The following is a 56204-nucleotide window of genomic DNA, read 5'->3' on the forward strand; positions in this document are numbered from 1 at the left end:
TGGTACAACCGTAAAAGAATTCACAGTGCTTTAAGCTATATGACCCCTAAGCAATTCGAAGAAACCAACGGCTTCAGTTTGTTAAATTAAGAATAGAGTTCGTGTCCGAGGATTTGACTTAAGTCCATATTACGAAACTTGATGTTTATACAGGGATTGATGTAATATAGTTATGTACAAAGATGTAACCGATTACGATTACTTACTTTAAGGAGGTGCTTTTTATGAAAAGTACAGTTAAAATGCTTGCTCCGGTTTCAGGGCAAGTAGTTGAAATGACTGAAGTTCATGATCCGATGTTCTCCGAAAAAGCAATGGGTGAAGGCTTTGGCGTGATTCCTAACTCCCAGAAAGTGGTAGCTCCAGTTTCTGGTAAAGTCATGCTTGTCGCATCCACGAAACATGCCGTCGGTTTGAAGACAGACGATGGACTTGAAGTTTTGGTTCACATGGGTGTTGATACTGTTGAACTAAATGGCGCTCCATTTGAAACGTTCGTTAAAGAAGGAGACAGTGTCAAAGCTGGTGACAAGATTGCTACAATGGATCTTGATGCGGTCAAAAAAGCAGGTAAGGTAACCGATATTATTGTTGCAATTACTAATACTGCAAAGGCTGTAAAAGAGATTCATGTTGAGAAAGGCGATATTCAAGCTGGTGCTGAAGTAGCGACTGTCGATTTGATGGCAGAAGGTGAAGCTACTGCAAAGCCAAGTAAGAATGTTGACTATGATCACCTTGGGAAAGATATCGTGAAAAATGTTGGTGGCGTTTCAAACGTTGATAATGTCATCCACTGTATCACACGTGTTCGTTTCTATTTGAAAGATGATAACAAAGCTAATGACTCGGTTATCAAGAATTTGAAAGGTGTCATAGATGTTGCTAAGGCTGGTGGCCAATATCAAGTTGTTATTGGACCCGCAGTTGAAGATGTCTTCGATGCCGTTGTTAAGGCATTAGGACCTGGTTTTGGTGGCGACTCCGAAGTCAAAACTAAAAAGGAAAAGGCACCTAAAGGTATTTGGCCAAAGACTAAATTCTATTTTAGTGCTCTAATTGGTGTTATTACAGCCAGCATGATGCCAGTTATCGGTTTGTTAGCCGCTTCTGGTATTTTGAAAGGATTATTAGCTTTGATTGTTTCTGCAAAGTGGCTTTCAGAGAAGAGCTCCACTTACATGATCATCAATGCGATGGGAGATTCAGTCTTCTACTTCCTTCCAATTTTAGTTGGTTTTACTGCTGCTAAGAGATTAGGAGCAAATCAAGTTATCATGGGTGTTATTGGTGGTGTACTAGCTTATCCAACACTAGTTACATTGGCTTCTAAAACAACTAGTACCCAAATGAATATCAATGCAAATTTCTTTGGTATTCCAATCCACGTTGCTAACTATACTTACTCAATTTTCCCAATGATTGCTGCAGCATGGTTGGCTTCTAAACTAGAGCCATGGCTCAAGAAACATATTGTTTTGTCATTACGGATGATTCTTAGTCCCTTACTAGAAGTATTTATTGTCAGTGCAATTATTTTAGTTATTGTTGGACCAGTTATCACATTGCTAAGTTCATACTTAGCTAATGGTATCGTTGCTCTATTGAATTTCAGTCCGGTTATTTCAGGAATACTGATTGGTGGATTCTATCAATGCTTGGTTATCTTTGGTTTGCACTGGGCCGTTATTCCGATTGTTGCTAGTCAAATTGCCACAACTGGACACAGTGCTTTGAATGCCATTGTTTCTGTAACAATGGTTGCTCAAGGTGCCGCTACAATGGCCGTCTTCTTCAAAACAAAGAAGAATATTGATATGAAACAAATTGCTGGTGCCGCAACACTTTCAGCCTTTGCTGGAGTTACAGAACCTGCAATGTATGGTATTAATTTGAAATATGGTCGTATCTTCTGGACTGCTAATATTGGTAGTGCCGTTGGTGGATTAATTACAGGTTTAATGCACGTTGATATGTGGGGCTTCGCTGGTTCTCTAATTGGATTTGCATCATTTATTAATCCAAAGGGAATTGATTCAAGCTTTACTGGCTTCCTAGTATCCTCCGCTGCTACAATCGTTGTTGCCTTTATTGCAACATACATGTTCGGATTCAAAGAATCTGACTTAGAGAGTAGCCACGCAGTTGAAAAGGTAAGATTAGGTAGTCGTGAACCTGCACAAGCTAACTAATAGATACAATAAAAATCTTTAAATAAAAAGTAGGAATGCTGTTTTATCAGCACTCCTACTTTTTATTTATAATAATTGTTGAAAAAATAATCTTCAGTTTTAAAAGTCATTTTATTTTTCCAGTATGATGATGATTGCATGATAGGCATATCGTTTAAAAAAACATATTCTGGATATGGAACATGCTTCTTTAAAAGTTTTGATTTGTAAATGAAGGATTCACTTTGAACTCTTTTTGTATTGACCTGATAATTAGTTGTCATCATAAACATAACGAGAGAGTAAGTTACGATAATAAAAATTGAAAAAAGTACCGTCAAGCATTTGATTACATTGGGTTTTGCTAAAGAGATGGCTTCAGTTAAATATTTAATTGCTAGAATAAATAAGAAGATAAATGAACTGAAGTATTCACGAACAAACATTGGTGCAAGGATAAAGAAAAATGGGACTGCCAGAGCTATAAAACTAAATAGGTAGAAGTAAGCATCAATGTGTTTGAAACTATTAAAGATAATAAAAGTTGCGAGAATTAAAAAAATGACAAAGGCAACCCCAATCCAACTATCAATTTTTGCAAAATCATGATTCAGTTTAGTTATTTTATAAAAATAAATATTGATGTGATAATTTAATTGAATATAAATGTTTATTGAAACGTAGTAAGCAGCGAAGAGAAAAGATAATGTCATCAAAGTATATTTAGTGATTTTATTTTTAACTTTTGAGGCTGCAATCACAATTATTGAAAGACAGATGATGGCAATAATTATCCAATTGAAAGTTATAATCCAAAAATGAGTTATATTGGTAAAATTATCAACGAACTTCTCAAATGAGAATGACACTTTTTTATAATGATCGCTGGCGTGATGGTACGATTCATTTGAAAACATAATAAATGAAGAGATTAATCCACCAATTGTATAGGCAATAGTTGGAGCAAGCGATAACTTGTTATTCATAAATAGAATTAATAGGGTAGCTATAATTCCAATCAGTACTTGATACAAAGTCATATGTTCAATAAACAAGCCCCCGATGAGCGGAATAAAAAGATAAATTAATATCGGCAAACGCTTTTGTGTTTCAATGTATTTTTTAAATAAGACAATGAATAAAAGCAATAAACTTATTGGTGGGAAATAGTTAATAAATCCAGCAAACCAAACGTAAATGTGTTGAATATAGCCTAATTGAGATATGACAAAAAATGATAAAGCTAGAACTAGTTGAATGGTTCCTTTATTAAATAATTCCCAAATGCACCAAATAAATAAGGTTATCGTGCTAGCGTAGATGACAGCTGCAAAAACGCTGCTATGCATAATCAACATTTCGGATAGGTTGCCTAAATATCGGCCATTGGAACTACCATCAAAAATTGGCTTGGGGCTGTAAAAGTTATGCTGCAACAGATACATTCCCTTTTTTCCCCACCAAAAAAAGTCATCTCCAACTGGGATGATTAAAAATGAAATTATAAAAAAGTATGAATATATGACAATAAATGCCAATTTACTTAATATTTGTTTACCCCTAAGCGACATTGAAATTGATCCCTCTAAATTCTTTACACTACAATTAATATCATAATCTAAGGATTTTTCTTTTACAATTGAATTTAGCAAGTGAACAAACAAAAAATCCTGAATTTGTGCAAATGGACTAAGAATTTCTTTAAATATTAAATTAATTGTTTATATTGAAAAGATTTGTCATATAATTTAATGACAAGCCTTTTTATTTGGAGGAATTAGTGTGGAAGAAGTTAAAATTAGACAAGCCCAACCGGAAGATTTGGAAGAGTTCTGGGAATTAGCTTTTAGTAATCAAAAGGCTAAATGGACCAAATTAAACGGTCCTTACTTTCATGATGACTTGCCCACTAAAGAAGAATTTTTAAGTGTTTATGCTTATCGAAATTGGATTAATAACAAAAATCATCTTCTCGTGACATATAATGATCAAATCGTCGGTTCAGTTGGAGCTGGTTTTGAAGATCGGTCATTAAAGCACTGGCTTGATATGGGAATTACAATTTATCATGAAGATATGTGGGACAAAAACATCGGTAGTCGAGCTTTGAATTTGTTTATGGATTATCTTTTTAAACTTTATGATTTACCTCATATCGGAATAACTACTTGGTCAGGAAATCCGAGAATGATGCACGTTGCCGAAAAAATAGGCATGAAAGAAGAAGCCAGGATACGCCAAATTCGATATTATCAGGATAAGTATTACGATTATATGGAATATGGGATTTTGCGTTCTGAATGGGAAGAATTGAGAAATAAATAATCAGTAATTGAGTTCTAGGTTGAGATGGTATCTTTACTTAGAATTTTTTTATTAGTAAAAAAGCCAGGACAATCGAAAAAATGATTATCCTGGCTTTTGCTATATCCATATGACGCCACTTAATTTCTGGTGTCATTGATGGTTTTTCTGATTTCTTTAAAAATATTAGTCGTTTGTTGGTCATCTTTCATTGCAGTCAAGACGAATAAAGTATCAATCAAAGAAATTTGAGCAATGATAGCATGCAAAGCTTCATTTTGATATTTAGTTTCTTCAGAAATAGATAGAAGCGTCAAATCAACGATTTTGGTCAAAGCTGAATTGCCATAGCTAGTGATACCGATTGTTTTAATGTTCTTTTCTCGTAATTTTTGAGCTAATTCTAAAGTATCTTTATTTTCGCCACTGTGAGAAATGACGATGGCACAAGTATTTTTTTTGAGCGTCGTTGCTAACATCAATTGCATGTGAAAGTCATTGGCGAACAAAGGGGTTTTATCTGAACGTAAAAATTTATGATAACCGTCCAAAGCTACTAAAGCGGATGCCCCTAATCCAAAGAAGGCGATTGTATCATAATCAGAAATTATTTTAATAGCTTTATCCAATTCCTCTTGAGTGAGGGTGTCCAAGGTTGCATTCAAGGCAGAAATGTTTGATGTAAAAACTTTTTTTGCCATTTCTAACGTGGAGTCGTTTGAATTGATCTCTTGAAATAGGTGATTTCCATCTTCTTTTCGAGTTTGCGAAGTCAAAAGATTTATTTTTAATTCTTGGAAGCTGTTAAAGCCCAGTTTTTTTGCAAAACGAGAAATTGAAGAGATGGAAGAATTAGTTTTTTTAGCCAGATCAGTGATAGTTAAGGATGAACTGGTCTGGGGATGCGTTAGTAAATAATCGGCAATGTCTTTAGATGTACCGGTTAAATTATCGTAATAAGATTTAATTAATATATTTATATTATTCTGCATAAGCCTTACCTCATACTATTAGAATACCATAACAGGTAATCGCTGAAAACTTTTTTTCTAATACATGTTGATTTATAAAAATAATTTTCATATAATGTAATTAATCAATGAAAGCGTTTTACAAAGGAGACTATAATTATGGATTTAGCAATGATTGGTTTGGGAAAAATGGGTATCAATTTGTCTGAAAATTTAATTAGAAATGATAACAATGTTGTGGCTTACGATTTAAATGAAGATGCCAAAAAAGCTGCTGTTAAACTAGGTGCTAAAGTGGTCGACAGTTTGGAAGAAGTTGTCATCAGTTTGAAACGTCCAAGAATTATTTGGGTGATGTTGCCAGCTGGAAAGCCAACGGATAAGACAATTCTTGAGTTGAGTAAAATCTTGGATTCTGATGATATCGTGATTGATGGTGGGAATTCATTTTATCAAGATTCTTTACGTCACAATCAAATTTTGAGTGGCGAAGATATTAAATTCTTCGATTGTGGAACTTCAGGTGGTCAAAGTGGAGCTAATAAAGATGGCAACTTTATGATTGGTGGCGATGATTATGAGGCCTTCAAGTATATTGAACCGATATTTAAAAGCATTGCAGAAAAAGATGGTTATTTATATACCGGAAAAGCTGGCAGTGGTCATTATTTGAAGATGGTCCACAATGGCATCGAATACGGAATGATGGAATCGATTGCAGAAGGATTCGATGTTTTAGAACATAGCCAATTTAAATATGATAACGAAGCAGTTGCTAAAGTTTGGTCAAACGGATCAGTCATTCGCGGCTGGTTGATGGAACTAGCTCAAGATGCCTTTTCTAATGATAAAAATTTGGAACATATCAAAGGCGTGATGCATTCATCTGGCGAAGGCAAGTGGACTTTAGATGAAGCTTTGAAGCTGCAAGTTCCAACTCCTGTCATTGGAATGTCATTGATGATGAGGTATCGTTCCTTAGAAGACGACACTTTCACGGGAAAAGTTGTTTCGGCTTTGAGAAACGAATTTGGTGGTCACGCAATCGAAAAGAAGTAAAATGTCAGTTCTTTTTAAATAGTTGAAAAATTTATGTAATAATATTAATTGTTTAGAAATCAATTTACGAGGAGTTTTATTTATGGAATACATGATTGGTGTTGATATTGGAACGACTAGTACAAAGAGTGTTTTGTATGATATGAAGGGCAAAGTTATTGCATATGCCAATAGTGGTTACCAATTATATCAAGACATACCAGATATGGCCGAAGAAGACCCTGAAGAAATTTTTTCAGCTGTAATTGATGTTTTAGGACAAGTTATTCGTAAAGGAAAAGTTAAACCAGATGAACTAAAGGGGGTTTCGTTTTCATCAGCTATGCACAGCTTGATTTTAATGGATAAAGATGACAAACCATTGACCAGAGCTATCACCTGGGCTGACAACCGTGCCGCTAAATACAGTGAAGAATTGAAGGCTAACGGTTTAGGAGCAGAAATATACGCCAAAACAGGAACGCCGATCCATCCAATGGCTCCATTGTCAAAAATATTATGGTTAAAAAATGAAAAGCCTGATCTCTATCACCAAGCTAAAAAGTTTGTTGATTTGAAGAGTTATGTTTTCTTTAGACTTTTTGGCGTTTATCGGATGGAGTATTCAATCGCTTCAGCAACAGGAATGTTCAATATTTTTAAATTGACTTGGGAACAACAAGCCTTAGATTTATTGGGCATTACTGAAGAACAATTGCCGGAATTAGTTGAACCGACTGATTCGATTTCTGGTTTAAATGAAAGATATTCAGAACTATTAGGAATTTCAACCGATGTGCCATTTATTTTTGGTGCTAGCGATGGAGTACTTTCTAATTTAGGAGTTGGCGCAATCGATCCTGGAGTCGTAGCGGTCACAATTGGAACAAGCGGCGCTGTTCGGGTAGTTGTTGATAAGCCGGTCGTCGATCCGAATGGAAAACTATTTTGCTATGCTTTGACCAAAGATAAATGGGTCGTTGGTGGTCCGGTCAATAACGGTGGGATTGTTTTTCGCTGGGTCAAAGATCAATTGTTTGCTCCTGAAAAGATAACGGCTGAACAAATGCAAGTTTCTACTTATGATATTTTGACGCAAATTGCAGAGAAGATTCCGGCCGGCTCAGATGGATTATTATTCCATCCATATCTCGGTGGAGAACGTGCTCCAATTTGGGATGCTTACGCTAGAGGATCATTTTTTGGTTTGACTAGAAAGCATACGAGAGCACATATGGTTAGGGCTGCTTTAGAAGGAATCGTCTACAATCTTTACATTGTAATGTTGACGATTGAAGGAGTTGCCGGCAAACCTAAGAGTATTCAAGCAACTGGCGGTTTTGCTCGTTCAGCCTTGTGGAGACAAATGTTAGCTGACATTTTTGAACAAGATGTCACTATTCCCGAAAGCTTTGAAAGTTCATGTTTAGGAGCAGCTGTTCTTGGGATGTACTCCTTAGATATGTTGACAGTTTATCGGCTGTAAAAGGCATGATAGGTGTAACTGATGTTCACAAGCCAAATGAAAAGAATTTTGAAGTCTATCGTGAATTATTGCCAATTTGGTTGCGATTATCAAAAGTTTTAGAACCTGAATATAAGAGTATTGCTGAATTCCAGAAGAAACATATGAAATAAAAAAGGGCACGCTTTAAAACGTGCTTTCTTTATAAATATACTTGTAAGCGGTAACAGAAAAGGAGCTAATTATGGACTTTTTAGTACTGATTTTAGGAGTGGCTTTGTTGCTATTTCTAATCATTAAGTTAAAACTCAACACTTTCCTATCACTGATTATAACTTCAATTGTTGTAGGAATTGGATTAGGGATTCCGATGACTAAAATTGCAACGAGTATTCAAGACGGTATCGGTGGACAGTTAGGTGAATTATCGATTGTCTTTGGATTTGGAGCGATGCTAGGTCGACTCGTTGCGGACGCAGGTGGAGCTTTTAGAATCTCACATACTTTAATTGAAAAATTTGGTAAAAAAAGATTGCAATTAGCAATCGTCTTAGCATCATTTATTATTGGGATTGCTTTATTCTTTGAAGTCGGAATGGTTCTATTAATTCCCATCGTCTTCGCAATTGCGCTTGAGGCTGGAGTTTCTATTCTTTATTTAGGGATTCCCATGGCAACTGCTTTGTCGGTCACTCATGGATTTTTACCGCCTCATCCGGCACCAACAGACCAACAGCAATCAGTGCTGTTTTGAATGCTAATGCAGGACATGTCTTGTTGTATGGAGTCTTGGTCGCAATTCCATGTGTTATTGTGGCTGGACCGCTTTATACTAAAGTGGCTCAGAAATTAACTCCTGATGCTTTTGATCGTAAAGGTAATTTGTCAGCATTAGGTCCACAAAAAGAATTTAAATTAGAAGATACTCCCAGATTTGGCATCAGTGTTTTAACATCATTATTTCCAGTTATCTTGATGGCTATTACTACTATTTATCAATTATTATTTAATAATGGATCAGTTCCCAAAAATCCTAGTATCTTAGATTCAATCATTGCTTTTATTGGAACACCTGCTATTACAATGACGATTTCTTTATTAGTAGCGATGTATACGATGGGATGGGCCAGAAGATTTGAGACTCCCACTATCATGAAAAGTTTAGAAGAAGCGGTTAAATCGATTGCTATGCTGCTCTTAGTTATTGGTGGTGGCGGTGCCTTCAAACAAGTTTTGATTGATGGTGGCGTTGGTGATTCCGTTATGGAATTATTTAGTGGCGTTAATATTTCCCCATTGCTACTTGGCTGGTTGATTGCTGTGGTTTTAAGAGTAGCTCTTGGTTCAGCTACAGTTGCTTCATTAACTGCAGCCGGATTAGTTCTACCATTAATGACTTCAGCTGGAGTTAACCCAGCTTTAATGGTTCTAGCAATCGGGGCAGGTTCCTTAGCGGCTTCTCATGTTAATGATGCAGGTTTTTGGATGTTTAAGGAATATTTCGATTTAACCGTTAAAGAAACATTAATGACCTGGACAGTCTTAGAGACCTTGATATCAGTGGTTGGACTGGTCTGTGTTCTTATTTTGAGCGTATTTATTTAAGGATTATTATAAGGATATTCTCATATTTTCAGAATATATCCTAACTATTTTCAAATTTATAAAAAGCAAAATGCCATTAAACCGGCGATAGATGAAACTTTTATTGCAAAACCATTACTTACATTACAGAAATTGGATATTTTGTAACTTGACAGACGTTGTTGTGTAATAAATACTTGTTAGTATATGCAACATAGCAAATGAGGGCTAAACAAATTTAAAGGATGTAATTAATTCATGAAAAAAGTTTTATCTATCGCTTTAGTAAGTACTATGGCTTTAACAGCAATCGCAGCATCAACAAAGACTGCTCAAGCTGCAGTCTCACTCGACAGTAACCATGTTCAAGTAGAAGCAGGTGATACATACAAGAGTATCGCTGCTAACGCTGGGGTAACAATCGCTGAACTTGAACAAGCAAACGGCCGTGAAGTTGGCGGATTTGACTTGATTTTCCCAGGTGAAACAGTAACATTACCTGGTGCTACAGCTGCTCAAGCAAGTACAGATAACTCTGCTACACAACAAGCAACACAAGCAACAACAGAAAATACTGGTTATCAAGCTCCTGCACAACAAACACAAACTCAAGATACACAAGCAACACAAAGTGCATCTCAAACAACACAAACAAACACTAATACAAGTGCTTCAACACAAACATCAACATCACAATCAACTGGTACATCACAAGGAACATACAAGATTTCTTTCTATGATCCAGCTGTCTTAGGTTCAAACATGGGTTACTCCGGTGTTGCCGCTAACCTATCAGTATTCCCTAAGGGTACACAACTAAGAATCACACTTTCTGATGGTACTGTCTTGAACAGAACTGTTAATGATACAGGTACATTTGCATACAGTAACCCTAACCAATTAGATGTTGCTATGCCAAATAACCAAATTCCTTCATACGGTGTTACAACAGCATCTGTTGAAGTGGTTTAATTTAAAATTAAATACTAAATCTCTTAACTTAGACAAATGAGATAAAAAAGACTTGATTAAGTTCAAGTCTTTTTTTTATTAGATTTTTTCTAAGAAAGCCTCTGGTCTAATTGAACTTTTAATCCTATACTAAGGACTATAAGGAGGGGGAACGTATGAAAAATACAAGTTCTGATTGTACCGAAATCCTAGTGGGAAAAGCTGCTAGTATGGATGGTTCCACCATTGTCGCTCGTAATGAGGATGGCTATGGCCCAATTAATCCAATTAAATTTGTCGTTCATGAAGCTAAGACTCAAGAAGATTCCGTTTATACTTCAGTAACTACTGGGGTTAAAGTTCCATTGCCAGACCACGCTTATCGTTACACCGCTACACCACAAGCTGACCAAAGCGATGGTCAGTATGAGGAAGCTGGTATCAATGAATTTAACGTTGGGATGAGCTCAACTGAGACAACTGCTACTAATGCGAGAGTTTTAGGCTATGACCCATTAGTACACGATGGCGTTGATGAAGAAGCCATGTTGACATTAGTTTTGCCTTATATTAAGACTGCTAAAGAAGGAGTTATGCGTCTGGGCAAGCTCCTTGAAAAATATGGTACTGGTGAATGCAATAGTATCGCTTTCAATGATAAGAATGAAATTTGGCTTTTAGAAACAGCCGGAGGACACCATTGGGGTGCAATGCGTTTACCCGATGATACTTATGCTATCGTACCTAACCAAACTGTCATGCAAGAAGTTGATTTAAAGGATACTGATAACTTCCTAGTTGCAACTGATTTGGTCGATTTTGTTGAGAAACACCACTTGAATCCACAACCAGGTCACTTTAATTTCCGTGAAATTTTTGGAACTCAAAGTGAAGCTGATGCTTATTACAACACGCCACGGACTTGGTACGGTCAAAAATTGTTCAATCCAGAAATTGACCAAGAACCAACTGATCAAGACATGCCATTGACAAGAAAACCAGCTAAGAAATTGGCTATTGAAGACGTGGAATTCTTCTTATCTTCACACTACAATGGCACAAAGTTTGATCCATTTGGAACTTTTGCTTCTGGTACCAAAGATGAACAGAAGCAATTTCGTTCAATTGCGATGGACCGAAACCAATGTTCATCAATTTTACAAATTAGAAATGATGTCGACGACAAACATTCAGCAATTCAATGGGTTGCAATGGGCTTTTTTGCTTATAGTCCATATGTACCATTCTTTACTAATATTTTGGACACTCCAGAAGATTATAAGAATACGACAACTGATGTTTCAGTAGACAATGTGTATTGGCTAGAGAAGACCTTGTCAGTTTTGATTGAACCACATTTTCACGAGTATTCAGACACTGTCAATGCTTATCTAGATGCATGTCAATCCTATGCTAGACAACGAGTTGAAGAAACTGATGAAGGTATCCCTGATCAAGATATTTCACAATATCTGACTCAGAGCAATCAAAAAACAGCTGGAGAAATTTCTGCTCGCACACACGCTTTATTTGACCAAATCGTCAAGAAAGGCTTGATGTTATCGAAAACTACTTGGGAAAAAGGTCAAAATTTATAGAATATAAATTTATTGAAGACTCGAAAAAAATCGAGTCTTTTTTGTTGATTAACGAATTAAATGTTTTAATATACTTAATAATATATAAATTCGGTGGTCGCAATGAAAAAATTTATTTTTGTAATTATTGCCATAATAGGTCTCCTTATCCCGGCGGGTTTGCCAACTATGGAAAAAGAAGTTGCAGCTACTTCTAATTCAGAATCAGTTAAAAGACAAGTTCCAACGTTATTTTTTCATGGCTTTGGCGGGACAGTCCGTTCGATGGACTATTTAATCGATCAATCGCAAATGGACGGTTACGCTACTAGAACCTTGACTGTGACGATTAATCGTCAAGGACAAGTTATTAAAACAGACGGAATTTGGGAAAAATCAGCCAAAAATCCAGAAATTCAAGTTTTGTTTGTCGATAATCATGAATCAGATTATCACCACACAGCACGATGGATCGATAATTTATTGAGAATGCTTCATAATAAGTATGGTGTCACCAAGTTCAACGCTGTAGCTCATTCTTGGGGTAATAATGCTGTAATTTATTATTTGCAGCATTATAGTCAAAAGACTAATCAGCCTCAAATTGAATCTTTGGTAAATATTGCTGCACCAATGCAAATTTTGAATCGCGATATTTATCGACGTAATGATTGGCGTTATTCGCAGCAATTAAAAAAAGATTTCCAAACGTATACAGCTCAAGGCTCAACGATTAGAAATCTTCATATTCGAGAATTAAATATTATTGGTCAATTATCTCCAGAAGACCATTTTGACGAAGCTGTTCCAGTTTCCTCAGCAGAATCGCTTAAGAAAATTTTTAAGGGACCAAATCAAACTTATCGAGTAAGACTTTTTACTGGAAAAAGGGCAGAGCACAGTGCTTTAACCAGAAGAAATCCTCGGGTCTTACATGTGATGGAACGCTTTTTATGGGGTCAACCTTAAAATTAACATAACAAATTCATTAATTCGTCACATTTGTTCTTTAAAGTGTCACTTGTAAATTATTAAATAATAAATTAGGTGATATGATGAATTTTTTGATTATGATAGTAGTTTTCTTCTTAGGACTTTTTCTGTTGATGTTTGGAAACTACGTAAAAAATAATATCATCTCAAAACTATTTTATTTTGTCGGCGCTTGCGGTGTTTTATTAGCAATGTACATCGCTTGGCCTAAATGATTATTCAATTGCGATTAGTTGAACGTTATCGACTAAATCCGATTGTCTGATTTTGGCAAGTAAATCGTCAATAGTTCCATTGAGATGACCAATATCAAGTGAAATGACGACTGTGGCCGTATTGTGAATCGGAATATTTTGGTTAATGGTTAAAATAGACGCATTTGATTCAGAGATATCAACGAGTACTTTGGATAAAATACCTTGTTGGTGTTGGAGCATCATAGAGATTACTGCTTTGCGGTCGTTCATTTCTTCGTCAGGTAAAAAAACTAAATCTTTATACTTATAGTAAGTACCTCGACTGATGCCAACGACTTTAACAGCTTCACTGACATTGTTGACTTTCTTGGTTTCAAGCAGGTTGCGGGCTTTTATAACTTTATCAAATGATTCTGGAAGAATTGAACTATCGACGATATAATACCTTTCCATTATTTGCCTCCTCAAACAATTTATATATTGTATAAATTATATCATGCTATTTTGGGCAATTCGCAAAATTTCTTAGATAAATGAGGACGGAAACTGTTAAGTATTTCATTTTTTTGCTATTCTTATGATGATTGGAGATGTTGATTTTGAAAACTTTAGTAGTAGTTTCTCATCCGGAGATAAACAATTCACAAACGCAACAATTTTTATTACAAGGTGCAAAATTGCAAGATGTTATTTGGCATCACGTTGAAGGACTGAGTGAAATTGACGTCGATAAAGAACAAAAATTGTTGATGTCGGCTGATCGAATCATTTTTCAATTTCCACTTTACTGGTATGCCGCACCTTCAGGCTTGAAGAACTGGGAAGATAAAGTTTTAACAAGAAACTTTATTTATGGCGATGATAATGAAAATTTAGGCGATAAAGAATTCGGAATAGTTGTCAGCACCGGGATGCCATTAAAAGATTTTCAACGAGGCGGTACGGAAAACATTACTATCGATGAGATTATGGCTCCCTATCACGCAATTGCTGATCGAGCTAAGATGAAGATTTTGCCAACCTTTAAGATTCCGCAATTTCAATATATGGATGAATCTAAGCAAATGCAATTATTGATTGACTATCAACGTTATCTGACGCAGGCTTATCCTGATAGTTTAAGCAATCGTCAAGCGTGGTTTGAACAAGAATTTGCTGATCGCATCAAGAATTTTGATGACACGGACTGTACTCATTGCGATGCGATTTTGAATACCTTTGCACAGCGTCGTGAAGATATTACTCAATTGAAGAGTACCATCAACTTAATCAAACAAGGGGAGGACGAATAATCATGGATGAAACAGGAACATGGCTTGCAAAAGAGATTTCTGAGTTAGCTAAAAAGCAAACCGCCTATGAGAATCGTGCCTTCTTGTTGGCAATGAAAAAAGTTGTTAAAGAACAAAACGAACGAACCGAACTTCTAAAAGGTGAAGTAGATGGCAGACTCTGGAATCATGAACAATGGTAATAAATAAATAATATAAGTAGCTGTTTATCTGATTGGTGATTTAAAATATAAGATAAACAGTTTTTTTAAATTGAAATGTTAGTTAACACTAGTAATACAAAAGACAATCATTTTGACTGGTTGTAACTGAGACGGTATCATGTCTTTAAACGGGGGGCAATAATGAAATGAAATATATTTTAACTGGAGCAACAGGACATTTAGGCGGTCAAATTTATCAAGAACTTATCAAATTAGTATCGAGCCATGATGTAACTGCTGCCGTTCATACGGTTTCAAAAGCTAATCATTTAAAAGAAGCTGGTTCAACAATTGTACCGATTGATTTTTTAGATGAGGATTCTTTAGTTTCAGCATTTAAGAATCAGGATGTTTTAATTTATGTGCCTAGCAAGAGTCACAGCAGTTTTAGTCGAGTCAGTGAATTAGAAAATGTTATTGAAGCTGCTAAAAAAGCTAACATTGGTCATATGTTAGCCATGGGATTCATTGCTGATCAGATAAATAATCCCTTTGATTTGTCGGCATTTTATGGCTACTTGCCACGTCGTTTAGCTTCAAGTGGCTTGTCTTATACGATTATTAGAAACGCTTTATATGCAGACCCATTGGTACCTTATTTGCCAGAGTTGATTGAAAGAAAGAATATTATTTATCCAGTTGGGAAAGAAGCTTTGACATTTATCAGTCTAAAAGACAGTGCCAAGGCTTTTGCAAAAGTGGCTGCTACTAAAGAATTGTTGAAGAATGGAAAAATCTATACCTTCACTCAGACTAAAAATTACACGATGCCACAATTGGCAGAAGTTTTGTCTGATGTTGCAAAATCTAAAATTGGTTATCAACCAGTAACTTTAGCAGAATTCGCCCAAATTTATAATGAAGGAAACGAAGGCCACATGTTGTCATCCATGTATGATGCTGGTGGTCGTGGCTTGTTATCTGAAGTCAGTCTCGATTATCAAAGCGTGATGGGACATCCGGCTCAAGATTTAGAAGAATTTCTCAAAGAAAATTATCAAGCGTAATCAAAAAGAGGTTTATCAATTCCTATTGGGAATCGGTAGACCTCTTAATTTTTTGTTCAACTAGAATATTTTTGGTGATATCTTGTAAAGTAACGTCATTAAATTTTCGCAAAGCTGCCATTTGCGCATCTTCGTAATAACTGCTGAGAACTTTTTGAATGTTGCCACCCACAATGCAATTGCTATTAGTATGTGAATCGACTGTGAACAACTTTTTATTTCCTTCGACGGCTAAATAGATATCTAATAGGGTGATTTTATCTGAATCTTTAGATAATTTTGCTTCTGCAGTACCTTTTTTAGTATCGATCAAGTCAGCATTGCGTAAATTTCCCATTAATCGCCTCACGACGACAGGGGATGTTTCGATGCTTTTAGCAATCAGCTCACTAGATAGTTTTTGGTCTTTATAAATCTCAATAAAAGCTAAGATGTGAACTGAATCGCTGAATTTTGTAGAAACTCTCATTTGAATTACCTCAATATGCAACTTTTAATCATACAGCTAGTATCATATGATGAGCGTTTAGGTAAGTCAAATGTTAAAATATGTTTGCATAAAATGATAATTTTAATTAAATCTAAGATTAAAGAGCGGGTAAATCAGAATTCAATTGTCTTGCATGATGATTTCAAAGTAGTATCATCAAACTTATTGTGAGGAGTGATATGCATTAAAAATTCAATACAAACGAGGACTGTAGGTCTTGTTGCTGGCTTGATTTTGAATGCCTTTGGTAATGGCCTTTGTATCTCGGCAGATATGGGAAGTGGCCTGTGGACGGTTGCTGCTGTAAACTTGGATAAATGGTTGGGCTTAAATACTGGATTGTTATTATTTATTTTTGGAGTTATCAATGCCTTGACTAACCAAGTCTTAATTAAACATTTTGATGGTAAAAGATTAGTCGGTGAAGTCTTATATGTGATGTTCTTCAGTTATTTTGTTGATGTCTTCACCAATTTATTGAACAGCATGGGAATACCTAATTTACCAATGTTGATTAGAGCCGTATTATCTTGTTTAGGAGTTGTTTTCTTCTGTATTGCAATTTCGCTTTACCAAAGAGCCAATATTGTTATGCATCCTAATGATGATACAACTAATATTTTGCGTTTCTTCTACTTAAAGGGTAATGCTACAGCTGCTCAAGTAATTGACTTTTTGCCACCAATCATCTTGATTATCATTGCTGGAGTTGCTTTAAAAGCAGTTTATTCAGTCAATGTCGGAACATTGTTCTCCTTTATTTTCAACGGGATTTTAATTGCGACTGCAGATAAATGGATCTGGCCCGCTTTGAAACATAATTTTAAGACACAAAATGATTAATATTTCAAAATAACTCAATACGCTGAAATTTTTTCTGATTCGTTATATAATGTGATTACAGGATTTAGGAAACGCTTACAAAAGTGACCGAATCCTGGATGAGTTTTAATAATTAATTAGGTGGTGCGTATTGATGAAATTAAACGACAATACCGAGGCAAAGAAAGTGTTATCGGAGCTGTATACCGATATTAATAATGCAAAGAACTTAGACAAAGAAGATTATAGTAAAAATTTTGTTTTAAAAACCTATAATTTATTAGATAAGAATTATTCATTCCAGTACCTATTTGGTAGATTACGTGATGATCGTAAAGTACAAGCTGTTTTGAATAAAATGGACAATGGGGTTGATTATAAAGAATCAATTGACCAATTTGCACATAATGTTGGTTATGCCATCAATTAAACTTAAAATAGAATAAGTTTCACTAGTTATAAGCGACTCGTCATATTTTGATGAGTCGTTTTTTTAATTCAAATAATGTTGCAAACGCAACAAAAAGAAGATACAATGTCTTCTAGATGAAAGGAAGTAAAACTTTTTGGTAGACATTTTAAGGTCGATTGGCGTGATTGCTAGGTCATTAGATTCAATCAGTAATATTGAATTTAAAGAATATAATTTGACTAAAGGTCAATATTTATATTTAGTGCGGATCTATGAAAATCCAGGAATTATTCAAGAAAAATTAGCTGGGATGATTAAAGTTGATCGCACGACGGCAGCACGAGCAATTAAAAAATTAGAAAATAATGGTTTGATTGTTCGTAAACAATCACAAGATAACCGTAAGGAGAAAAGACTCTTCGTGACCAAAAAGGGGAGCGATATCTATCCAATCATTCATCGAGAAAATATTTATTCCAATAAGGTTGCTTTAAAAGGATTAACTAGTGATGAGAAAAAGTTGGTAGCAAAACTCCTTAAGGTGGTTGAAAAAAATACTGCTAGCGATTGGGAATATGTAAAAAAAGGTAATAAACGGATTTATTAAGATTAAGGAGAATTTAAATGACAAAAGTAGTTGTTGATAATAAATTTTGGGAGTTATTCCCGGAGGCACAAATTAGTACTTTAACGATTCATGGAATCGATAATCATGTGGATGAAAAAGATGATCCTTATTTTGCAAAACTTTTAAGTGATGCAACTGAAGAGTCAAAGCAGTTTATCACAGATGAAACTTTCCGTAAAAATGAAGTTATTGATGAATGGCGCCAGGCTTTTCGAGAATTCAAAACTAAAAAGGGCGCAAGATGTTCAATTGAAGCTTTGTTGAAGAGGGTCAGCCAAGGACATGAATTTTCACCAATCAATCCTCTAGTTGATATTTATAATAGTATCTCGTTGAAATATGGAGTTCCTTGCGGTGGCGAAAATCTTAATGCCTTTGATGGCGATATGCATTTGGGAGAAGCCTCTGGAGGCGAAAGCTTCAAACCTCTAGGAGCAACTGAAGATTCACCAGCACTTCCCGGGGAAATCATTTATTATGATAATTCAGGAGCCATTTGTCGTTGCCTAAACTGGCGTGAAGCCCAAAGAACGATGTTGACTGAAGATACAACTGATTCGGTTTTGGTTATTGAAGCAATCAATCAAAAGCAAGCTCAACGTGCTCAAGAAGCAATCGTTGAACTAAAAGAATTGATTGAGAAATATTTCAAGGTTGATGGCAAGATTGAACATCTAACTAAAGACCATGTAGAAACGATTAATTTATAAAATAAAAGACGCAATTCTGACTTTTTTAAAGTCAGAATTGCGTCTTATTTATTTTTGGTGGTTATTGTTGGTCGCGGTCGACCATTCCAAAGGTTAGAACGATGATACCAAGGATTAGAGCTACAACGAAGTAGAAGAAGACAACGGGAATGCTGATGCCCATTCCTAAAGAAATACCAATCAAGTAAGGTCCAATAGTAGCACCAATTCGACCAATTGATTGAGTAAATCCGATTCCCATACCACGTAATTCCATTGGATATTGCGTTGGTGTTAAAGCAATCAGAATTCCCCAGGCTCCTAAAGTAAAGAACGATAACATCGCTGCACTAAGGATAACGAGCCAAGTTTGTTGGGCTGTTCCGAATAAAAAAGCACCGACAATTGTTCCAGCTAAGTATATTGTTAGAACTTTTTTACGACTGATTTTACCCATTAAAACAGCGGCTAAGTAATAACCTGGTAATTGAGCAAAACTCATGATTAAAGTGTAGCCAAAACTATGAACGATTGAAAAGCCACGTTTAACTAGAACACTAGGCAACCACAAGAAGAGTCCATAGTAAGTAAACATAATGATGAACCAAAGAATACTCAAGCAAAGAGTTGATCTTCTAAAATCTGAAGACCAGATTTGGGAAAGAGAAATCTTAAGATTCATCTTTTCGTTTTTGACATTGGTCTCATCTGGCAAATGACGACGAATGACTAGGGTATACAAAGCCATGATTGAAGTAATGATTACTGTAAATCTCCAACCAAAGACTGGCATGAATAAGAATGCCAATAGCGAAGCAGCAATCCAACCGATTGCCCAGAAACTATCAACTAAAATCAACATTCTAGAGCGCTTGTGGCCAGAAAAAGCGTCCGCAATAATTGTGGTAGCAACTGGTAACTCTCCACCCAAGCCGATTCCGGTTACGAAACGGACGAAGAGAAATTGTGAAACGTTAGTTGTTAGGGCAAGACCGAGGTTACTAACTGAAAAAATCAATAACGTTATAATAATAATATTCTTCTTACCAAATTTATCGGCTAGATATCCAAACAATACGGCACCGATAATCATTCCCACGGTTGTAATTGAACTTACTAGTCCAATCTGTCCATCAGCAAGGGCCCATTCCTTTTTGATCAAGGGCATGATGAATGATAGTAAAGCAACATCTAAAGCATCGAATAACCAAGCAGTTCCGATAACGAAGAGTAATTTTAAACCACTCCTATCTTTTACCTGTACATTATTCAAAAGCCAAGTACCTCCTAAAATTATATTAGTTTATTACTATTTTTATTAAAGGTAAAATTTACCTTAAATAGCATAAAATAAGACTAGCATTAGTCTTATTTAAGTGCAAGCTATTATGCTAATTTGTATAATTTTGCAGGCCGACCGCTCTTGCCATGCTCAATGCCGACTTCAGAAAATAGGTGGCCGTGGGTCTTACGAAAGTTCGAGTTATCAATCTTTTCAACAGGTTCTTTTAAAAAGACAGCATAAACTTTACGAGCTTGTTTGAGTGTAAAGTTATCGCCAAGAATCAATAAAATCGTGGGCAAATAATCAAGTCGATTTCTGATGCGTTTAAATGCTAAACGTAAAATCAAGGCGTGATCGGACACGAGATTGTTTTCACTATTAAACTTTTGAATATTATTATAGAATTCATTTTCATTTATATTTTCATTGAGTGTTTCAAAGACTAATTGTTGATTTTTTAGAAGGTATTGTTGGTCATTGTGATCGACTTCAAACCATTTGACATCTTTAGCCCCATACCCAGGCGTCAACTCAGGCAAGTAGGGTAAATAAGTCATATAGGTCAGAGCAATTTCTCTTCCCGTGATAGTCCGCTTGATATTGCTGAAAGTCGCCAGTTGTTCGGTATTAAAGTTGGATAAATCAATGCCCATCTTTTCCTTCACCAAGCGTAAAGATGCTTCTTCCGCATTTTCGTTAGCACGTAATAGTGTCGTAGGCAATCCCCAGCGATTGGCATTTGGACCAAGCGAGTTTTGAACTAAAAGAACTTGAACTTTATCTGTTTGACAGTTGTAACCCCAAACAATGTTAACGATATTAATCATTAGATTATTATTTAATTTTGAATCCTGCATTTGCGACGACACCTTCTAATTATTGATAAATTAATTATAATTTACTTCTCGTCTAGTTCCAACAATCTGAGGTTTTATTATTGGTAGAAAGTAAAAAAAAGAGTAAATTCATGTTAAATGAATTTACACTTTTTGCCTAAAAAACGTTGATCAGGACAGTTCCTGATACTACCAAAAATAATCCAGCTACTGAGTATAGCGATAAGGATTCGTGGTAAAAGACGATTCCAGCGACCGTCACCAATATCAATCCAACGCTACCCCATGTAGCGTAGGTTAAGCTCAAAGGAAGTCTCTTTACAACATGGGACAAAATGAATAGGCATATTAGATATGACATTAATGTTCCCACCGTCGGTAATAAATTGGTAAAACCGTCAGTTTTCTTTAAAAGAGATGTTCCCAGTACTTCAAAACCGATTGACATCATTAATAGTAAGTAGTTCATAAGCATTTCCTCGGTCCAATTTTTTCTCCCAATATCATACCTGATTTTTTTAAAAAAGACACTCATTTTTTGAAAAATATTTTTATTTTTTTCATTCCAAAAATATTGACTTTGAAAGAAATGTAAGGCCATATATTGGTGGTTATTTATTAATTAAGTGAAAGTGGTGGTCAAAATGCTGTCATTTCAAGATGAATGGGCAATTTTTAAACTACAAATGAAGATAGCTTTAGAAGATAAAATAGCTTTTTTCTATACTTTAGTGATTCCAGCAGCAATGCTTTTCATAAATAAAAGCCAAAATTTTCAAGACAATGCGTCTATTTATATTTATTGGTCTTACATTGTGGTCAGTACTATTTTAAATGGCTTTTTATTGAATTTAGTTCGTCTACGAGAAAATGGTTTTCTTAAAACTTTCTCTTATATCGTTGGCTCTAAATATCCAATTATAATTACATCATTATTCGTTCAGTTATTGATTATTCAAGTTGAAATTTTACTATTCAATTTTGTAGTGACAATTTTTATTACCAAAGTTTCTTGGGTGACGTTTTTATACGGTTTTTTGACCACTTTTTGGGCGACAATCGCATGTGCAGCAATGTTATCAGGCTTATTGCTATTAAAAGTCAAACAAGCTTCATTTAACATTTTGATAAATCTTTTTTTATTGCTTGGTTTGATTTTTCTAGGACTTCATCCAAGTGGAATTTGGAAATATCTTTTAACCATTATTAATCCTTTTCAATTGATTGATGTTTTATATGCAATTCACTATCATTATCATCTCCTGGGAGTGGTAGTTTTAACTTTCACAATCATTTATTTGATATTTAGCTTCTTTGTTTTTATGAAAATGTCTATTAAGAGTCAGATGAAACGGGTGTAATGATTATGAAGATTGAAGATTTTAGTTTTAATTATAAGTCAAATGTCATTTTTGATCGGGTGAATTTTTACTTTGAAGATAAACAAATAAATTTTGTTTTGGGCGAAAATGGTTCTGGAAAGACAACCTTACTTGATCTGATTGCTGACGTCGATTCGACTCGACCCAAGAACTTTGTGGGCTTTCCGCCACCAGCACAAATAGCTTATTTGTCACAGGGCAATAATTTTAATGATGAATTGACAGTTAATGATATTTTAAAGTTTTTACCGCAATTAACGGATGTTAATAAATTCAAAACGCCAGCAGTAATTAAAAAGTTAAAGAATGTTAAATTTGGAGACCTCTCTGGTGGTGAAAGAAGAATTGTTTTAGTATTTATTAACATTGTGATTGAACGAGAATTATATATCTTTGATGAACCAGAAACTGGCATTGATTTAAAGCAATCTCAGGAAATTTTTGTTTGGCTCCGGGAATTAGTTGAAAGAGGTAAGACAGTTATTATAACGACTCATAAGCTCGATAATATCAGTGACATTGATAATGTGAATTATATTAAGAATGAGCAAGAAGTTTTAGTGGATAATTTTTTGAAGGTAAAATCACGAATGGCCTTCTAAATTTTAGGTTTGTCTACCTGAAATTTAGAAGGCTTTTTTGTCCCTACTCTAATTGACTTTTAATTTAATTATAATTAATATTAATATTTATATATATCTATTTTTGAGAGGGATGAGTCTATGGACGATAGTTTAAGCGTTGACAGTGCTATCAAAGACACGCTGCCAACAGTATTTGGATATATAGGAATTGGGATTTCATTTGGAATTGTCGCTGCTGCAGCTGGATTGAGCGTCTTGAATGCCACCTTGATGTCAATGATAGTTTATGGAGGATCAGCACAATTCATTTTGGTCAGTTTACTAACGATTGGCACGCCGATGGTGTCGATTATTTTGTCAGTTTTTCTGGTCAATTCGCGGATGATTTTGATGAGCATGACGACCGCTAATTTCTTTAAAAAGAATTCGCTTTTAGAGAATATTCTGGTCGGCAGTCTGATTACTGATGAGAGTTTTGCACTGAGTATGAACAAGCTGAACTTTACCGATGGTAAATTGTCATTCAAATGGTTCAATACAGTGAACTTACTAGCTTATCTAGTTTGGGCAGCCGCTACCATGGTTGGGGCAATGTTAGGCAAAGTTATCAGTGACCCCAAACAATTGGGGCTGGACTTTGCTTTGGTCGCTATGTTCATCGGTTTGTTGTACCTGCAAATCATCAATGACCACTCGATTTCTTTGAAAGTTCAATTGTTGGTGGTTTTGATTATGTTGCCGTTAGTTTATTTTGGACTGATTTTTATTTCCAGCGACCTGTTGATTCTAGTTGTTACCTTGATAGGTTGCACGTTAGGGGTGATCTTGAAACATGCCATCGACTGAATTTATAATCTGGACCATTATCGGTTGCGGGGTCGTGACTTTGTTGTCTAGAATCATGCCATTTATTTTATTGAAGAAATTCAATTTGCCAGCTAAAGTCGTAGAATTTTTAAGTTTCGTACCAATCACGATTATGGCGGCACTTTGGTTTGAAAATCTCTTTGAACAACGCTTAGGTCAACTACCACAAATTGATTACGCTAATTTATTGGCCTCGGTTCCAACCGTTTTAAGCGCTATTATCACCAAAAAATTATTAGTCATCGTCGTTGTGGGGATAATATCCTTGGCATTCGTACGATTAGTTATTTAGAAGAGAGCGGAATATAACATGGTCAGCTTTCGAGCATTAAGGCAAATAGCCCCTGGTAATCGTACTTTGATTACCAGGGGCTATTTGTTTTAAGCACAAAAAGCTATGTTATATTCCGCGTTTATGCTGCAAATTTAGGGAAAAAATAATTATATCTCAAACTCATTTTTTTGCACTTTTCTTCTATAATGGAATTGATAAAAGGGGTGAAGAATATGAAAGCAGTAGTTGTTAGACATGCAGGTGGACCAGAAGTTTTGGAATATACCGACGTAAAAACGCCTAAGGTAAGACCAGGCTGGTCATTAGTTCAAGTTAAAGGTTTTGGTATCAATCATTCGGAGATTTTTACTCGAGAAGGGCAATCACCCTCTGTGAAATTTCCAAGGATTTTAGGAATTGAATGTGTCGGTGTTGTTTTTGAGAGCACGAGTGACGATTTAAAAGTTGGTCAAAAGGTAATCTCCATTATGGGAGAGATGGGTCGAGCCTTTAATGGCTCTTATGCTGAATATGTACTTTTGCCAAATGAGCAAATTTATCCAGTTGAGACCAAGTTAGCTTGGAAAGATTTAGCGGCAGTTCCCGAAACTTTCTATACTGCTTTTGGTTCATTGAAATATTTAAATGTAGCAAAAGATGATTCAATTTTGATTCGTTCAGGTGCTAGTGGCGTCGGTGTGTCAGCTTTGAGATTGCTCAAGGCAAAGTATCCGGAGATTAAGGTTACAGGCTCTGTTCGGAAAATGAGTAAAGCAGAAACGCTCTTTGACAATGGTTACGATGCTGTTGTTGAAGATCAAAAAGGTAAATTAATTACCTCTAAGAAGTTCGATAAGATTCTAGAATTAGTTGGTCCCGCGACATTAAAAGATAGTTTCAAACACGTTTTAAATGGCGGCATTGTTTGCTCAACTGGTGAATTAGGCGGCCAGTGGAATATGGATGGCTTTGAACCGATCGGCGATATTCCTAATGGCACTTATTTGACTTCCTTTAGTTCAGGTGAAGTTGATGCGCAGAAATTGAATGAAATGCTTACTTATATCGAAAAATATCATGTTCCCGTTGCTCCAACGAAAGTTTATTCACTAAGTCAGGTCAAGGAAGCTCATGAGTACTTAGAAAGTGGTCACAATATAGGTAAAGTTGTAGTAGTACTTTAAATTTTTCATATTGGATAAAATATTATATCATCGAAGGTGATTAAAGAGAGGAATAATAATATGGAAAAATTCTCATTGATTATAGTTCTATTTGCGGCCTTAGCGACACCGCTGATAACCGCAAAGTTTCATCTCCAACGAATGCCAACGGCTATTTCTGAAATTTTAATGGGAATAATCCTTGGTAAAACGGGATTAAATATCATTCAGCCCGATACTGGAGTACAGTTTATTGCTAACTTAGGTGTGATTATGCTGATCTTTTTAGGAGGAATGGAAATTAATTTTTCCCTAATGAAACCAAAAGAAGATGAAGATTCTTTTTCGCCATTAGGAGCTTCTGTTAAGGGGTTTTTGACGATTTTAGGGATGTCATTAATTCTTAGTGGAATCTTGTATGTCACAGGCATATTTAATGACTTTATTTTATCGGTTATTTTGATTAGTACGATTGCTTTAGGGGTCTTGATTTCATTTCTTAAAGAAGCAGGTTTGTTAGATTCTGAATATGGACAAACTATTTTACTAACTTCTGCTTTTGGTGAATTCATTCCACTAGTAGCCCTAACCGTTTATTCGGCTGTTCAACAAAAGAATTACTTGTCCGTTTTCGGATTGCCGGTAATTTTTATTATCGCTATTTTCTTGTTGCGGCGTTTCAACCGTATTTATGACTTTTTTGAAGATATCGATAAAACAACGACGCAATTAGATATTCGCTTAGCTTTCTTTTTGATTTTTACTTTGGTAACTTTTGCCGAACAAATTGGTGCTGAGAACATTTTAGGAGCCTTTTTAGCCGGAGTGGTTATGAAATTACTTCAACCAGGAGAGGAAACTGAAGAAAGATTGAGTTCAATGGGTTATGGATTCTTTATCCCTGTTTTCTTCATTACCACTGGAGTAAATTTGAATTTAAGAACGCTGTTAACTAATAAGATGGCTTTGATTCTGATTCCAGTCTTCTTAGTTGCCTTTATTATTTCTAAAGGAATTATTTTCTTTGTCTTTAGAAAGAGATTCGGTAAACGCTTGTCACTGGCAGCGGCTGTTTTGACGTCGACAACTATTACGATGGTCTTGCCAATTCTTGAAGTTGGGAGAAACCTGAAATTGATTAGTACAGCCCAATCGGGTTCCATCACTTTGGCCGCCATTATCACTTGTATAATTGGCCCAATGGTCTTTAATAAGATTATTAAAAATAAGTCTATATCATAATTTATATATAGGAAGAAATACCGACATATTTTACCTTGGTAGGTTAGAATGATCATGTAAATTGAATAAGATAAAGGACGGGATTTTTAATGAAGAAAAAATATGAAGCAAGTACTGCTGAAAATCATATTGATATTGTTAATATTGCTAGTCTTGAAGGTCGTGTCAAAGACCATATGAGTAACGAGAAGGGTGCCTTTGGTTATATCAGAGGTGGCTCTGAAGACGAATGGACGATGAGACAAAATACCGAAGCCTTTAATGATAAAGAAATTATGCCTCGGGTTTTGCAAGGTATCGATCACGCCGACTTGTCAACAAAATTATGGGATATTGACTTGAAGACCCCAATTATTCAAGCTCCATCAGCTGCTCAAGGATTGGCTAACGCTAAAGGTGAAGTTGATACAGCTAAAGGTGTTGCTGATGCTGGTTCGATTTTTTCAATCAGTACTTACGGCAGTACTGCAGTTGAAGATGCTGCCAAAGCTGCTCCTGATGCACCACAATTCTTCCAGTTATATATGAGTAAAGATGATAAGTTTAATGAATTTCTCTTGAAGAAAGCTGTTGCTGCTGGCGTTAAAGCTATTATTTTGACCGTTGATTCAACTTTAGGTGGTTATCGTGAAGCTGATATCATCAATAAGTTCCAATTTCCATTACCAATGCCTAATTTAGCTGCTTATAGCGACAGTGATGGTGAAGGCAAGGGAATTTCCGAAATTTACGCTGCTGCAAAACAAGGCATCGTGCCTTCAGATATTCAAAAGATCAAGGATATTACGCATCTACCTGTTATCGTTAAGGGCATCCAATCACCATATGATGCGCAATTGGCTATTGAATTCGGTGCCGATGGTATTTGGGTCTCTAATCACGGTGGCCGTCAACTAGATGGTGGTCCTGCTTCCTTTGAAGTTTTGCCATACATCGCAGAAATCGTTGATAAACGTGTGCCTGTTATCTTTGATAGTGGCGTAAGACGTGGCGAACACGTCTTTAAGGCTTTAGCAAGTGGGGCTGACTTGGTTGCTATCGGTCGTCCAATTCTTTATGGATTGAACCTCGGTGGTGCTCAAGGTGTCACAGATGTAATCGAACACTTGAACAAAGAGTTGTCGATTACCATGCAACTTGCTGGAACTAAGAGTATCAATGAAGTTAAAAATACTGACTTGATTGATTAAATTAAAATATTTATGAAAAAGAAGTGTGATTTTTCAATTTTTTTGAGAAATCACGCTTTTTTTGTTGCCTTAAAGTTGACTTTAGGGTGTAGAGTAAGAGCTAATACAAATTTGTAGAATATGAGGTGAGGTGAAGTTGGGGATTTTCTCTCGCTTACAATGGTTTTTTAAACGACAGTGGCGACAATACCTAATTGGCGTGATTGCATTGATTCTAGTCGCGATTTGCAATGTGATTCCACCCAAGATTATTGGGAATGTCGTCGATGCCGTTAGCACCAACAGTATGACTAGTCATTACTTGATTATTAATATGATAGTTTTATTTTTCGTAGCGATTCTCCAATATTTATTACGTTTTTTATGGCAGAAGATGATTTATGGCAGTTCTTATGTCTTGGAACGTGATTTGCGGAGTCGCTTATTTCGTCATTTCATGAAAATGGACAGTACCTTTTATAAAAAATGGCGGACGGGTGATTTGATGGCACATGCAACAAATGATATCGATGCCGTCAGAGACGTTGCTGGTCCTGGTATTTTAACCTTTGCTGATTCATTGATTACCGGAACATCAATGATTTTAGCGATGGGGATGTTCATTAATTGGAATTTAACGATTTTGGCGGTTTTGCCGCTGATTTTATTAGCTGTGATGGCAGATATCTTAGGTGGCAAAATTCACGTTGCCTTTAAAAAATCCCAAGCAGCTTTTTCAAGTATCAATAATAAGACTCAAGAAAGCGTCGTTGGTATCAAGGTTTTAAAAGCTCTCGGTCAGGAACAGGCCGATGAACAAGACTTCGACAAATACGTCCAAAAAAATATTCGTGCTAATAAACGCTCTTATCGTTTGGATGCGATGTTTGATCCTTTGACGACTTTGATCATGGGTATTTCGTATACTTTAACGATTATTTTTGGTGGATTAGCAGTCCTAAATGGTCGCATTACGATTGGTCAATTGGTTTCGTTCATTACTTATATGGCGGAATTAATGTGGCCTATGTATGCAGTTGGCAGTTTATTTAATTTATTGGAACGCGGGTCCGCTAGTTATGATCGAATCAGTGATCTATTAGCTGAGAAATCATCCTTAGTGCAACCTAAGAATGCCATTACAACAGTGCCGAGTGGCACTTTAAAATTTGATATAGATTCATTCCGTTATCCAGATGACAAAAAGATAGCTTTGCGTGATGTCCATTTCGACTTACAAGCCGGTAAAAGTTTAGGCATCGTGGGTCCAACTGGCGGTGGCAAATCGACCATTATTAATTTATTGATGCGAGACTTTGACCACTATCAAGGAGTTATCAAGGTCGGTAAAAATGATATTCGCGATTACGACCTAGATAGCTACTTGGATAAAATCGGTTACGTTCCACAGACTAATTTCTTATTCTCAACTAACGTCCGTGACAATATTCGATTTGCTGATATCGAAGCTAGTTCAGAGGCAGTTTTGAGTGCTAGTAAAATTGCTGATTTGGATGGCGATGTGAAGCAGATGGTCGATGGTTACGATACACAAGTTGGCGAATTAGGCGTTTCTTTATCAGGTGGTCAAAAGCAACGTTTGGCAATTGCTCGAGCTGTTTTGAGCAATCCTAAATTGTTGATTTTAGATGATTCTTTATCAGCGGTTGATTCTAAAACGGAACGACATATTGAACAAAGAATCGCGAAAAATCGTCAACAAGGGACGACTATCATTGCAGCTAGTCGTTTGAGTTCAGTTGAAAATGCTGACCAAATTATTGTTGTCTCTAAGGGCACGATTGTTGAACAAGGTACTCATCAAGAGCTTTTGCATCAGTCTGGTTGGTACGCTGACACCTTCAATTTACAAGCAAAAAATGCTGAATTAGAAGGGAGGCTGAGTCATGAAAAATGAGCAAGAAAAAGCTAATGATGAAGTAAAAGCACTAACTTGGAAACAACGTCGTCAGGTTTTAAAAAGACTCTTCAAATTTGCCGGCTTTTTTAAACGCCAATTTGGAATCGCAATTGCTTTTGCAATCATCTTAAGTATTATCAATGTTTTATTGCCAAGAATGTTGCAATTTTACATGGATAATTATTTGACCCATCAAAGTACCGGCATGAAGATTATTCTTGGTTTTGCGGCGTTATATGCTTTGGGAACGATTATCAAAGCGGTTGTCCAGTTTATTCAAGAATTTGCCTTTTCGATGGGGGCAGAGCGAACACTTGAAAAAATCAGAAGTGAATTATTTCAAAAATTGCACTCGTTAGGATTGAATTATTTTGACGTCACGCCAGCTGGTTCAATCGTTTCACGGGTCACTAATGATACTAAGACGCTGTATAACTTTTGGACATTGTTCTTGCGGATTTTAGTTGCCTTCTTTTCAATGGTTTCAGCTTTTGTTGCCATGGTTTCAGTAAACTTGACATTAGCTTTATTGACAGCTTTATTTGTTTTGATTTTGTATTTGTTAGTTTGGCTTTATCAACGTTTGAGTTCAAAGATTTATCAGCATTTACGTGAGTATTTGAGTCAAATCAATACGAAATTGAATGAGTCGCTGATGGGAATTGGCATTATTCAACAATTTGGACAGCAAAGACGAATGACCTCGGAATTTGAGGGCCGCAACAACGCTTATTTCCAGATGCGTAATAAGATGATTAACGTCAACGCCTTTTTGCTTTACCCAACGATCAGTTTGATGTTCGTCTTAGCAGAAGTTATCTCGTTAAGTGGCTTTGGTTTCAATAGCATGCACACATTTGTCGCTGCAGGTGTGATTTATGCTTTCCTATCCTACCAACAAAACTTTTTCAATCCCTTATCTGATGTCATGAACTATATGTCATTTTTCCAAGATGGTCTGATAGCAGGGTTTAGAATCATGAAATTGTTTGATAATAAAACTTACGCGCCTCAACAAAATGAAACGAGTACAAAAGAGATTACCGAAGGAAAAATTGAGTTTCGACACGTTACTTTTAGTTACGTACCGGAAAAAATTGTCTTAAAAGACGTTTCTTTTGTCGTAGAACCTGGTCAAACGGTAGCCTTTGTCGGACACACCGGGAGTGGCAAAAGTTCGATTATCAATCTTTTATTGCGCTTCTATGAGTTCGGTCAAGGACAAATTTTAATCGATGATCATGATATTCGTGATTACTCGACGAAGGAATTGCGCAAAAAATTAGGTTTAGTTATCCAAGAACCATATCTCTTCTATGGAGATGTAGCTAAAAATATCCGGATGTTTGATGAAACTATCAGTGAAGAACAAATAGAACAAGCTGGAAAGTTCGTTGATGCCGATGGTTTTATTCAAAAATTACCAGGAAAATATCATGCTAAAGTCTCAGAAAGAGGAGCCAGCTTTTCAACTGGTCAACGACAATTGATTTCTTTTGCCAGAACGATTGTCAGAAATCCTAAAGTACTGATTTTAGATGAAGCCACAGCTAATATTGATCCACAAACAGAACAAAGTATTACGCGTGGCCTTAAAAAGATGCGTGATGACAGAACTACGATTGCCATTGCCCATCGTTTGTCGACCGTTCAAGATGCCGACCAAATCCTAGTTTTGAGTCAAGGCAAGATTATTGAACGAGGCACGCATGAGCAATTATTGGCTCAAGGTGGTCATTACGCTGAATTATATGAATTACAAATGGCAAATGAAAAATAATAATAAATGGAAGTAATTATAGATATGAACAAACAAATCAATGAAGGTTATTATGATGGCGAAAGACCATTATTTAAAATGCATGACGCCGATTTAATTGATACAACTTTTGGTCAAGGCGAATCACCTCTTAAAGAAAGTCGTGATTTAAATCTTGATAACGTAACTTTTAAATGGAAATATCCACTTTGGTATGCTAAGAATATTCAAGTTGCCAACAGTATTTTTGAAACGATGTCTCGTTCAGGAATTTGGTATACCGAAAATATTGAAATCACTGATTCAGCATTGCAGGCACCAAAATTGTTCCGTCGTGCTAGCAAAATTAATTTAAGAAACGTTCACTTTGCGGATGCTGAAGAAACGCTTTGGACTTGCGATGATATTAGAATGGAAGATGTCCAAGTCAACGGGAATTATTTTGGTAAAGATAGCCAAAATATCTACGCTGACAACCTCAATGTTGTTGGTAACTACGTTTTCGATGGGGCCAAGAATGTTGAAGTCCACAACTCAACTTTTATTTCTAAAGATGCTTTTTGGAACTGCGAGAATGTTACAATTTATGATTCTAAAATCAGTGGCGAATATTTGGCTTGGAACACGAAGAATCTGACTTTAATCAATTGTACGATTGCAAGTGACCAAGGGCTTTGTTATATCGACAATTTGAAGATGGTCAACTGTAAGGTTTTGAGAACAGATTTGGCTTTTGAATATTGCTCAAATATTGATGCTGAGATTACAACTAATGTAATGAGCATTAAGAATCCAATCAGCGGTACGATCAAGGTTAAATCAGTCGATGATGTTATTTTTGATGATCCTGAAATTGACTCTGATCAAACTGAAATTGAAATCACCAGCAACATTACTGAAGGGATGCATAATTAATGGATTACGATTTTGAAACGCTCAACAAAAAACGAGATGGCAATTCGGCTAAGTGGGATGTTAAAAAAGGCGAGTTGCCAATGACGATTGCTGATATGGATTTCAAAACGGCTCCAGAAATTGTTCAGGCCTTACAAGACAAGATAGCGATGGGATTATTCGGTTATGAAGAAATTCCTCCAGAATATTTTCAAGCAGTTGCTGATTGGTACCAAAAAGAACATCAAGTGCGCCTTAAAGAAGAGTGGATGATTTTTGCAACTGGAGTAGTTCCAGCTATTTCTTCAGCAGTCAGACGCTTAACATCTCTTGGCGACAATGTTTTAGTCCAAGCACCTGTCTATAACATTTTTTATAATTCAATTGTCAATAGCGGTCGTCACGTAGTCTCAAATGATTTGGTCTACGATAAAAAATTACGACAATATGCAATTGATTTTTCTGATTTGGAAAAAAAGTTGCGTGATCCATTAACCAATATGATGATTCTTTGCAATCCACATAATCCAATTGGAAAAATTTGGTCGATTGATGAATTAACTAAAATTGCTAGACTTTGTCAACGATATGATGTCAAACTTTTCAGCGATGAAATTCATGGAGATATCACGCTTGGAAGTGAAGGGTATCACCCAATTTTTGGCTTAGACCAACAATACTTGCGTAACGTTGTGGTGGCAGTTTCGCCAAGTAAAACTTTTAACGTCGCGGCACTGCATGCGGCAACGATAATCGTTCCGGATGAAAACTTACGAGCTCAAGTTAGCCGAGGACTCAACAGCGAGGAATTAGCCGAACCCAATTTTGTAGCTATTCCAGGAACTATTGCGGCCTATACAAAGGGTGGACCTTGGTTAAACGCTTTAAAGGATAAATTGTTGAGCAATCGCAAATTGATTTTAGCTACTATTGATGAAATCCCTGGAATTTATTGGGTGCCAAGTGAAGCAACTTATTTACTTTGGTTCGATACATCTGAAATTACGAAAGATTCTAAAATCTTAACAGAATTTATTCGAAAAGATACCGGCTTGATTATTACTCCTGGAGATGTATATGGTGGCGATGGTCAAAACTTTATCCGAATGAATATTGCCAGTCCGACAGAAATGATTGTGGATGGCTTGAATCGTTTGAAGAAGGGTATTGCTGATTTTCGTGCAAATTTTAAATAAAACAATTAAAAAAGTCGTTGAATGAATTATTCACTCAACGACTTTTTTCGTCTTTATAAATTAATTAATTGTTTGATGTTGTGGCGTTAGACGCGATCCTGAAATCAACAGCGTGTACGAGTTGACCCCAAAGAAAGCAATTATCACCATTAAGCCGGTTAAGAAGAAACCGGCAAACATGAATCCGAGCCCAAGTACCAATCCAAAAACTGCAAAGAAACTCATTAGCAGTTTAGCTGTTTTAACAAGGCTTGATTCGGTTTTGAAGGCAGAATGATAAAGTGTATCGATTTTTTGCGATTTATAAACAGTCGAATCGGCTTTATGCAATTCAAGTGTCAGTTGATAAGGTTCAAAATAAGTTTTAATCGTATCCTCACCAAATTCATTCGTTACAACTTTCTTATATTCTCCACCAGAAATTTTGAGGGTCGGATACGAATCTTGTTCTGAAACATTTCTGAATCCTTGACTCAAATTGATAGAACCGAGAGTAACGCTCTTTGAATTCCAAAAGTTAGCTTTTACGCTGACTTTATTATTAGAAATCACCCATTTAACATTCAGTGAATCGAGATTTTCTAATTGATAAATTTTAAAAATGAACTTATTTTTAAGAATTTGCTTGTCAGTCAATCCTTCATAAATATCTTCTGGATTAACATCCCTGATGTAATCAAGATATCCTTCAATAAATTCATTAGCATCCTCAGTTAAAAACAATTTTTTCTTAAATAAGATAGTCATAATTCCCCCAGAAATTGTAACGATTAGTTACAGTATAACAAAAATGTATGCGCTTTTGTGGAAAACTATGAAAACGCTTTAATTTATTCACGAACGGATTGTTTTAACCATTTAATCAACAGGTTACTTATTAATATTTGCTGTTTTCTATTAGTAATAGTGGCTTTATTATCTCCTTTTTGTCTGCCATAGCTACCAAAGCCGGCGTGATTGCCACCTTGAATTACTTGATAAATAGTTTTGTTTGGTAGTAATTTTTTAGCTTGTTTATAGTGTGATTGATTTAAGACGCCGTCGTTTGTAGCGGTTAGTGATAATACAGGGACATTAATTTCATGTAAGTCGCCTTTCTTTTCAGGATAACTTGCTAAAAAGAAGACCGCCCGTAAGTTTTTTTGATGATTTTTGGCATAGCGGCTGGCCATAGTTCCGCCTAAAGAGTGTCCACCAATTACATAAGGCTGTTGGTTGTGAACCTTATTAGCAGCGTTCACATTCAAGACTGCTAAATCCAAAGGGAATTGGACGATGTAGACTGAAAATCCTGCCTGAGCGACTCTCGAGGCCCAAATACTGTAACTCTTTGGAGAAACCAATGCTCCAGGATAGAAAATAACCCTTGGCTTATCTTTTTGCCCAGGGAATTTAATTGTTCCATTAACGGTTTGAGAAGTTTTTGCAACAGAAATAGCTGAAGAGCTAGGAGAATATTCCTTATTTTTGACAACGATAACAGTAGTAAAAACGATGACTACTAGTAAGATAATTATCCCTAATAACCATTTAGTAAATTTTTTCATTTAAATCCCTCAATCTTAATTTAGAATCCTCCTATATTGTACTTTACAAGCTGTATGAAAATATGCTACATTTAAGAAAATTAATATGTAAGATATTAAAAGAAGGAGTACTATCTACTTTATCCACAGGGAGTTAAGACTAGTGAGACCTTAACGTGTCGGTATATAGGAAAAACATCTTTGTAAAATTCTGGCTGAAGTCGTAGTAGGTCAAGACGTTACCCAATGCGTTACAATTGGAAGATATGCTAAGCATATTTTGAGGTGTTTTTATAAAAAAACTTGGGTGGTACCGCGGAAAAGATCTTTCGTCCCTTTTATTAGGGATGGAGGATCTTTTTTAGTCCATAGTATTCCAATTTTAAAGAGGAGAAATCGATGCAAAACGTTTTAGTTAAAGATTTATACAAAAAAGAATTTGCTGATGGTGACAAAATCACTGTTTCTGGTTGGATTCGTACAATCAGAGGTTCAAAAAGAGTTGGCTTTATTGAATTAAATGACGGTTCATTCTTTAAGAATGTTCAAGTCGTTATTACTAGCGATATGGAAAACTACGCTGAAGTAGTTAAATATCCAATCAGTACAACTATCAAAGTTGTCGGTGAATTGGCACTTACTCCTAAAGCACAACAACCATTTGAAATTCACGCTACACAAGTGATTGAAGAAGGTTCATCTGATTCTGATTATCCATTGCAAAAGAAAGCTCACTCATATGAATTCATGAGAACAGTTGCTCATTTGCGTCCTAGAACCAATACTTTCTATTCAGTTTTCAGAATTCGTTCACTAGCAGCCTTTGCTATTCACGAATATCTACAACACAATGACTTTGTTTACATTCACGCACCAATCATCACAAGTTCCGATGCTGAAGGTGCTGGAGAAATGTTCCAAGTTACAACACTAGATATGAACAATGTTCCTAAGACAGACGATGGCAAAGTTGATTACGAAAAAGACTTCTTCAGAAAAGAAACTAACTTAACTGTTAGTGGTCAACTAGAAGTAGAACCATTTGCATTAGCTTTCCGCAATGTTTATACCTTTGGACCAACTTTTAGAGCTGAAAACTCTCATACCGGACGTCACGCTTCCGAATTCTGGATGATTGAACCAGAACTTGCTTTCGCTGACTTGAAAGATGAGATGGACTGTTCAGAAGAGTTGTTGAAATACGTTATCAACTATGTCATGGATCACGCTAAAGAAGAACTAGACTTCTTGAATGAAAATGTTGATAATACTTTGATTGACCGTCTAAAAGCTACAGCTGGCGAACAATTTGCTCACGTAACTTATACAGATGCTATCGATATCTTGGAAAAAGCAACTGACGTTGAGTTTGAAGTTAAACCTTACTGGGGCTTAGATTTAGATTCAGAACACGAACGTTACTTGTCAGAACAAGTTTACAAGAAGCCTGTCTTCATTACTGATTATCCAAAAGACTTCAAGGCCTTTTACATGCGTGCTAATGACGACGGCAAGACCGTTGCTGCAGCTGACTTGTTAGTTCCTGAAATCGGTGAATTGATCGGTGGATCACAACGTGAAGAACGTCTTGATAAATTGGAAAAGAGAATGGCCGAACTCGATATGAACGAAGACGACTACAAGTGGTACTTAGAATTACGTAAGTACGGTGGTACAGTTCACTCAGGCTTTGGTATTGGTTTTGAAAGACTAGTTATGTATATCACTGGTATGGAAAATATCAGAGATGTCATTGCTTATCCAAGAACACCAGGTAATGCTGAATTTTAATAATGTATCAAAAAAGCTTTAGAATCCAATCGGGTTCTAAAGCTTTTTTCGTACTTTTAGTTTAGAAAACAAATAAGGCGTGGTAAATTGATGCTAAAAATATTAATGACTACTAATAATCTGATGGATAGTAATATGATGAAAGAATTATCTGGAAATGTAATGGATCAAATGTGGGGATGGATATTCACAGCCGCTAGTGGACGAACTTTTGGAGCATTAATTATTTTGGGAATATTTTACAAAGTGTTTGAAATGTTATTACTAGGAACAATCGACAAATTGAGGAAACCCCAAAAAAGGCGAAGGAGAAAATAAAAAATCTTATGGTAAATTTTTTTACCATAAGATTAGATTAAAATATATTGATTTAGTTAAAAGTAAAAATTGCGGTAATAAATGTTGCGGCACCTAGAAAAATTCCAGGTACATTGGCCCAAATAATAGGCCAATCTTTCTTCTTTTGTAAAAATCCATAAGCAGTCCAGATAGTACAGTTGATAAAAGCCACTAATGGCTGAATAGGATTGCCTTTGCTCCCCGATAGATTCGAGAGAATTTGTGGAACGTACGAAACATACATAAGAACTGACATAATACTAGCAATTCGTCCAATTCTTTCTACTTTTTCTGTGCTGACTTTACTCATTTTGATTAACTTCCTTTCATTAATGATTTCAAATCAAAAATCTTAAATAGCACTAAAAAATTTCTCGGATTTAGACTAACCTAGACGTTTTGTATTGTCAATTAAAACACTCATGACAATGCTTTTGGTAGTAAAAAAACTAATTTAAGCCAAACTAAAAACCCATTGAGAATCGTCAATGAGTTTAAAATAATCAATTATTTTTTTGGAAATCATTTAAAATCTTACGAACGCCATCAGTGGTATCAGCAGTCATCATTTTATCACGCAAATTTTTGGCACCTAATTCATCACGGGCATAAATTTTAAAGAAGCGACGCAGTGATGGGAAACGTGGCAAATCGTAATGTTGTGAGAATTCATCAAAGAGGTTTAATTGCATTCGCAATAAATCTAATAATTCTTCCAATGAATGTTTGGTAGGATTTTTTTCGAAGGCAAATGGATTTGAAAAGACGCCACGACCAATCATAATTCCATCAAGTCCAGGATGTTCTTGGGCTAGTTTTACACCAGCTTTAAAATCTGGAACATCGCCATTGATTTGAATCAAAGTATTTTGGGCAATTTCATCGCGCATCTTTAAAATATCGTCAATGACTTCAAAGTGGGCGGGGACCTTGCTCATTTCCATTTTGGTTCTTAAATGAATCGTCAGTAATTCGACATTTTGGTTGAGTAATTCGGGAATCCAATCCTTATACTCTTCCAGTTTGCTATAACCTAGGCGGGTCTTGACGCTGACAGCTAGGCCAGACTTTTTGGCAGCAACGACTGCCGATTCCATCCATTCCGGATTACGTATTAAGTCGCTTCCACCGTGATTTTTAATGACAGTCTTATCAGGACAACCAGTGTTAATGTCAACGGCTTTAAAGCCTTGCTGTTTCAAAGCTATTGTGGCATTTTCAAAGTCAGTAGGGACATTACCCCAAAGTTGAACTACCGGCCGGTTTTTTTCCGTGGGTCCAATATAAAGTCGTCCATCAACTGGAAATTTAGTATTTGGATCAGTGATTCCTTTTGCATAAACGAATTCACTGAAAAAAGCGTCCGGTGCAGCTGCTTTAGCGATTACTTGTCGAAAGACAGTATTACTGACGGCTTCCATTGGTGCCATGGTAAAAAATGGTCGGTGCTCTGCTTTAGCATTTGCGACAATATTTGACCAATAAGTTGATTCTGTCACGTTGATTACTCCCTTGTTTTTAAACTACATCATTATATATTACTAGTTTGCGTAAAAAGAATCTAATTTTTAATTTCAAAAAAATAGCACAACCTTATCTATAAGAATAAGGTCGTGCTATTTGATTATCTTTTAATATAAATCTCGAAGGAATTAATGTCGCCACGATATTTGGCAATCGAGTACTCAGCTGGAACATCATCAGTAGTAAATCCAATTGTATGGAAATAAAAGATTGGGTCGTTCATATCGATGTTCAACATATCGGCTGTTGTCTCATCTGCCGCTAAAACTTCAATTTTTCGGCGGACTTGATCGATAGGGCAGCCATTAGAATTCATTGTTTCATAAAGCGAGACATCCTCAAAATCAAATTGGTCCATTTTAGGGAAAATTTTATAGGGGATGTAACTAGTTACGAGCACGACAGGTTGGTCATCAGCATACCTAAGTCGAACGAGTTTAAAGACATAATCATCTTTAGTTATTTTCAAGCTGTTATAAACCTCTTGAGTGGGAAGTTCTTTTTGTAAAAGAATGACGTGCGTTCTAGGAGTTAATCCTTTATTTTTCACCTCGTCATTATAACTTTCAATTACATGGGCGAATTCTTGTGAAATTTTATTTTGAACAACGATTGTGCCACGACGTTTTCTTTTAGCTAATAATCCCTTATTGACTAGTGCTTGAATAGCTTGACGGACAGTCGGACGGCTGACATGATAAATCTCCATTAATTCCGTTTCTTTGGGAATTAATGTATCAGGTTTATAAGTACCATTTTTGATTTTTGTCAAAAGGTCATGCTCAATAATTGTGTGCTTTGGTAAATTTCTACTGTCCATCCCTATAATCTCCTAAAACTATTTCATATTTTTCTTATAATCGCGATCAATCTTGATAGTGTCTACATTTTCATCTTGCATACGTTTCTTGATAGCATTGATGATTGGAATGCCGCTGCTTGCTCCGATACGGTCAGCCCCCGCACTGATCATTGCAAGAAAGTCATCTGAATTTCTAATTCCACCAGCCGCTTTAACAGAAACATCGTCGCCTACAACTGACTTCATCAACTTAACATCTTCGACTTTAGCGCCGCTAGGTCCAAAACCAGTTGAAGTCTTAATAAAATCAGGCTTAACTTCCTTGGCGATTTGGGCAACATGCTTGATTTCATCCTTTGTTAGATAAGCATTTTCAAAGATGACTTTGATCAATACGTTGTCTTCATGGCAAACGCGAACGATTTGTTCCATTTCATCTTTAATATAATCAAAATTACCATTCTTTACTTCAGTGATATTGATCACGTAGTCGATTTCGTTAGCTCCATTGTCAATTGCATTTTTAATATCAAAGAGCTTTGATTCTACAGTAGTTTGGCCAAGTGGAAAACTGATGGCTGCACCAATATCAATATCAGTATCTTTCAATTCATTATAACAAAGTTTTGATTGGACTTGATTGATAGCTACCATTCTAAAATGATACTTCTTAGCCTCATCGCATAACTTCTTCATATCTTTAGCTGAAGCGTAAGCATGCAAATTTGTGTGGTCTATTAATCTTGATAATTCATCTAACGTATATTCGTACTGTGTCATTTTAGGTCCTCCAAACATTTAATATGTTATTACATAATTGATAATATAATTACATATTTAGATAGTCAAGAAATTCCTTATAAATTTTATTATACTGGTCATTCAATTACATTAATAAATAATTCAATTTAAAATTAAATTTTTAATTTATGATGAAATATGTCTTAAGTAATTACATAAATGTTTCTGATAATAAAAAATTTTCCATTGTGTAATTTTTGAACGTGTAAGTTGAATTTAGATTGCAAAAATAATAATTTGAGGGCGGAAAAGTACAAATACGCAGAATTCCTTATTGTGATTGTGAAAGAAGTGTCAGCTATGCGCAAAAATAATGAATCCAATTTATTATTAATTATGATTGCAATTTTTATTGCGACTTTTATGACTTCAGTGGAGACGACTATCGTTACTACAGCTATGCCGACAATTATTAGTAAACTTAATGGTTTGTCGTTGCAAAGTTGGGTCTTTGCAATGTATTTATTGACCACAGCGGTCAGTACACCGATTTATGGGAAGTTGTCGGATCGAATTGGTCGTAAACCGGTTTTCATGATGGGTTTGATAGTCTTTTCGCTAGGTTCATTTCTTTGTGGAATATCTAGCAATATTTATAGTTTGATTTTCTTTCGTGCGATTCAAGGAATCGGTGGAGGAGCAATTATTCCCACAACTTTTACCATGATTGCTGATTTATTTACTTATGAGAGGCGTTCCAATATGTTGGCGATGAACAACACAGCCTGGGGCATTTCAGCACTTCTAGGGCCACTAATTGGAGGCTTTATAGTTGATAAATTGAATTGGCACTGGATATTTTTTGTCAACGTACCACTTGGGATAATCGTCCTAATTTTGACGTTGATAGGATTTAAAGAAAATAAGAAGCCAGCCAAAAAAGACCCTATCGATGTTAAAGGTATCTTCAGTTTGTCTGGTTTTCTAGTGTCACTCTTGTTGCTTTTCCAGTTACTTGGCAATAAGAGTCCTGATTGGTTGCTTGCTTTATTAATGGCAATTATCTTTATAGCTTTTGCGATTTGGTTCGTTAAAGCAGAAAAAAGGGCAATCGATCCAATGATTCCGCTAACTTTATTCAAGAATAAATTGTTTACGATTGAAATTTTAACGGCATCGCTACTTAGTGGAGTTCAGAGCGGCTTTCAGATTTATTTCCCGATTTGGTTGCAGTCGATTTATAAAGTTCCAGCTTCTGTTGCAGGCTTAGCCATCACGCCAAGTCCAGTTATGTGGTTAGTAGCATCGTTTTTCGTGGGAGCTTTAGTTAAAAGATTTATTCCCAAAAATATCACGATTCCGATTGCAATAATTCAATTGTTGTTTTACATTCCATTGATATTTGCTAGAACTAGTTTTCCAATGTTACTCTTCTATATTATTTCTGGAGTTACGGGTGCTGGTTTAGGAATTGTCGTTACAATGAATATTTTGGTGGCACAAGAAGTTGTTGGTGAAAAAGAAGTTGCCACAGCTTCCTCGATGTTAACTTTGGGAAGAACCTTAGGTCAGACCGTTATGACTAGTGTTTTAGGTTTGATTTTTAATTTGTCAATCAATCAAGGTATCAATAAATTCAAAAATGTTAATCTCCATCAAGCCAACCAGTTTATTAGTTCCAATAGTTCGGTTCATTTTAATGCAACGATTCTGAATGATTTACAAACAATTATTCTAAAAGGCATGCATACAGTTTTTTTGGCAACTATCATGTTATTCATTATCATCGTTATTATTAATTTTAGAGATAAGAATAAAGATATAATTAAATAAGATTTTTAGACTTAATACTTGCGTTGGCGTCTACAAACTGGTTATAGTTTATAGTATTGTAATTAATTTGGATTGGAAGTGAGAGTGTGACCCAGTCAGCATACTGGAATCGCATCGCAAATAAAGCTAAAGAAGAAAATCGTCCTTTCTTTAGTTTGGCACCAATGGAAGCCGTTACTGGCTCAGTTTTTCGTCGAGTAGTTATGAAAGCCGCTGCACCAGATAATTTTTATACAGAATTCACTAATGCATTGAGCATCACGCATCCTTTGGCCAAGGAAACTACTAAAGGGCGTCTTTACATTGACCCTAAAGAAAATCCTAAGCCAATTGTTCAGCTGTGGGGCAATTCAGAAGTTGATTTTGAAAAAGCTGCCAAAGAAGTGGAAAAACAAGGTTATGAAGCAATCGATTTAAATATGGGATGTCCTGATATTGCTGTTATTAAAAATCACAGTGGAAGTGACTTGATTCGCCATTTCGATACTGCTAAAGAAGTTATTGAAGGGGCTAGAAAAGCTGATTTGCCAGTTACTGTTAAGACGAGACTTGGTTATAGCGAAGTTAATGAATTTGAAACTTGGATTCCATTTTTATTAAAACAACAGGTGCCTGTTTTAACTGTTCATATGCGCACGCGTGAAGAAATGAGTAAGGTCCCTGCACACTATGAATTGATTGATCAACTAGTTCAGATGCGTGACGCCTATGCTCCGGATACACTTTTGCAAATAAATGGCGATATTGCTGATTATCAAGCTGGGATTAAACTAGCTAATGACCATCCTGGCGTTGACGGGATAATGATTGGTCGAGGAATCTTTATGAATCCATTTGCTTTTGAAAAAGAACCTAAGGAGCATTCAACTCATGAATTGTTGAATCTTTTGCGTTATCAATTAGACTTATACGATGAGTTCGTTGCTAAGGGGATTCCTGGTCATTTTGCACCATTACAACGATTCTTTAAGATTTATGTACGTGGAATGAAAGGTGCTTCAGCGATTAGAAATGAATTGATGCAGACTAAAACAACTGATGATGCTCGAAGAGTCGTTGATAGTATCGATCCAGGTGAATAATAGTTTTAATTTAGGAATGCGATGATAGCATTCTTTTTTTTTGCAACTAAAAATAAGAATTATTAAAAATAATTTTTGAGGTTTTTTGTAGTTAATAAAGTTTTTTTAGGATATTCTATGGAAAATGAGAAAAACAGGAGACACATTTAATGAAACGGGCGATATTTTTAATGTTAGATGATTATGCTGACTGGGAGGGTGCTTATCTTGCCAGTCAATTGAATCAAAGCTCGAATTGGTCGGTCAAAACTGCTTCGATAACGACTAAGATTACTTCCATTGGTGGATTAAAAACGATAGTGGATTATTCGTTAGTCGATATTCCTAAGGAAATTGATTTGTTAGTTTTGATTGGCGGCAATTCGTGGACTATTCAAAATGACAGCTTGTTGCAATTAATAAAGAATCAAATAGAAACAGGAAAATCACTGGCAGCAATTTGCGGTTCAGTCGATTATTTAGCAAGAAATGGTTTATTAACAGGATTTAAACATACTGGCAATGCAAAGTATTTATGGAAGGATTATGCCAACTACCAAAATGGTGCTGACTTTATTGAACAGCAAGTCGTTAGCAATAAAAATTTGATTACCGCGAATGGAACGGCAGCTTTGGAATTCACCAATGCGGTTCTGAAGTTAGTCGATTTTGACACTGAACTAAGGATTGATAAAATTACGGATTTATATGAGTTAGGCTATTACCAATATTGTGCAAAGTACGGTAAACCTATTTTATAAATATTTTTCTAAACAGCATATTAAGTGATTATTTGGGGATGATTGTTTAAAATATAGGTATAAATTATAAGGAGGATTTCATATGCATTGGTTATGGGTTTTAATTGTTGGAGCAATCATTGGTGCTATTGCCGGTGCCTTGACTAATCATGGCAAATCCATGGGATGGATCGGTAACATCATTGCCGGAATCGTTGGATCAAGTCTTGGTGAAGGCATCTTAGGATCCTGGGGTCCGCAAATGGCTGGAATGGCGATTATTCCATCTTTGATTGGGGCCATTATCTTAGTTGTTATCGTTTCATTTATAATTGAAAAAATGTCGTAAATAAAAAATCATCTATTGATTTTAGAGTTTATCTAATTTCAACGGATGATTTTTATTTAATTATTCTCTTGTGAAGATAAGTCATATGAAACGCTAAATTTTTTCAAAAGGACAATCGTACCTAAGAAAAAGATCGTCGCGATAATAGCGGTAACTGGTAGCATATGAAACATATTGCTAGGTAAAACTAGAGCCGGTAGTGGAAATGCAAAAGCAGCTGGTAGATTGATTTTTAACAATTGCAACAAAACAAAGACTAGCGGTAAGGCAATAATCGTTGAAATGAGCCATGAAGCAAAGATTAAATGAACTGCAACACCGATACTGGCAGCACCAACTAAAGCAATAAAATGTTTCGTGGCCATTTGCCATTTTTAGTCAGGCTTTTGTAAAACTTCAAAGAAGACGACCATAACGGGTGGAATGGCAGCCATTTGTGAAAATCCAAAGAACCAAACGGCACCGACTCAAATAATTGTCATAATCGTAAATACTAGCATATGTTTATTTTTAATTGGATTGCTAAGAGTGGCTTGTTTGTACTGTCCTTGAAGGAAAACGCCACACATTAAAGCAGAAGTGAACAGCAATATTGCGACAATAAAAGACCAATGTGTGGCATTAATGATGATTGGCAAAAGTCCGGTCGCAAATGATGGCGCTAAATTGGAATGGAGCAACCGCAGTAAAATTAGCATTAAGAGCAATCCTGACAATACCTTTTCAGCATAAGTGATTGATAATTGATTGATTAAAAAACCAATGATAGCTGTTCCCGAAGGTGCCAAAAAGATTTTTGTAGGCTGTTTGATCCAGCCACCATTTTGATAAATCCAAGTACCAGCTGTCAAAGCCCCAATTTCGGGCAAAATGATTTCCATATCATTGAGAATAGTTGCGCTTGCTACCATAAAAATTATGAAAGCAAAGCCAATCAAATAATTACGCTTTTCAATTGTAGATAAATGCATGTGGTTGTTGATATCTCCTTAATTTTAATTGATTCCAGTAGCGAAACTAGATAAGTGTAACACATTCGTATAATTTCTGAAAATATTATGTATATAATTTTTTATAATAAAAATATATAATATTGGAATTTATTTAAAATCTAATTGACTTTTACAAATTATGTATATGTACGTTTTGGAACATAGGGTAGTTTTAATTTGTAAAGCCACTAGAATTGAATTGTAAACAAATATAGGAGGAGTCACATCATGGATAATAGGACAGACAAAGTTACTAGGACTTACGATTTAGATAAAATTGATGATTTATTATGCGAATTGGATAATTCCAAGATTCGTATAAATGCATTAATGGATTATAACTTGAAGTTAGGTCGAATCAACGCTGAACAATTGAATAAGAATTTACTTGCACACGAATATAAAAGATTGAGTCCAATACTAGAACTGTTGAATACCGAGATTTTCGAATCATTAGACAAAGCTATTGAAATCTTGGACCGTGAATCACTTGCTGAAGAGACTTCAGAAATAGAAACAAAGCAAGAAGCATAACATTAATGAGAAAATAAAAAACATCTCGATTAAAATTCGGGATGTTTTTTTGACAAAAGGGTTCAAGATACCAGATTACTCTTGACATTAGGCCATTTTTTTTATAACATTTTATTGTTAGTTTTAAAGTCAATGGGCATTCGCCAAATGGTAAGGCAGCGGACTCTGAATCCGCAATTTATTGGTTCGAACCCAATATGCCCAATAAATACATCAATAAATCCTTATTATATCAAGGGTTTCAACGCTTGAAACTGTAGAATGGTCCGGCTTTTGGTCCGATGTCTAAAACGACACATAGCTGGCAAACTTTTCGGCAGTTTCTTTTTTTTGCTTTGAAGTAACTTCCGTGTAAATATCCATTGTTGTTTTATAGTTTTTGTGGCCTAACTGTGATTGTACTTCTTTAATAGTTGCACCGGCTTCGAAAGCTAATGTAGCAAAAGTACGTCTAAATCCATGAACCGTTATTTTTTTTAAGTCAAAGCGATCAATTGTATCTACTAACCATTTACGTGGTGTAGTTGGTACGAACATTTCATTTTTTATATTCGAAAAGACTAATTGATTATTGTCAGTGGCATTGAATCCTAACATCAACAATTGTTTTCTTTGTTCATTGCGCCAATGCTTTAATATTTCCATGGTTTTAGGGTCAACATCCACAGTTCTGATGCTTGTAGGTGTTTTAGGAGTATTAACTAATAGACGTCCATTTTCACCCTGTGACTGAGTTTTATTGATATTAATCTGGTTAGTTTCAAAGTTGACATCAGTCCATAAGAGAGCGAGAGATTCACCTTTACGCATACCTGTGAATGCTAATACTCTGAAATAGACTTCAGCAATATCATTATCCATGTCATGGAGGCACTCAAAAAAGTGTTTAAGTTCAGATAAATCGTAATAATTTTCGTCCATGGTTTTTATTTGAGCGGTATTAACGGGCAAAATAACTCTATTGGCAGGATTGCTTTCAATTATTTGCATCTTGTAAGCCCATGTAAGCACTCTATTGATATAATTGTAGAATCTCTTATATCTCGTTAAACTTTGTTTAAACCATTTGTTTACTGCCAGCTGAATTTGCACAGTAGTCAATTTCGATATTTTTGTTTTGCCAATTTCTGGTAAAATGTGAAGTGTAAAATGTTCATCAGTTTTGGAATATGTGGATTCCTTAACTGTCATTTTGTATTGATCAAACCATTTAAGATAAATATCCTTAAATGATAAATTTCTATATTCTGAGAAGCTCTTATTGTCAAATTCCAATCTCATTTTGGATAACAATGTTTGAGCTTCTTTTTTTGTTTTAATTCCACTTTTTATAGCTCTAACTTCCTTGCCAGTTCTCTCATCAGTACCAAGGTAAGCTCTTATTTTGTAGAATGTTTCACCATTTGCTTTTTTATATTTTTTTATTTCTGTCATTTTATTTTCTCCTAAGTAAGCGTGGGAGCAAACTTTGAGAGTAAGTAGGGCATCACCTCCTTAAATTTGATATTAAGTATACACAGTTGCTATGCTATACGTGATATAATATTATATAGGATACATTAGGAGGGCTATATGAACTTAACGTCATTAATATCATCACTTATAGTTTCTGGTAGTTTAGGATATTTAAATTACAATATATTAACAAAGTTAGATGTAGTAGACTTCTATAAAGATAGTAAGGATGATAAAAAATATTTTGTTATTATGCTTGGCGGTGTAAATTATCTTTTATATTTAGTGATAGCAAATTTTATACCACATGCTCAGCAAGGCAACTACTTAGCGATAGCTATCACTATGTTTTTAGTATTACTAATAAGCGTTGTTTTAGACTTTACTGTTTTTCCATTGTTTAAAAAGTTTATTAATTGGTTAATTTTAAGAGCAAGAAATAGAAGTGGACTACCTGACTTCGATGTTAAATCTGCACAAGAATTCTTTTTCAATAGTAATGAACCACAGAGAGTTTACATCTATGACTTTGATAATAAATTAATTGATTGTGGATATTTTTACTATAGCGCTGGTTCGGATTTTGACGAATTAAGTCAGGTTTTAATTCCCTTTGAAAAATCAGAAGAGGAAAAGTCCTACTTAGAAGTTAAAAGGTTAGCTCGTAAACAGAGTTCTCAAATGCTAATAGATTCTGATAGACAAATAAAGATTTTTAATCTTTCTTAGATTCTTCGTTGCTCTTAATAGAGTCCTTCCAGTCACGCTTAATTGCGTGGCTTTTTTTATTTTGGCAAAAATAAATAAGCCTACTCGAGACTTAGATTTATTTTTGTTGAAATTACTGGATTTGCCCCTTCCAGGTCAAGTCATTAAATTTGATTGTTACTTCATTTCCTGAATGTTTTAGCCCGACACCAATTCTTAAATTAGCATTTTGCCCTTCAGATAAAGTATCAGGTATACCATTGTCTCTATTTGATGATTGAGTACCAATTGTTCCGTTGGAATCTGCAACAGATAGTTCTGATCCATCAAAATCATCCAGTGGAATGTCTCCCTTAACAGAACTAACAGTATAATTAACAATTACATATTGTTGCATACCTGAATAATTATGAGATATATCGGTAACAGACACATCATCTGGATCAACCTTTTGCACTGAATTAACAGTAATTGAAGCAACCATATCACTATTGCCAACCATATCGCCTTTACCAAAATCCATTGGTTTAGAGCTTGAAGATTCAGATTTAGTAGATGCTTTTTTATTTACATATGGATGAATAGTAAACTTTTTAGAAATCTTCTGATTATTAAAATATGAGATTATTTTAAATTCACCTGAATTATAAAGGGTCATATTTACAGAACCAGTTTCAGCTACCTTAGGTCCATAAACGGCACCATCAGAAATTCTAATGATTTTATATTTATTACCCTCATTGGTACTAAATTTAAACTTTGCCTTTCCGTCGGCTTGTTGGGTGATATTTTTAGTATCAATACTTAAAGTCGCCTGTTCCTTAGGTATCATTAGGTAGGCAATTGCAATAATAAACACGCCAAGTACAACCCAGAACCACCATTTTTTATATAGTGGCTTTTTTACCTTTTCTTTATCCATAATATAATTTCCCCCATAAATATATATTTGATCAGTATAAGTATATCAGAAAAGGATGTACTAAATAGCCTTTAGTTTTGAATCTGATTCCGAATTAAACTCCTCAGTATAATCTGACAAAACATCTTGTAAGTAAAAAGTAGACATACAACCACATTGAGTACAGTATCTAGCATTACTTGGAAGAAGCATATTGCATCCATTTGGAGACTCTAAACACGCATATTTAATATCGTCAATATCATCAAATTCTGAAGTTACAGAGCAACCAGAACATTTATTAATCAAATAAGTTCCACATATTGGACATATTGGACCATTTGTAATTTCTTCATTGCCACACACGGGACAAATAATTGCTTTTCCATCTTTATCGAGTCTGCAAGGTTTTTTATAATTCATTAAGTTATTCCTCCAACTTTTGCTCAAAAATAAGTAATTAATATATTGGGGATTTTGTTTAGTCCCACATATTGGACAAATGACAGTATCTTTAAGAAGTAAATAATTGCATGTTTTACACGTAGTCGTTTTTGCTAATCCGAAATTTAAAAGATCAAACTGATTTGTTAATTTTGTTTTGACTCCATGTAAGCCATATTGCTTACGTCTATTTAAATCGTCAATGATATGACCACTTACTGAAAAGCTGACATTGAATATTGACTCGATATCAAACTGATCAATTCTATAATTATTATACGAAAGAAAGCCATCTATTACTGGGATTGGGGCCAAAAATCGTTTTGCAAAGTAATTTGCTTCTCGCTCATAGATTCGATATTTTCCTTCTGGAAGCAAATATCTAGAAACGATTGTTTCGTTAGATTCTTCATTATGTCTGAGAATATAGTGTCCTAATTCATGGGCTAGTGTGAATCGAATTCTTTCTTTGGAATCAATTTTTGCATTATAGAAAATAATATAATCATTGTCATCAGCGTTATACCATAATGCTCCATCATCGCTTTGTAATAATTTAGCAACTTCTTGCTCAGAACATTGCAAGCTTTTTGCATATTGGTCATATCTTTGTAAATGCAAATTGGGAAATACTCTAATAACTTTTTTAACTGAAATAGGTAAATTGCTTATTCCTAAAGTTTCCAAGAGATCATATGCAGATTTTTGGGCAAGAGCATAGTTTGCATCTCTATAAGTCGTCATCACTGTCATCCTCATCGAAATTATCATTGTCTAATTTATCAAATGTAATTTTCATCATCTTAATTAATTTTTCTTGATCGGATTTAGATAATTGACGAGCTCCACGTTGAATTGCACGTAATTCGGGGGTAGAGTCTTGAGGCTCATTACTAGATGTTAGTATTTGGCTTTTTAAGATATTCCAGTGTTCGGCCAACTTTTCAATCGAGCCAGCTCTAGGCATCTTATTTCCATTTTCCCAATTGCTAACAGCACTTTGAGCAACTCCGATAGATTCAGCAAGTTCAGATGTTGTTTCATTATGCAATTCACGATACTTTTTGATATTTTTTCCAATAATATTTTTTAAGTCTTCAGTCATGATTTTTATTTTTTCTTTCTACTTAATATTTATAAATTTAGTATATCACTTAAAGTCATATAATCAACACAAAAAGCCACCTTTATATCCCTAAAAGAGAATTAAATGTTGCATTATCTCTTTTAGGGATATATACTAATCTATGTTGAAAGGAGGTGACATGATGCCACTTGAACAAATGATGACTTTAAAAGCTTTACGAGTAAGAAAAGGATTAACACAGAATGATGTTGCAAATATCATGGGAGTCAATCGAATGACAATAATTAAATGGGAAAAAGATGCTGGTAATATGCCTATTAAATATATGTCTCGATTCTCTGAATTATATAAATATCCGATGAATGCTATTTTTTTTGGAAGTGTTATCTCTTTTAGAGATAAATTGAACGTAGAAGAAGGAAGAAAGTAATGAATCAATTAATACCAACAAGTACAGATGAACAAGGAAACATTTTAGTAAGCGGAAGAGACTTACATGGATTTTTAGAAGTAGGAAAAGACTTTTCGACATGGTTTAAAGACATGACTAATTATGGTTTTGAAGAGGGTAAGGACTTTACCCCAATTTCGGGGAAAAGTAATGGAGGTCGTCCCAGAACTGAATATGCAATGACATTGGATATGGCGAAGGAAATTTCTATGATTCAACGAAACGATAAAGGTAAACAAGCACGTCAATATTTTATTGAAGTCGAAAAGGAATATAAGCAAAATCAAATCGATGTTAATGAACTAAGCCCAGAACTAAAAATGTTCAATCAAATTTTCCAAACGGTGGCAGCTAATGAATTAGAAAATAAGAAACTTAACCACAAGGTTGATAACATTGCAGAAATCGTTTCATTAAATACCACTGATTGGCGTAAAACATCTCAATCAATTATTAAAAAGATTGCCATTACTCAAGGTGGATACGAAGCCTATCGAGATGTAGCAAAATCAATCTACGATGAAACAGACAAACGTGCTGGATCTAACTTGAAGACCAGACTTACTAACTTACGTAAGAACATGGCATTAGAAGGTGCTTCAAAGAGCAAACGTGATAAGGCCAATAAGCTTGATGTAATTGAAAGTGATAAACGCTTAAAGGAAATCTACATGGCTGTGGTTAAAGATATGGCTATTAAAAATAAAGTTTGGGAGAACGAATACTAATGACTAATATTATTTATCCACCTTTAGTGGAAGATGCTTACAAGTTTACAAGAAAACAAGGATTTAATTTAAGTAAAGCAGAGTTATATAAAAAACTTATTGAAGCTAATTTTATTGATAAACAGGGTAATGCAACCCAATGGGCTATTGATCAAGGGTTTGTTGAAGGAGGTCTAAACAATGGAAGAAGTTAGACCGATTGAAATGCTGCTAAGCGAACGGCAGTTTCAAATATTGAGAGATCAAGTCATTAAAGCCGTAACACGCAAATGGTTACGAACTAAAGATTTACCAAACTATTTAAATATGGCAGATAGTACGATTCGTGAGAATTTACCAGGTCTTCCATTCCACATAGTAGGTGGCACCAAGCTTTATGATCCGAATGAAATAGACGATTACATTAAAGATTTATAAAAAAACAAGCGTGGGAGCAAAGTTTTATGAGAAGTATTCCAGTACCAATGATTATATGGTTACCAATCTTAGTCTGGTTCGTGACTTACCAGCTTACTAAGGCTGGTGGATTAAAAAAGTGGCTAAAAAAATATACAGATTTCTATATGTAGAGGAGGGATGTGGATATGGATAAGAAGATTAAGTATCGAATAACCAACATTGATGAGTTAGCAAAGAAATTAAAAAAGGCACAGGCCTTATCCGAAGAGCTGGCGAGTGTCTTAAAAGAAATTGATGAATTTAAAGCTAAAATCCGATTTGACGAGTGACGTATTCTTCCAATGCCTTGTTCTGCATTTCTTCCCAAGTGGAGAACTTAGTATTTTCAGAAACATGTTTATCTAAAGTTGCGTCAGGCATTTTATCGAAACTTTCATTATCGACAATGCCAACAGCTTTAAAGAATTCATTCATATCATTGTATTTTGTATATTTTTGAACAAATGAATCAATAAACATGTCATCAAAGGATACTTGATGATCACCAGCAAAGTCATGAACCTTTTTAATTGACTCATCCAATTGTTTAGAAAGATCATCAAAACCGTTTAATTCTAATCCCATTTTTATCACTTCCTTTCTCAAGGAAGATTATATCAGAGGAGATGATCAGTTGAATGATGACTATCCAGATATTACAAGCAAGAAGTACGATCCAATTCGTGACACTGAACCTTACGATGTCATGATTGATGACAAACTGACGGGAGATGAACCACGTGAATTCTAAAGAGTTTAGTGAATTACTATCCGAACACAAACAGATGAATAGAACGATTAAATACACTGAAACCTTAATCGATGAACAAAGACAGCTCCAGGCAAATGCTGAGAGTCGAGACGATGAGGAGGCATACAGCAATTGTATTTTAAGACTGCAAGTCACGAACAGCCGTTATAAATCTGAGAATGATGACATTGAAAGCAAGCTAATTAAAGCATTCCAGGAGGCTAACCATGAATATCAATAAAGACGTGGTAGCGATCGAGAATGCCTTAGATGAGTTCGTTCGAATCGGCGAAGAAATTGGACGTAAGTCCGAACAGATTGAAACGTACGAAGCTAAGAAGTATGTGGAAAACGTCCAAGAAATTGAAAACAAATCAATAGCCTATCATATTGAGCGTTTAAAGCATTATCGAGATGACTTGATGATTGATAAGGCTAGGGCTGAAACAGTAGTTAGAGAAGCTTTTGAGCATTACTATTCATAGAAGGGAGGCGAATAAATGACTGAAATAGAAAAGCTTATAGATGTAGCTGTTCAATTCGGACAGATGAGGGTTCTAGTTAATCGTGAACCGACTCACTGGCACGTACATGAATTTCTTAGATTAGCTGGCGAAATGAATGAACAAAAAAAGTCGCTCTCAACAGCAATTGAGAACGACAAACTAACTATATTAATTAACAAACAAATTATATCACAGAGGGAGAATAAATAAATGGCAACATTATATGAATTAACGGGTAGTTATCATAAACTGCTTGAATTATCAGAAGATACAGACCCAACGCTTTTCAGTGACACGATGGATTCTATTACAGACGCTATCGAGGATAAGGCCGTTGGTTACGCAAAGGTTGATAAAGAGTTAGATAAGGATGAAAAAGCTCTTAAAGATGAAGCTAGTAGGTTATCTGCACGTGCTAAATCCATTAGTAATAATCGTAAGATTTTAAAGCAAAACCTACAAGAGGCTATGGAAACTACAGGAAAGACTAAGATCAAAACAAATGAATTTACTATTTATATTCAAAATAACGCCCCATCTGTGAGAATTCCTGATGAAAGTTTGATTCCAGCTTACTTAACTAAAACTGTGGTGGCACCAGATAAAACCAGAATCAAACAACTATTAAAGGAAGGAAAAGATGTACCAGGTGCTGAATTAAGTACCAGTTCATCTTTACGGATTAGATAAAATGGGAACATTAAGTCATCAAGCACCTAGAGGAGATTATTTAAAAAAAGAAGATATCACAGGAACTGCACGTGAAATCAAACAAATTTCCACAGAATTGGAAATCACATATATGGAAGCACTTGAAACGTATAAAGCACTTGCTTTGATTAATGGATATGACACTAAAGATGAACAATTGGCAGGATTTGGTGATTTGGCTCAAGAATTTATCGACGCAGTTTATACAATTCATACAAGTGAGCAATAAATGTTTCAACTAAGAGATTATCAGTTATCAACTATCGATAAAATCTACAAGTCATTTGACCAGGGTCATAGATCGATTATAGTGCAACAACCGCCAAGAACTGGGAAAACAGTAATCATGGCTGAAATAGCTCGTAGAGCAACAAATAAAGGCAATAGAATTTTATTCATTGTTCATCGTAAAGAAATTGTTGATCAAGTTATTAGAACTTTCGAGACTCAAGGCGTTGATATGTCACTTGCAAAAATTGGAATGGTTCAAACCATAACAAGACACGTAGACAAGTTAAAACCGCCCTCAATTATATTTGTCGATGAGGCACACCATGTGCTTGCTAAGAGCTATAGACGAATACTTGATAACTTTCCTAATGCATTAAAACTATTGTTCACAGCAACACCATATCGCTTAAACGGCGAAGGATTTGAAGAAGTAGCAGACGATTTGATACTAGGGAACTCAATAAAACAATTGATTAAGGATGGATTCCTAGCACCAGTCGATTACTATGCACCGGTTCAATTAGATGTTTCACAACTTAAAACTAAGAGTAATGGTGAGTTTGATGAAAAATCTATTGAGAAAGCATTCAAACCTAAAGTTTATGGCAATGCTGTCAACACTTTCAAGAAGTTAGGTGGTAGCAAACAAGCTATTGCTTATACATATAATGTTGCAAGTGCAGAACGATTGGCAGGTGAGCTGAACGCTAATGGAGTAGTAGCAAAGGCAGTGAGCGGTAATACTCCTAAAGATGAACGTGATTCAATAATTAATGATTATCGAAACGGAAAAATTCAAGTAGTTACCAACGCTGAACTTTTTACAGAGGGCTTAGACCTACCGAATGTAGATGTGGTGATTATGCTACGTCCTACGCAGTCATTGTCGCTATATTTGCAATTTGCTATGCGATGCATGAATCCGCGTAAAGGTAAGACAGCAATCATTATTGACCACGTTGGAAATGTTAATAGGTTTGGACTACCGACTGAACCACATCATTGGAAATTAGAAGGAAATAAAAAAGAAAAGTCTGATCACTCCAGGGATGAAATCAAACCGGTAACGACATGTCCTAAATGTTTTGCAACATTCTATCGCAAAGGCGACAATTGTCCATTCTGTGGTGCTGACTTAATAGAAGAAAAAGTGTTGGAAGTAGTTGAAGATGCCAAACTTGAAAAGGTCAAAGAAGAACGGCTACGTAAAGCTAAATTAATTATGAATGACAGTTTGACTAGGAAGATAGCTGACAAAAGGCCTAAAGATTTAAAAAGTTATGAAGAAATCAAAGCATATGGAAAATTCAAGAATTATAAGCCAGGTTGGGTATTTTTCTATGCAAAGCAAAGGGGATTTATTAAATGAGACGAACCACAGAAGTTTTGATTCAAGAAATTAATAAATTAGGTTACAGAACTGAACTAGCATCAAGTCATCCTGACAGACCTAATCAACAATTGTGGGTTTATAAAATGGACGGCTCAAAGCCGATTGCTAAAGTTTCGTTAATGCTTCAATGCCGTGTTAATACGATGTTAAACGGTGTTGGTAAGAATGAAGCAGAGTTGTTAAAAGTACTGTACAAATATTCAACAAGGGGGTTATAAATTGTCAATTCTACCCGAAAACAAACCACATCAACCGCACAACACCCCGAGAAACTTCTTTATCTGGGGAGCAACAATGAGCGGTAAAAGTTATCTGGCATCAGCGTTTCCTGATTCAATCGTATTCAGTACCGATGGTAATGAGAAGAATTCTGGTACGCGTCCTACAATCGCGTTGAAGAATTACGTTGATACAAAAGGGAAATTAACCACATCAGTTATAGACATTTTGGATAAATACATTTTGGCTTTAAGAACTGAACAGAACACTTTTAAGACAGTTGTAATCGATGTAATTGAAGATGTCACGGTTTTGCTAGAACAAGCAATCTGTATGGAAAACAATGTTAAATCACTTTCTGATATTGGTTATGGAAAAGGTTATGCAATTTTCAACTCCATGCTTTCAGAAATGGTTATGGATCTAAAGGCTTTGCCGATGAACATCATCTATATCAGTCGTGAAGATATGAAGACAGATGAGAATCAAAATCTAATTCCAGTTCCAGCTTTAAAGCAAAAATACTATAACGTCGTAAATGGTAACTGTGACTTAGTTATTAGAACTCAACATTTAGGAAAGA

At 35.4% G+C, this 56204-nt stretch carries 66 protein-coding genes, 1 tRNA gene, 2 pseudogenes and 1 other annotated feature (1 of these 70 running past the window's edge); of the genes and pseudogenes, 49 read left to right on the forward strand and 20 right to left on the reverse strand.

Going from position 1 to position 56204, the window contains the following annotated elements; genetic code table 11:
- The first annotated feature begins 224 nt into the window (after window positions 1-224).
- Window positions 225-2192 carry a PTS sugar transporter subunit IIABC gene (locus FHL05_RS03540; RefSeq protein ID WP_153522018.1) on the forward strand — a complete coding sequence of 656 codons (1968 nt, stop codon included), beginning with the start codon at window positions 225-227 and terminating at the stop codon, window positions 2190-2192.
- Window positions 2193-2254: 62 nt separating this feature from the next.
- Here FHL05_RS03540 and FHL05_RS03545 read toward each other — a convergent pair whose 3' ends face one another.
- On the reverse strand, window positions 2255-3616 hold the full coding sequence (locus FHL05_RS03545; protein WP_153522020.1) for a DUF6056 family protein: 1362 nt from the start codon (window positions 3614-3616) through the stop codon (window positions 2255-2257).
- Between the two features lie 337 nt (window positions 3617-3953).
- Here FHL05_RS03545 and FHL05_RS03550 point away from each other — a divergent pair, with 337 nt between their 5' ends.
- Window positions 3954-4496, forward strand: a complete 543-nt coding sequence (locus tag FHL05_RS03550; RefSeq protein ID WP_162000191.1) for a GNAT family N-acetyltransferase — start codon at window positions 3954-3956, stop codon at window positions 4494-4496.
- A gap of 119 nt (window positions 4497-4615) precedes the next feature.
- Here FHL05_RS03550 and FHL05_RS03555 read toward each other — a convergent pair whose 3' ends face one another.
- On the reverse strand, window positions 4616-5467 hold the full coding sequence (locus tag FHL05_RS03555) for a MurR/RpiR family transcriptional regulator (RefSeq protein ID WP_153522022.1): 852 nt from the start codon (window positions 5465-5467) through the stop codon (window positions 4616-4618).
- 138 nt (window positions 5468-5605) lie between these two features.
- Between FHL05_RS03555 and gnd the strand changes: the two genes are divergently transcribed.
- The 6 genes and pseudogenes from gnd (at window position 5606) to FHL05_RS03585 (ending at window position 13030) form a co-directional block, all read left to right on the forward strand.
- A complete protein-coding gene (gene gnd / locus FHL05_RS03560) occupies window positions 5606-6505 on the forward strand; it encodes a phosphogluconate dehydrogenase (NAD(+)-dependent, decarboxylating) (protein WP_153522024.1) in 900 nt (299 codons plus the stop codon).
- An 82-nt stretch (window positions 6506-6587) separates the two neighbouring features.
- Window positions 6588-8122 (forward strand): annotated as a pseudogene (gene gntK / locus FHL05_RS03565) (gluconokinase).
- 71 nt (window positions 8123-8193) lie between these two features.
- Window positions 8194-9554 (forward strand): annotated as a pseudogene (locus FHL05_RS03570) (gluconate:H+ symporter).
- Between the two features lie 237 nt (window positions 9555-9791).
- Window positions 9792-10505 (forward strand): LysM peptidoglycan-binding domain-containing protein, encoded by a 714-nt coding sequence (locus tag FHL05_RS03575; protein ID WP_153385733.1) that lies wholly within the window; start codon window positions 9792-9794, stop codon window positions 10503-10505.
- A 155-nt stretch (window positions 10506-10660) separates the two neighbouring features.
- Window positions 10661-12082 carry a C69 family dipeptidase gene (locus FHL05_RS03580; protein ID WP_153385734.1) on the forward strand — a complete coding sequence of 474 codons (1422 nt, stop codon included), beginning with the start codon at window positions 10661-10663 and terminating at the stop codon, window positions 12080-12082.
- A 168-nt stretch (window positions 12083-12250) separates the two neighbouring features.
- Window positions 12251-13030: an alpha/beta fold hydrolase gene (locus tag FHL05_RS03585; protein WP_162000192.1), complete on the forward strand. Its 780-nt coding sequence runs from the start codon at window positions 12251-12253 to the stop codon at window positions 13028-13030.
- A 239-nt stretch (window positions 13031-13269) separates the two neighbouring features.
- On the opposite strand, the gene FHL05_RS03590 is transcribed toward FHL05_RS03585, so the two are convergent.
- Window positions 13270-13704: an ACT domain-containing protein gene (locus FHL05_RS03590; protein ID WP_153385736.1), complete on the reverse strand. Its 435-nt coding sequence runs from the start codon at window positions 13702-13704 to the stop codon at window positions 13270-13272.
- A gap of 137 nt (window positions 13705-13841) precedes the next feature.
- On the opposite strand from FHL05_RS03590, the gene FHL05_RS03595 reads away from it, so the two are divergent.
- The 3 genes from FHL05_RS03595 (at window position 13842) to FHL05_RS03605 (ending at window position 15753) form a co-directional block, all read left to right on the forward strand.
- Complete coding sequence (locus tag FHL05_RS03595) at window positions 13842-14543, forward strand: NAD(P)H-dependent oxidoreductase (protein WP_238333986.1); 702 nt, start codon at window positions 13842-13844, stop codon at window positions 14541-14543.
- 2 nt (window positions 14544-14545) lie between these two features.
- Window positions 14546-14725 carry a hypothetical protein gene (locus FHL05_RS03600; protein ID WP_153385738.1) on the forward strand — a complete coding sequence of 60 codons (180 nt, stop codon included), beginning with the start codon at window positions 14546-14548 and terminating at the stop codon, window positions 14723-14725.
- A gap of 167 nt (window positions 14726-14892) precedes the next feature.
- Window positions 14893-15753, forward strand: coding sequence for an NmrA family NAD(P)-binding protein (locus FHL05_RS03605; protein ID WP_153522026.1), 861 nt, complete (start codon window positions 14893-14895; stop codon window positions 15751-15753).
- A gap of 22 nt (window positions 15754-15775) precedes the next feature.
- Here FHL05_RS03605 and FHL05_RS03610 read toward each other — a convergent pair whose 3' ends face one another.
- Window positions 15776-16222: an Rrf2 family transcriptional regulator gene (locus FHL05_RS03610; RefSeq protein WP_153385740.1), complete on the reverse strand. Its 447-nt coding sequence runs from the start codon at window positions 16220-16222 to the stop codon at window positions 15776-15778.
- A gap of 204 nt (window positions 16223-16426) precedes the next feature.
- On the opposite strand from FHL05_RS03610, the gene FHL05_RS03615 reads away from it, so the two are divergent.
- The 4 genes from FHL05_RS03615 to FHL05_RS03630 all read left to right on the forward strand — a co-directional run bounded on the left by FHL05_RS03615 (window position 16427) and on the right by FHL05_RS03630 (window position 18815).
- Window positions 16427-17086, forward strand: a complete 660-nt coding sequence (locus FHL05_RS03615) for a DUF6198 family protein (protein WP_475392981.1) — start codon at window positions 16427-16429, stop codon at window positions 17084-17086.
- 133 nt (window positions 17087-17219) lie between these two features.
- On the forward strand, window positions 17220-17495 hold the full coding sequence (locus FHL05_RS03620) for a hypothetical protein (protein WP_153385741.1): 276 nt from the start codon (window positions 17220-17222) through the stop codon (window positions 17493-17495).
- A gap of 136 nt (window positions 17496-17631) precedes the next feature.
- Complete coding sequence (locus tag FHL05_RS03625) at window positions 17632-18084, forward strand: MarR family transcriptional regulator (protein ID WP_153385742.1); 453 nt, start codon at window positions 17632-17634, stop codon at window positions 18082-18084.
- Window positions 18085-18101: 17 nt separating this feature from the next.
- Entirely contained in the window at window positions 18102-18815 is a 714-nt protein-coding gene (locus FHL05_RS03630; protein ID WP_153385743.1) for a B3/B4 domain-containing protein, read from the forward strand.
- A gap of 61 nt (window positions 18816-18876) precedes the next feature.
- Here the strand turns inward: FHL05_RS03630 and FHL05_RS03635 are convergent, their stop codons facing one another.
- The 3 genes from FHL05_RS03635 to FHL05_RS03645 all read right to left on the reverse strand — a co-directional run bounded on the left by FHL05_RS03635 (window position 18877) and on the right by FHL05_RS03645 (window position 21384).
- On the reverse strand, window positions 18877-20067 hold the full coding sequence (locus tag FHL05_RS03635) for an MFS transporter (RefSeq protein ID WP_153385744.1): 1191 nt from the start codon (window positions 20065-20067) through the stop codon (window positions 18877-18879).
- 113 nt (window positions 20068-20180) lie between these two features.
- Window positions 20181-20936 carry an NrtR DNA-binding winged helix domain-containing protein gene (locus FHL05_RS03640; protein WP_153522028.1) on the reverse strand — a complete coding sequence of 252 codons (756 nt, stop codon included), beginning with the start codon at window positions 20934-20936 and terminating at the stop codon, window positions 20181-20183.
- Window positions 20937-21072: 136 nt separating this feature from the next.
- Window positions 21073-21384 (reverse strand): DMT family transporter, encoded by a 312-nt coding sequence (locus tag FHL05_RS03645; RefSeq protein WP_153385746.1) that lies wholly within the window; start codon window positions 21382-21384, stop codon window positions 21073-21075.
- Between the two features lie 175 nt (window positions 21385-21559).
- On the opposite strand from FHL05_RS03645, the gene FHL05_RS03650 reads away from it, so the two are divergent.
- The 11 genes from FHL05_RS03650 (at window position 21560) to FHL05_RS03700 (ending at window position 33366) form a co-directional block, all read left to right on the forward strand.
- Window positions 21560-22276 carry a hypothetical protein gene (locus FHL05_RS03650; protein ID WP_153385747.1) on the forward strand — a complete coding sequence of 239 codons (717 nt, stop codon included), beginning with the start codon at window positions 21560-21562 and terminating at the stop codon, window positions 22274-22276.
- Between the two features lie 5 nt (window positions 22277-22281).
- A complete protein-coding gene (locus FHL05_RS03655; RefSeq protein WP_162000193.1) occupies window positions 22282-22899 on the forward strand; it encodes an AAA family ATPase in 618 nt (205 codons plus the stop codon).
- 120 nt (window positions 22900-23019) lie between these two features.
- Window positions 23020-23727 carry an AzlC family ABC transporter permease gene (locus FHL05_RS03660; RefSeq protein ID WP_153385749.1) on the forward strand — a complete coding sequence of 236 codons (708 nt, stop codon included), beginning with the start codon at window positions 23020-23022 and terminating at the stop codon, window positions 23725-23727.
- Window positions 23714-24040, forward strand: coding sequence for an AzlD domain-containing protein (locus FHL05_RS03665; RefSeq protein ID WP_153385750.1), 327 nt, complete (start codon window positions 23714-23716; stop codon window positions 24038-24040). Before FHL05_RS03660 ends, FHL05_RS03665 begins: the two co-directional genes overlap by 14 nt.
- A 206-nt stretch (window positions 24041-24246) precedes the next feature.
- Window positions 24247-25206, forward strand: a complete 960-nt coding sequence (locus tag FHL05_RS03670) for a zinc-binding dehydrogenase (protein WP_337692543.1) — start codon at window positions 24247-24249, stop codon at window positions 25204-25206.
- 60 nt (window positions 25207-25266) lie between these two features.
- On the forward strand, window positions 25267-26427 hold the full coding sequence (locus FHL05_RS03675; protein ID WP_153385752.1) for a cation:proton antiporter: 1161 nt from the start codon (window positions 25267-25269) through the stop codon (window positions 26425-26427).
- A gap of 89 nt (window positions 26428-26516) precedes the next feature.
- On the forward strand, window positions 26517-27617 hold the full coding sequence (locus FHL05_RS03680; RefSeq protein WP_153385753.1) for a lactate oxidase: 1101 nt from the start codon (window positions 26517-26519) through the stop codon (window positions 27615-27617).
- Window positions 27618-27753: 136 nt separating this feature from the next.
- A complete protein-coding gene (locus FHL05_RS03685; RefSeq protein ID WP_153385754.1) occupies window positions 27754-29514 on the forward strand; it encodes an ABC transporter ATP-binding protein in 1761 nt (586 codons plus the stop codon).
- A complete protein-coding gene (locus FHL05_RS03690; protein WP_153385755.1) occupies window positions 29504-31297 on the forward strand; it encodes an ABC transporter ATP-binding protein in 1794 nt (597 codons plus the stop codon). The genes FHL05_RS03685 and FHL05_RS03690 overlap by 11 nt, the downstream gene beginning before the upstream one ends.
- Window positions 31298-31321: 24 nt before the next feature.
- The gene (locus FHL05_RS03695) at window positions 31322-32191 is read left to right on the forward strand and encodes a DUF3737 family protein (RefSeq protein WP_153385756.1); all 870 of its coding nucleotides are present in this window, start codon (window positions 31322-31324) and stop codon (window positions 32189-32191) included.
- Window positions 32191-33366 (forward strand): MalY/PatB family protein, encoded by a 1176-nt coding sequence (locus FHL05_RS03700; protein WP_153385757.1) that lies wholly within the window; start codon window positions 32191-32193, stop codon window positions 33364-33366. The genes FHL05_RS03695 and FHL05_RS03700 overlap by 1 nt, the downstream gene beginning before the upstream one ends.
- Before the next feature lie 60 nt (window positions 33367-33426).
- Here FHL05_RS03700 and FHL05_RS03705 read toward each other — a convergent pair whose 3' ends face one another.
- Both FHL05_RS03705 and FHL05_RS03710 read right to left on the reverse strand, forming a co-directional pair.
- Window positions 33427-34113: a hypothetical protein gene (locus FHL05_RS03705; RefSeq protein ID WP_153385758.1), complete on the reverse strand. Its 687-nt coding sequence runs from the start codon at window positions 34111-34113 to the stop codon at window positions 33427-33429.
- 83 nt (window positions 34114-34196) lie between these two features.
- Entirely contained in the window at window positions 34197-34913 is a 717-nt protein-coding gene (locus FHL05_RS03710) for an alpha/beta family hydrolase (protein WP_153385759.1), read from the reverse strand.
- An 89-nt stretch (window positions 34914-35002) separates the two neighbouring features.
- Window positions 35003-35232: a binding site (T-box leader), on the forward strand.
- A gap of 59 nt (window positions 35233-35291) precedes the next feature.
- On the opposite strand from FHL05_RS03710, the gene asnS reads away from it, so the two are divergent.
- Both asnS and FHL05_RS03720 read left to right on the forward strand, forming a co-directional pair.
- On the forward strand, window positions 35292-36683 hold the full coding sequence (gene asnS / locus FHL05_RS03715) for an asparagine--tRNA ligase (RefSeq protein ID WP_153522030.1): 1392 nt from the start codon (window positions 35292-35294) through the stop codon (window positions 36681-36683).
- Between the two features lie 90 nt (window positions 36684-36773).
- Window positions 36774-37001 carry a hypothetical protein gene (locus FHL05_RS03720; RefSeq protein WP_153385761.1) on the forward strand — a complete coding sequence of 76 codons (228 nt, stop codon included), beginning with the start codon at window positions 36774-36776 and terminating at the stop codon, window positions 36999-37001.
- Window positions 37002-37053: 52 nt separating this feature from the next.
- On the opposite strand, the gene FHL05_RS03725 is transcribed toward FHL05_RS03720, so the two are convergent.
- From FHL05_RS03725 to deoC, 4 genes are all read right to left on the reverse strand, one after another.
- Window positions 37054-37332, reverse strand: a complete 279-nt coding sequence (locus FHL05_RS03725) for a SemiSWEET family transporter (protein ID WP_153385762.1) — start codon at window positions 37330-37332, stop codon at window positions 37054-37056.
- Between the two features lie 193 nt (window positions 37333-37525).
- The gene (locus FHL05_RS03730) at window positions 37526-38521 is read right to left on the reverse strand and encodes a tRNA-dihydrouridine synthase (protein WP_162000194.1); all 996 of its coding nucleotides are present in this window, start codon (window positions 38519-38521) and stop codon (window positions 37526-37528) included.
- A 125-nt stretch (window positions 38522-38646) separates the two neighbouring features.
- The gene (locus FHL05_RS03735) at window positions 38647-39366 is read right to left on the reverse strand and encodes a GntR family transcriptional regulator (protein WP_153385763.1); all 720 of its coding nucleotides are present in this window, start codon (window positions 39364-39366) and stop codon (window positions 38647-38649) included.
- An 18-nt stretch (window positions 39367-39384) separates the two neighbouring features.
- Window positions 39385-40128 carry a deoxyribose-phosphate aldolase gene (gene deoC, locus FHL05_RS03740; RefSeq protein WP_153385764.1) on the reverse strand — a complete coding sequence of 248 codons (744 nt, stop codon included), beginning with the start codon at window positions 40126-40128 and terminating at the stop codon, window positions 39385-39387.
- 321 nt (window positions 40129-40449) lie between these two features.
- Here deoC and FHL05_RS03745 point away from each other — a divergent pair, with 321 nt between their 5' ends.
- The 4 genes from FHL05_RS03745 (at window position 40450) to FHL05_RS03760 (ending at window position 44072) form a co-directional block, all read left to right on the forward strand.
- Window positions 40450-41922, forward strand: a complete 1473-nt coding sequence (locus FHL05_RS03745) for an MFS transporter (protein ID WP_153385765.1) — start codon at window positions 40450-40452, stop codon at window positions 41920-41922.
- Window positions 41923-42008: 86 nt separating this feature from the next.
- Window positions 42009-43004 (forward strand): tRNA-dihydrouridine synthase, encoded by a 996-nt coding sequence (locus tag FHL05_RS03750; RefSeq protein ID WP_162000195.1) that lies wholly within the window; start codon window positions 42009-42011, stop codon window positions 43002-43004.
- A gap of 149 nt (window positions 43005-43153) precedes the next feature.
- Entirely contained in the window at window positions 43154-43744 is a 591-nt protein-coding gene (locus FHL05_RS03755) for a type 1 glutamine amidotransferase family protein (protein ID WP_153385766.1), read from the forward strand.
- Window positions 43745-43826: 82 nt separating this feature from the next.
- Window positions 43827-44072 carry a GlsB/YeaQ/YmgE family stress response membrane protein gene (locus FHL05_RS03760; RefSeq protein ID WP_153385767.1) on the forward strand — a complete coding sequence of 82 codons (246 nt, stop codon included), beginning with the start codon at window positions 43827-43829 and terminating at the stop codon, window positions 44070-44072.
- Window positions 44073-44128: 56 nt separating this feature from the next.
- On the opposite strand, the gene FHL05_RS12510 is transcribed toward FHL05_RS03760, so the two are convergent.
- Both FHL05_RS12510 and FHL05_RS12515 read right to left on the reverse strand, forming a co-directional pair.
- Entirely contained in the window at window positions 44129-44437 is a 309-nt protein-coding gene (locus tag FHL05_RS12510; RefSeq protein WP_238333987.1) for a hypothetical protein, read from the reverse strand.
- Between the two features lie 102 nt (window positions 44438-44539).
- Entirely contained in the window at window positions 44540-45043 is a 504-nt protein-coding gene (locus FHL05_RS12515) for a hypothetical protein (RefSeq protein WP_238333988.1), read from the reverse strand.
- 249 nt (window positions 45044-45292) lie between these two features.
- Between FHL05_RS12515 and FHL05_RS03770 the strand changes: the two genes are divergently transcribed.
- Together FHL05_RS03770 and FHL05_RS03775 are read left to right on the forward strand one after the other, a co-directional pair.
- Window positions 45293-45598 carry a hypothetical protein gene (locus FHL05_RS03770; RefSeq protein WP_153385768.1) on the forward strand — a complete coding sequence of 102 codons (306 nt, stop codon included), beginning with the start codon at window positions 45293-45295 and terminating at the stop codon, window positions 45596-45598.
- 133 nt (window positions 45599-45731) lie between these two features.
- A tRNA-Gln gene (locus tag FHL05_RS03775) sits at window positions 45732-45803 on the forward strand.
- 80 nt (window positions 45804-45883) lie between these two features.
- On the opposite strand, the gene FHL05_RS03780 is transcribed toward FHL05_RS03775, so the two are convergent.
- Window positions 45884-47032, reverse strand: coding sequence for a tyrosine-type recombinase/integrase (locus tag FHL05_RS03780; RefSeq protein ID WP_153522032.1), 1149 nt, complete (start codon window positions 47030-47032; stop codon window positions 45884-45886).
- Window positions 47033-47170: 138 nt separating this feature from the next.
- Here FHL05_RS03780 and FHL05_RS03785 point away from each other — a divergent pair, with 138 nt between their 5' ends.
- Window positions 47171-47782, forward strand: coding sequence for a hypothetical protein (locus FHL05_RS03785; RefSeq protein WP_153522034.1), 612 nt, complete (start codon window positions 47171-47173; stop codon window positions 47780-47782).
- A 112-nt stretch (window positions 47783-47894) separates the two neighbouring features.
- Here the strand turns inward: FHL05_RS03785 and FHL05_RS03790 are convergent, their stop codons facing one another.
- Genes FHL05_RS03790 through FHL05_RS03800 form a run of 3 tightly spaced genes read right to left on the reverse strand, consistent with a single transcriptional unit; the run spans window position 47895 to window position 50211 of the window.
- Entirely contained in the window at window positions 47895-48683 is a 789-nt protein-coding gene (locus FHL05_RS03790) for a hypothetical protein (RefSeq protein ID WP_057887013.1), read from the reverse strand.
- A gap of 60 nt (window positions 48684-48743) precedes the next feature.
- Window positions 48744-49850: an ImmA/IrrE family metallo-endopeptidase gene (locus tag FHL05_RS03795; RefSeq protein ID WP_162000196.1), complete on the reverse strand. Its 1107-nt coding sequence runs from the start codon at window positions 49848-49850 to the stop codon at window positions 48744-48746.
- Window positions 49837-50211, reverse strand: a complete 375-nt coding sequence (locus FHL05_RS03800) for a helix-turn-helix domain-containing protein (RefSeq protein WP_153522038.1) — start codon at window positions 50209-50211, stop codon at window positions 49837-49839. The genes FHL05_RS03795 and FHL05_RS03800 overlap by 14 nt, the downstream gene beginning before the upstream one ends.
- A gap of 163 nt (window positions 50212-50374) precedes the next feature.
- On the opposite strand from FHL05_RS03800, the gene FHL05_RS03805 reads away from it, so the two are divergent.
- From FHL05_RS03805 to FHL05_RS03825, 6 genes are read left to right on the forward strand one after another with little or no spacing between them, the layout of a single operon-like run.
- On the forward strand, window positions 50375-50623 hold the full coding sequence (locus FHL05_RS03805) for a helix-turn-helix transcriptional regulator (protein WP_056945173.1): 249 nt from the start codon (window positions 50375-50377) through the stop codon (window positions 50621-50623).
- The gene (locus tag FHL05_RS03810) at window positions 50623-51372 is read left to right on the forward strand and encodes an antA/AntB antirepressor family protein (RefSeq protein ID WP_153522042.1); all 750 of its coding nucleotides are present in this window, start codon (window positions 50623-50625) and stop codon (window positions 51370-51372) included. Before FHL05_RS03805 ends, FHL05_RS03810 begins: the two co-directional genes overlap by 1 nt.
- A complete protein-coding gene (locus FHL05_RS03815; protein WP_153522044.1) occupies window positions 51372-51566 on the forward strand; it encodes a hypothetical protein in 195 nt (64 codons plus the stop codon). Before FHL05_RS03810 ends, FHL05_RS03815 begins: the two co-directional genes overlap by 1 nt.
- Window positions 51553-51789 carry a hypothetical protein gene (locus FHL05_RS03820; protein ID WP_153522046.1) on the forward strand — a complete coding sequence of 79 codons (237 nt, stop codon included), beginning with the start codon at window positions 51553-51555 and terminating at the stop codon, window positions 51787-51789. Before FHL05_RS03815 ends, FHL05_RS03820 begins: the two co-directional genes overlap by 14 nt.
- Window positions 51790-51815: 26 nt before the next feature.
- The gene (locus FHL05_RS12680) at window positions 51816-51941 is read left to right on the forward strand and encodes a hypothetical protein (protein WP_274596047.1); all 126 of its coding nucleotides are present in this window, start codon (window positions 51816-51818) and stop codon (window positions 51939-51941) included.
- 15 nt (window positions 51942-51956) lie between these two features.
- Complete coding sequence (locus FHL05_RS03825) at window positions 51957-52100, forward strand: hypothetical protein (RefSeq protein ID WP_153522048.1); 144 nt, start codon at window positions 51957-51959, stop codon at window positions 52098-52100.
- On the opposite strand, the gene FHL05_RS03830 is transcribed toward FHL05_RS03825, so the two are convergent.
- Window positions 52078-52395, reverse strand: a complete 318-nt coding sequence (locus FHL05_RS03830; protein WP_153522051.1) for a hypothetical protein — start codon at window positions 52393-52395, stop codon at window positions 52078-52080. The genes FHL05_RS03825 and FHL05_RS03830 overlap by 23 nt on opposite strands.
- A gap of 146 nt (window positions 52396-52541) precedes the next feature.
- Between FHL05_RS03830 and FHL05_RS03835 the strand changes: the two genes are divergently transcribed.
- The 8 genes in view from FHL05_RS03835 to FHL05_RS03870 are tightly spaced (at most 15 nt apart) and all read left to right on the forward strand, a layout consistent with a single transcriptional unit that may run on beyond the window.
- Window positions 52542-52802, forward strand: a complete 261-nt coding sequence (locus tag FHL05_RS03835; RefSeq protein WP_162000197.1) for a hypothetical protein — start codon at window positions 52542-52544, stop codon at window positions 52800-52802.
- Window positions 52789-53046 (forward strand): hypothetical protein, encoded by a 258-nt coding sequence (locus FHL05_RS03840; protein ID WP_153522055.1) that lies wholly within the window; start codon window positions 52789-52791, stop codon window positions 53044-53046. Before FHL05_RS03835 ends, FHL05_RS03840 begins: the two co-directional genes overlap by 14 nt.
- A 15-nt stretch (window positions 53047-53061) precedes the next feature.
- Window positions 53062-53277: a hypothetical protein gene (locus FHL05_RS03845; protein WP_153522057.1), complete on the forward strand. Its 216-nt coding sequence runs from the start codon at window positions 53062-53064 to the stop codon at window positions 53275-53277.
- A complete protein-coding gene (locus FHL05_RS03850; protein ID WP_153522059.1) occupies window positions 53278-53757 on the forward strand; it encodes a siphovirus Gp157 family protein in 480 nt (159 codons plus the stop codon).
- A 1-nt stretch (window position 53758) separates the two neighbouring features.
- Complete coding sequence (locus tag FHL05_RS03855; protein ID WP_153522061.1) at window positions 53759-54007, forward strand: hypothetical protein; 249 nt, start codon at window positions 53759-53761, stop codon at window positions 54005-54007.
- Complete coding sequence (locus tag FHL05_RS03860; protein WP_153522063.1) at window positions 54008-55378, forward strand: DEAD/DEAH box helicase; 1371 nt, start codon at window positions 54008-54010, stop codon at window positions 55376-55378.
- Window positions 55375-55620, forward strand: coding sequence for a hypothetical protein (locus FHL05_RS03865; RefSeq protein ID WP_153522065.1), 246 nt, complete (start codon window positions 55375-55377; stop codon window positions 55618-55620). The genes FHL05_RS03860 and FHL05_RS03865 overlap by 4 nt, the downstream gene beginning before the upstream one ends.
- A gap of 1 nt (window position 55621) precedes the next feature.
- Window positions 55622-56204: the 5' portion of an AAA family ATPase gene (locus FHL05_RS03870; protein WP_153522067.1), read on the forward strand. 155 nt of this gene lie beyond the right edge of the window; 583 of the gene's 738 nt are visible here — the first part of the coding sequence; the start codon lies at window positions 55622-55624; the stop codon falls past the right edge of the window.

Origin of the sequence: Companilactobacillus halodurans (assembly GCF_009600995.1) — a bacterium.
Lineage (GTDB): Bacteria > Bacillota > Bacilli > Lactobacillales > Lactobacillaceae > Companilactobacillus > Companilactobacillus halodurans.

What these genes read in the sequence shown, in the direction of transcription:
- FHL05_RS12680 (WP_274596047.1), top strand. Translation starts at nt 51,816, where the DNA reads ATGAGAAGTATTCCAGTACCAATGATTATATGGTTACCAATCTTAGTC.
- FHL05_RS03770 (WP_153385768.1), top strand. Translation starts at nt 45,293, where the DNA reads ATGGATAATAGGACAGACAAAGTTACTAGGACTTACGATTTAGATAAA.
- FHL05_RS03650 (WP_153385747.1), top strand. Translation starts at nt 21,560, where the DNA reads ATGCTGTCATTTCAAGATGAATGGGCAATTTTTAAACTACAAATGAAG.
- FHL05_RS03735 (WP_153385763.1), bottom strand. Translation starts at nt 39,366, where the DNA reads ATGGACAGTAGAAATTTACCAAAGCACACAATTATTGAGCATGACCTT.
- FHL05_RS03865 (WP_153522065.1), top strand. Translation starts at nt 55,375, where the DNA reads ATGAGACGAACCACAGAAGTTTTGATTCAAGAAATTAATAAATTAGGT.
- FHL05_RS03725 (WP_153385762.1), bottom strand. Translation starts at nt 37,332, where the DNA reads ATGAGTAAAGTCAGCACAGAAAAAGTAGAAAGAATTGGACGAATTGCT.
- FHL05_RS03810 (WP_153522042.1), top strand. Translation starts at nt 50,623, where the DNA reads ATGAATCAATTAATACCAACAAGTACAGATGAACAAGGAAACATTTTA.
- FHL05_RS03720 (WP_153385761.1), top strand. Translation starts at nt 36,774, where the DNA reads ATGCTAAAAATATTAATGACTACTAATAATCTGATGGATAGTAATATG.
- deoC (WP_153385764.1), bottom strand. Translation starts at nt 40,128, where the DNA reads ATGACACAGTACGAATATACGTTAGATGAATTATCAAGATTAATAGAC.
- FHL05_RS03590 (WP_153385736.1), bottom strand. Translation starts at nt 13,704, where the DNA reads ATGGAAAGGTATTATATCGTCGATAGTTCAATTCTTCCAGAATCATTT.
- FHL05_RS03545 (WP_153522020.1), bottom strand. Translation starts at nt 3,616, where the DNA reads ATGTATCTGTTGCAGCATAACTTTTACAGCCCCAAGCCAATTTTTGAT.
- FHL05_RS03600 (WP_153385738.1), top strand. Translation starts at nt 14,546, where the DNA reads ATGGATGAAACAGGAACATGGCTTGCAAAAGAGATTTCTGAGTTAGCT.
- FHL05_RS03555 (WP_153522022.1), bottom strand. Translation starts at nt 5,467, where the DNA reads ATGCAGAATAATATAAATATATTAATTAAATCTTATTACGATAATTTA.
- FHL05_RS03710 (WP_153385759.1), bottom strand. Translation starts at nt 34,913, where the DNA reads ATGAAAAAATTTACTAAATGGTTATTAGGGATAATTATCTTACTAGTA.
- FHL05_RS03695 (WP_153385756.1), top strand. Translation starts at nt 31,322, where the DNA reads ATGAACAAACAAATCAATGAAGGTTATTATGATGGCGAAAGACCATTA.
- FHL05_RS03805 (WP_056945173.1), top strand. Translation starts at nt 50,375, where the DNA reads ATGCCACTTGAACAAATGATGACTTTAAAAGCTTTACGAGTAAGAAAA.
- FHL05_RS03850 (WP_153522059.1), top strand. Translation starts at nt 53,278, where the DNA reads ATGGCAACATTATATGAATTAACGGGTAGTTATCATAAACTGCTTGAA.
- asnS (WP_153522030.1), top strand. Translation starts at nt 35,292, where the DNA reads ATGCAAAACGTTTTAGTTAAAGATTTATACAAAAAAGAATTTGCTGAT.
- FHL05_RS12515 (WP_238333988.1), bottom strand. Translation starts at nt 45,043, where the DNA reads ATGCATTTATCTACAATTGAAAAGCGTAATTATTTGATTGGCTTTGCT.
- FHL05_RS03610 (WP_153385740.1), bottom strand. Translation starts at nt 16,222, where the DNA reads ATGAGAGTTTCTACAAAATTCAGCGATTCAGTTCACATCTTAGCTTTT.
- FHL05_RS03680 (WP_153385753.1), top strand. Translation starts at nt 26,517, where the DNA reads ATGAAGAAAAAATATGAAGCAAGTACTGCTGAAAATCATATTGATATT.
- FHL05_RS12510 (WP_238333987.1), bottom strand. Translation starts at nt 44,437, where the DNA reads ATGGCCACGAAACATTTTATTGCTTTAGTTGGTGCTGCCAGTATCGGT.
- FHL05_RS03690 (WP_153385755.1), top strand. Translation starts at nt 29,504, where the DNA reads ATGAAAAATGAGCAAGAAAAAGCTAATGATGAAGTAAAAGCACTAACT.
- FHL05_RS03665 (WP_153385750.1), top strand. Translation starts at nt 23,714, where the DNA reads ATGCCATCGACTGAATTTATAATCTGGACCATTATCGGTTGCGGGGTC.
- FHL05_RS03540 (WP_153522018.1), top strand. Translation starts at nt 225, where the DNA reads ATGAAAAGTACAGTTAAAATGCTTGCTCCGGTTTCAGGGCAAGTAGTT.
- FHL05_RS03705 (WP_153385758.1), bottom strand. Translation starts at nt 34,113, where the DNA reads ATGACTATCTTATTTAAGAAAAAATTGTTTTTAACTGAGGATGCTAAT.
- FHL05_RS03855 (WP_153522061.1), top strand. Translation starts at nt 53,759, where the DNA reads ATGGGAACATTAAGTCATCAAGCACCTAGAGGAGATTATTTAAAAAAA.
- FHL05_RS03645 (WP_153385746.1), bottom strand. Translation starts at nt 21,384, where the DNA reads ATGAACTACTTACTATTAATGATGTCAATCGGTTTTGAAGTACTGGGA.
- FHL05_RS03595 (WP_238333986.1), top strand. Translation starts at nt 13,842, where the DNA reads ATGTTGATTTTGAAAACTTTAGTAGTAGTTTCTCATCCGGAGATAAAC.
- FHL05_RS03845 (WP_153522057.1), top strand. Translation starts at nt 53,062, where the DNA reads ATGACTGAAATAGAAAAGCTTATAGATGTAGCTGTTCAATTCGGACAG.
- FHL05_RS03660 (WP_153385749.1), top strand. Translation starts at nt 23,020, where the DNA reads ATGGACGATAGTTTAAGCGTTGACAGTGCTATCAAAGACACGCTGCCA.
- FHL05_RS03580 (WP_153385734.1), top strand. Translation starts at nt 10,661, where the DNA reads ATGAAAAATACAAGTTCTGATTGTACCGAAATCCTAGTGGGAAAAGCT.
- FHL05_RS03830 (WP_153522051.1), bottom strand. Translation starts at nt 52,395, where the DNA reads ATGGGATTAGAATTAAACGGTTTTGATGATCTTTCTAAACAATTGGAT.
- FHL05_RS03835 (WP_162000197.1), top strand. Translation starts at nt 52,542, where the DNA reads ATGAACCACGTGAATTCTAAAGAGTTTAGTGAATTACTATCCGAACAC.
- FHL05_RS03820 (WP_153522046.1), top strand. Translation starts at nt 51,553, where the DNA reads ATGGAAGAAGTTAGACCGATTGAAATGCTGCTAAGCGAACGGCAGTTT.
- FHL05_RS03655 (WP_162000193.1), top strand. Translation starts at nt 22,282, where the DNA reads ATGAAGATTGAAGATTTTAGTTTTAATTATAAGTCAAATGTCATTTTT.
- FHL05_RS03700 (WP_153385757.1), top strand. Translation starts at nt 32,191, where the DNA reads ATGGATTACGATTTTGAAACGCTCAACAAAAAACGAGATGGCAATTCG.
- FHL05_RS03755 (WP_153385766.1), top strand. Translation starts at nt 43,154, where the DNA reads ATGAAACGGGCGATATTTTTAATGTTAGATGATTATGCTGACTGGGAG.
- FHL05_RS03605 (WP_153522026.1), top strand. Translation starts at nt 14,893, where the DNA reads ATGAAATATATTTTAACTGGAGCAACAGGACATTTAGGCGGTCAAATT.
- FHL05_RS03675 (WP_153385752.1), top strand. Translation starts at nt 25,267, where the DNA reads ATGGAAAAATTCTCATTGATTATAGTTCTATTTGCGGCCTTAGCGACA.
- FHL05_RS03630 (WP_153385743.1), top strand. Translation starts at nt 18,102, where the DNA reads ATGACAAAAGTAGTTGTTGATAATAAATTTTGGGAGTTATTCCCGGAG.
- FHL05_RS03815 (WP_153522044.1), top strand. Translation starts at nt 51,372, where the DNA reads ATGACTAATATTATTTATCCACCTTTAGTGGAAGATGCTTACAAGTTT.
- gnd (WP_153522024.1), top strand. Translation starts at nt 5,606, where the DNA reads ATGGATTTAGCAATGATTGGTTTGGGAAAAATGGGTATCAATTTGTCT.
- FHL05_RS03825 (WP_153522048.1), top strand. Translation starts at nt 51,957, where the DNA reads ATGGATAAGAAGATTAAGTATCGAATAACCAACATTGATGAGTTAGCA.
- FHL05_RS03620 (WP_153385741.1), top strand. Translation starts at nt 17,220, where the DNA reads ATGAAATTAAACGACAATACCGAGGCAAAGAAAGTGTTATCGGAGCTG.
- FHL05_RS03860 (WP_153522063.1), top strand. Translation starts at nt 54,008, where the DNA reads ATGTTTCAACTAAGAGATTATCAGTTATCAACTATCGATAAAATCTAC.
- FHL05_RS03575 (WP_153385733.1), top strand. Translation starts at nt 9,792, where the DNA reads ATGAAAAAAGTTTTATCTATCGCTTTAGTAAGTACTATGGCTTTAACA.
- FHL05_RS03585 (WP_162000192.1), top strand. Translation starts at nt 12,251, where the DNA reads ATGGAAAAAGAAGTTGCAGCTACTTCTAATTCAGAATCAGTTAAAAGA.
- FHL05_RS03800 (WP_153522038.1), bottom strand. Translation starts at nt 50,211, where the DNA reads ATGACTGAAGACTTAAAAAATATTATTGGAAAAAATATCAAAAAGTAT.
- FHL05_RS03780 (WP_153522032.1), bottom strand. Translation starts at nt 47,032, where the DNA reads ATGACAGAAATAAAAAAATATAAAAAAGCAAATGGTGAAACATTCTAC.
- FHL05_RS03745 (WP_153385765.1), top strand. Translation starts at nt 40,450, where the DNA reads ATGCGCAAAAATAATGAATCCAATTTATTATTAATTATGATTGCAATT.
- FHL05_RS03760 (WP_153385767.1), top strand. Translation starts at nt 43,827, where the DNA reads ATGCATTGGTTATGGGTTTTAATTGTTGGAGCAATCATTGGTGCTATT.
- FHL05_RS03785 (WP_153522034.1), top strand. Translation starts at nt 47,171, where the DNA reads ATGAACTTAACGTCATTAATATCATCACTTATAGTTTCTGGTAGTTTA.
- FHL05_RS03790 (WP_057887013.1), bottom strand. Translation starts at nt 48,683, where the DNA reads ATGGATAAAGAAAAGGTAAAAAAGCCACTATATAAAAAATGGTGGTTC.
- FHL05_RS03795 (WP_162000196.1), bottom strand. Translation starts at nt 49,850, where the DNA reads ATGACGACTTATAGAGATGCAAACTATGCTCTTGCCCAAAAATCTGCA.
- FHL05_RS03640 (WP_153522028.1), bottom strand. Translation starts at nt 20,936, where the DNA reads ATGCAGGATTCAAAATTAAATAATAATCTAATGATTAATATCGTTAAC.
- FHL05_RS03840 (WP_153522055.1), top strand. Translation starts at nt 52,789, where the DNA reads ATGAATATCAATAAAGACGTGGTAGCGATCGAGAATGCCTTAGATGAG.